General features: G+C 58.8%; 38 protein-coding genes, 1 tRNA gene and 3 pseudogenes (1 of these 42 running past the window's edge). 28 read left to right on the top strand and 14 right to left on the bottom strand.

The window, feature by feature from the left end:
• Positions 1-10388: retention module-containing protein (locus AC07OP_RS27690; RefSeq protein ID WP_495109924.1), on the bottom strand; the 10388-nt coding region annotated here is incomplete at its 3' end.
• A gap of 347 nt (positions 10389-10735) precedes the next feature.
• Between AC07OP_RS27690 and AC07OP_RS27695 the strand changes: the two genes are divergently transcribed.
• The 7 genes from AC07OP_RS27695 (at position 10736) to AC07OP_RS27725 (ending at position 19502) form a co-directional block, all read left to right on the top strand.
• Complete coding sequence (locus tag AC07OP_RS27695) at positions 10736-12088, top strand: TolC family outer membrane protein (RefSeq protein WP_065941140.1); 1353 nt, start codon at positions 10736-10738, stop codon at positions 12086-12088.
• Between the two features lie 45 nt (positions 12089-12133).
• Positions 12134-14287: a type I secretion system permease/ATPase gene (locus tag AC07OP_RS27700; protein ID WP_065941139.1), complete on the top strand. Its 2154-nt coding sequence runs from the start codon at positions 12134-12136 to the stop codon at positions 14285-14287.
• On the top strand, positions 14277-15653 hold the full coding sequence (locus tag AC07OP_RS27705) for an HlyD family type I secretion periplasmic adaptor subunit (protein WP_495102929.1): 1377 nt from the start codon (positions 14277-14279) through the stop codon (positions 15651-15653). The genes AC07OP_RS27700 and AC07OP_RS27705 overlap by 11 nt, the downstream gene beginning before the upstream one ends.
• Positions 15654-15774: 121 nt before the next feature.
• Positions 15775-15850, top strand: a tRNA-Thr gene (locus AC07OP_RS27710).
• Between the two features lie 164 nt (positions 15851-16014).
• The gene (locus tag AC07OP_RS27715; protein WP_495102928.1) at positions 16015-17343 is read left to right on the top strand and encodes a tyrosine-type recombinase/integrase; all 1329 of its coding nucleotides are present in this window, start codon (positions 16015-16017) and stop codon (positions 17341-17343) included.
• A gap of 906 nt (positions 17344-18249) precedes the next feature.
• Positions 18250-19230 (top strand): integrase domain-containing protein, encoded by a 981-nt coding sequence (locus AC07OP_RS27720; RefSeq protein WP_495102927.1) that lies wholly within the window; start codon positions 18250-18252, stop codon positions 19228-19230.
• On the top strand, positions 19227-19502 hold the full coding sequence (locus AC07OP_RS27725) for a hypothetical protein (RefSeq protein ID WP_495102926.1): 276 nt from the start codon (positions 19227-19229) through the stop codon (positions 19500-19502). The genes AC07OP_RS27720 and AC07OP_RS27725 overlap by 4 nt, the downstream gene beginning before the upstream one ends.
• A gap of 63 nt (positions 19503-19565) precedes the next feature.
• Here the strand turns inward: AC07OP_RS27725 and AC07OP_RS27730 are convergent, their stop codons facing one another.
• Both AC07OP_RS27730 and AC07OP_RS27735 read right to left on the bottom strand, forming a co-directional pair.
• Entirely contained in the window at positions 19566-20465 is a 900-nt protein-coding gene (locus AC07OP_RS27730) for an ImmA/IrrE family metallo-endopeptidase (protein ID WP_495102925.1), read from the bottom strand.
• A gap of 2 nt (positions 20466-20467) precedes the next feature.
• Entirely contained in the window at positions 20468-20791 is a 324-nt protein-coding gene (locus AC07OP_RS27735; protein ID WP_079301519.1) for a helix-turn-helix domain-containing protein, read from the bottom strand.
• 144 nt (positions 20792-20935) lie between these two features.
• Here AC07OP_RS27735 and AC07OP_RS27740 point away from each other — a divergent pair, with 144 nt between their 5' ends.
• From AC07OP_RS27740 to AC07OP_RS27750, 3 genes are read left to right on the top strand one after another with little or no spacing between them, the layout of a single operon-like run.
• Complete coding sequence (locus AC07OP_RS27740) at positions 20936-22045, top strand: multiubiquitin domain-containing protein (RefSeq protein ID WP_495102924.1); 1110 nt, start codon at positions 20936-20938, stop codon at positions 22043-22045.
• Positions 22042-23418 carry a ThiF family adenylyltransferase gene (locus tag AC07OP_RS27745; RefSeq protein WP_079301517.1) on the top strand — a complete coding sequence of 459 codons (1377 nt, stop codon included), beginning with the start codon at positions 22042-22044 and terminating at the stop codon, positions 23416-23418. Before AC07OP_RS27740 ends, AC07OP_RS27745 begins: the two co-directional genes overlap by 4 nt.
• A complete protein-coding gene (locus AC07OP_RS27750) occupies positions 23419-23760 on the top strand; it encodes a ubiquitination-like system serine protease family protein (RefSeq protein ID WP_079301516.1) in 342 nt (113 codons plus the stop codon). It abuts the gene before it with no gap.
• 130 nt (positions 23761-23890) lie between these two features.
• Here AC07OP_RS27750 and AC07OP_RS27755 read toward each other — a convergent pair whose 3' ends face one another.
• Complete coding sequence (locus tag AC07OP_RS27755) at positions 23891-25591, bottom strand: hypothetical protein (protein WP_495102923.1); 1701 nt, start codon at positions 25589-25591, stop codon at positions 23891-23893.
• Positions 25588-26706 (bottom strand): protein kinase domain-containing protein, encoded by a 1119-nt coding sequence (locus AC07OP_RS27760; protein WP_079301514.1) that lies wholly within the window; start codon positions 26704-26706, stop codon positions 25588-25590. The genes AC07OP_RS27755 and AC07OP_RS27760 overlap by 4 nt, the downstream gene beginning before the upstream one ends.
• A gap of 674 nt (positions 26707-27380) precedes the next feature.
• On the opposite strand from AC07OP_RS27760, the pseudogene AC07OP_RS27765 reads away from it, so the two are divergent.
• A pseudogene (locus AC07OP_RS27765) lies at positions 27381-27596 on the top strand (CopG family ribbon-helix-helix protein); the annotation flags it as partial.
• Positions 27597-27868: 272 nt separating this feature from the next.
• On the opposite strand, the gene AC07OP_RS27770 reads toward AC07OP_RS27765, so the two are convergent.
• Both AC07OP_RS27770 and AC07OP_RS27775 read right to left on the bottom strand, forming a co-directional pair.
• Positions 27869-28129 carry a DUF6429 family protein gene (locus AC07OP_RS27770; protein WP_495102922.1) on the bottom strand — a complete coding sequence of 87 codons (261 nt, stop codon included), beginning with the start codon at positions 28127-28129 and terminating at the stop codon, positions 27869-27871.
• A gap of 69 nt (positions 28130-28198) precedes the next feature.
• Positions 28199-28507: pseudogene (locus tag AC07OP_RS27775) on the bottom strand (IS66 family transposase); the annotation flags it as partial.
• A gap of 103 nt (positions 28508-28610) precedes the next feature.
• Between AC07OP_RS27775 and AC07OP_RS27780 the strand changes: the two are divergent.
• The 5 genes from AC07OP_RS27780 to AC07OP_RS27800 all read left to right on the top strand — a co-directional run bounded on the left by AC07OP_RS27780 (position 28611) and on the right by AC07OP_RS27800 (position 36524).
• Positions 28611-29117, top strand: coding sequence for a sigma-70 family RNA polymerase sigma factor (locus AC07OP_RS27780; protein ID WP_115487885.1), 507 nt, complete (start codon positions 28611-28613; stop codon positions 29115-29117).
• Positions 29114-30076 carry a FecR domain-containing protein gene (locus AC07OP_RS27785; protein WP_495102921.1) on the top strand — a complete coding sequence of 321 codons (963 nt, stop codon included), beginning with the start codon at positions 29114-29116 and terminating at the stop codon, positions 30074-30076. Before AC07OP_RS27780 ends, AC07OP_RS27785 begins: the two co-directional genes overlap by 4 nt.
• Before the next feature lie 98 nt (positions 30077-30174).
• Positions 30175-32598 (top strand): TonB-dependent siderophore receptor, encoded by a 2424-nt coding sequence (locus AC07OP_RS27790; protein WP_495102920.1) that lies wholly within the window; start codon positions 30175-30177, stop codon positions 32596-32598.
• Positions 32599-32935: 337 nt separating this feature from the next.
• The gene (locus AC07OP_RS27795) at positions 32936-34093 is read left to right on the top strand and encodes an AAA family ATPase (RefSeq protein ID WP_495102919.1); all 1158 of its coding nucleotides are present in this window, start codon (positions 32936-32938) and stop codon (positions 34091-34093) included.
• Between the two features lie 301 nt (positions 34094-34394).
• A complete protein-coding gene (locus AC07OP_RS27800; protein WP_495102918.1) occupies positions 34395-36524 on the top strand; it encodes a M48 family metallopeptidase in 2130 nt (709 codons plus the stop codon).
• A 73-nt stretch (positions 36525-36597) separates the two neighbouring features.
• Here the strand turns inward: AC07OP_RS27800 and AC07OP_RS27805 are convergent, their stop codons facing one another.
• A complete protein-coding gene (locus AC07OP_RS27805; protein ID WP_027605121.1) occupies positions 36598-37914 on the bottom strand; it encodes an OprD family porin in 1317 nt (438 codons plus the stop codon).
• Positions 37915-38324: 410 nt separating this feature from the next.
• On the opposite strand from AC07OP_RS27805, the pseudogene AC07OP_RS27810 reads away from it, so the two are divergent.
• Positions 38325-40380 (top strand): annotated as a pseudogene (locus AC07OP_RS27810) (TonB-dependent receptor).
• Positions 40381-40451: 71 nt separating this feature from the next.
• Here the strand turns inward: AC07OP_RS27810 and AC07OP_RS27815 are convergent.
• The 3 genes from AC07OP_RS27815 to AC07OP_RS27825 all read right to left on the bottom strand — a co-directional run bounded on the left by AC07OP_RS27815 (position 40452) and on the right by AC07OP_RS27825 (position 45030).
• Entirely contained in the window at positions 40452-40667 is a 216-nt protein-coding gene (locus tag AC07OP_RS27815) for a hypothetical protein (protein WP_115487877.1), read from the bottom strand.
• Positions 40668-40901: 234 nt separating this feature from the next.
• On the bottom strand, positions 40902-42008 hold the full coding sequence (gene aguA, locus AC07OP_RS27820) for an agmatine deiminase (protein WP_495102917.1): 1107 nt from the start codon (positions 42006-42008) through the stop codon (positions 40902-40904).
• A 121-nt stretch (positions 42009-42129) separates the two neighbouring features.
• A complete protein-coding gene (locus tag AC07OP_RS27825; RefSeq protein ID WP_495102916.1) occupies positions 42130-45030 on the bottom strand; it encodes an aminotransferase in 2901 nt (966 codons plus the stop codon).
• Positions 45031-45182: 152 nt separating this feature from the next.
• Between AC07OP_RS27825 and rfbB the strand changes: the two genes are divergently transcribed.
• The 7 genes from rfbB to AC07OP_RS27860 are packed head-to-tail and all read left to right on the top strand — an operon-like array spanning position 45183 to position 52245.
• Positions 45183-46265 (top strand): dTDP-glucose 4,6-dehydratase, encoded by a 1083-nt coding sequence (gene rfbB, locus AC07OP_RS27830; RefSeq protein ID WP_495102915.1) that lies wholly within the window; start codon positions 45183-45185, stop codon positions 46263-46265.
• Positions 46262-47137 carry a glucose-1-phosphate thymidylyltransferase RfbA gene (gene rfbA, locus AC07OP_RS27835; protein WP_115487873.1) on the top strand — a complete coding sequence of 292 codons (876 nt, stop codon included), beginning with the start codon at positions 46262-46264 and terminating at the stop codon, positions 47135-47137. Before rfbB ends, rfbA begins: the two co-directional genes overlap by 4 nt.
• The gene (gene rfbC / locus AC07OP_RS27840) at positions 47134-47679 is read left to right on the top strand and encodes a dTDP-4-dehydrorhamnose 3,5-epimerase (RefSeq protein ID WP_065941121.1); all 546 of its coding nucleotides are present in this window, start codon (positions 47134-47136) and stop codon (positions 47677-47679) included. Before rfbA ends, rfbC begins: the two co-directional genes overlap by 4 nt.
• Positions 47676-48545, top strand: a complete 870-nt coding sequence (gene rfbD, locus AC07OP_RS27845; RefSeq protein ID WP_495102914.1) for a dTDP-4-dehydrorhamnose reductase — start codon at positions 47676-47678, stop codon at positions 48543-48545. Before rfbC ends, rfbD begins: the two co-directional genes overlap by 4 nt.
• 36 nt (positions 48546-48581) lie before the next feature.
• Entirely contained in the window at positions 48582-50390 is a 1809-nt protein-coding gene (locus AC07OP_RS27850) for a sensor histidine kinase (protein WP_495102913.1), read from the top strand.
• Positions 50387-51763, top strand: coding sequence for a sigma-54-dependent transcriptional regulator (locus AC07OP_RS27855; protein ID WP_065941118.1), 1377 nt, complete (start codon positions 50387-50389; stop codon positions 51761-51763). Before AC07OP_RS27850 ends, AC07OP_RS27855 begins: the two co-directional genes overlap by 4 nt.
• Positions 51764-51789: 26 nt before the next feature.
• Complete coding sequence (locus AC07OP_RS27860; RefSeq protein WP_495102912.1) at positions 51790-52245, top strand: YiiD C-terminal domain-containing protein; 456 nt, start codon at positions 51790-51792, stop codon at positions 52243-52245.
• Positions 52246-52309: 64 nt separating this feature from the next.
• Here the strand turns inward: AC07OP_RS27860 and cysQ are convergent, their stop codons facing one another.
• Positions 52310-53146 carry a 3'(2'),5'-bisphosphate nucleotidase CysQ gene (gene cysQ, locus AC07OP_RS27865; RefSeq protein WP_141156485.1) on the bottom strand — a complete coding sequence of 279 codons (837 nt, stop codon included), beginning with the start codon at positions 53144-53146 and terminating at the stop codon, positions 52310-52312.
• On the bottom strand, positions 53143-53709 hold the full coding sequence (nudE, locus tag AC07OP_RS27870; RefSeq protein WP_027605134.1) for an ADP compounds hydrolase NudE: 567 nt from the start codon (positions 53707-53709) through the stop codon (positions 53143-53145). Before nudE ends, cysQ begins: the two co-directional genes overlap by 4 nt.
• 87 nt (positions 53710-53796) lie before the next feature.
• On the opposite strand from nudE, the gene yrfG reads away from it, so the two are divergent.
• On the top strand, positions 53797-54459 hold the full coding sequence (gene yrfG, locus AC07OP_RS27875; RefSeq protein WP_495102911.1) for a GMP/IMP nucleotidase: 663 nt from the start codon (positions 53797-53799) through the stop codon (positions 54457-54459).
• A gap of 46 nt (positions 54460-54505) precedes the next feature.
• Here the strand turns inward: yrfG and lysM are convergent, their stop codons facing one another.
• Complete coding sequence (gene lysM / locus AC07OP_RS27880) at positions 54506-54946, bottom strand: peptidoglycan-binding protein LysM (RefSeq protein ID WP_027605136.1); 441 nt, start codon at positions 54944-54946, stop codon at positions 54506-54508.
• Positions 54947-55078: 132 nt separating this feature from the next.
• Here lysM and AC07OP_RS27885 point away from each other — a divergent pair, with 132 nt between their 5' ends.
• The 3 genes from AC07OP_RS27885 to AC07OP_RS27895 form a co-directional block, all read left to right on the top strand.
• Positions 55079-55966, top strand: coding sequence for a LysR family transcriptional regulator (locus AC07OP_RS27885; RefSeq protein ID WP_065941114.1), 888 nt, complete (start codon positions 55079-55081; stop codon positions 55964-55966).
• A gap of 97 nt (positions 55967-56063) precedes the next feature.
• On the top strand, positions 56064-56903 hold the full coding sequence (fdhD, locus tag AC07OP_RS27890) for a formate dehydrogenase accessory sulfurtransferase FdhD (RefSeq protein WP_169899710.1): 840 nt from the start codon (positions 56064-56066) through the stop codon (positions 56901-56903).
• On the top strand, positions 56900-57671 hold the start of the coding sequence (locus AC07OP_RS27895) for an FdhF/YdeP family oxidoreductase (protein WP_027605139.1). 1577 nt of this gene lie beyond the right edge of the window; only the first 772 of its 2349 coding nucleotides appear in the window; it begins with the start codon at positions 56900-56902; its stop codon lies off the right edge, out of view. Before fdhD ends, AC07OP_RS27895 begins: the two co-directional genes overlap by 4 nt.

The raw sequence follows: 57671 nt of genomic DNA on the forward strand, positions 1-57671 counted from the left end.
GTGAAGCGGCCAGCGACGGTACCCGCAGTAGCGGAGTTTTCATCGATGGTTTCTGGGGAAACGCTGATGACCGGCACATCGTTGTGCAGAGTGACAGTTGGTTGACCGGTGCCGTTGGAGTTCAGACCTTCAGGGTCAGTGACGGTCAGATCAATCTTCGGCAGTTGATTACCGGCGTTAACAAAGTCCGCGCCCTTCTGGGTCAGTACAACGTTGTTGCCGGACAGGCTGTAGTAGCCGTCAGCATTGCTGTTACCCGTGAAGGAAACAGTCAGGCCTTCGCGAGGCGTTTCTTCATCAGTCGCGGTGAAGCGGCCAGCGACGGTACCCGCAGTAGCGGAGTTTTCATCGATGGTTTCTGGGGAAACGCTGATGACCGGCACATCGTTGTGCAGAGTGACAGTTGGTTGACCGGTGCCGTTGGAGTTCAGACCTTCAGGGTCAGTGACGGTCAGATCAATCTTCGGCAGTTGATTACCGGCGTTAACAAAGTCCGCGCCCTTCTGGGTCAGTACAACGTTGTTGCCGGACAGGCTGTAGTAGCCGTCTGCGTTGCTGTTGCCCGTGAAGGAAACAGTCAGGCCTTCGCGTGGGGTTTCTTCATCGGTCGCGGTGAAGCGGCCAGCGACAGTGCCCGCAGTAGCAGAGTTCTCATCAATAGTGACTGGCGCGACACTGATCAGCGGCACGTCGTTTACCAACGTCACATCCGGCGTGGCAGTAGCGTGCGAGCTGCCTTTATCGGCATCGGTCACGGTCAGATCAATCGCAGGCAGCTTATTACCCGCGTTGACGAAGTTTGCACCCGCCAGGGTCAACACCACAGCATTGCCAAGAAGGGTGTAGTAGCCATCTTTGTTGCTGTCGCCGGTGAAGCCGACTTTCAGCTCAGCAACCGGTGTCTCGACATCGCTGACGGTAAAGTGACCGGCAACGGTGCCTTCCGCCACGGCACCTTCCTGCAGCGGGTTCGCCACGACATCTATGACGGGCAGATCGTTGACCGCAATCACATTGATCGGCAGCGTGATCGACTTGGAAACCGCAGCAGCATCGCCATCCTGCGCAGTGGCGGTCACCGTGAGGTTCACCAGGCCATTGGCGTTTTGTGCCGGGGTGAAGACCAGAGTGGCCTTGTCCCACAGGCTGATGTCGACACTGTGAACGTCAGCGCTGGCAGTAAACGTATGACCCGTTTTGCCATCGGTGATGGTCGCGCCTTCCGGAATACCGCTGATTTCCAGCTTGAGCGTCTCGGAACCATCCTTGTCGGTGGCGTAAGCGTCGATGGCCGACAACTTGATGGCGTGGTCTTCCAGGCCGGTGTTCAGCACCTGGGTGACGCTGATGTTGTCCAACACGCCGCCGAGGGAGTTGTTGGTCTCGCCGGCCGGGGCCTTGAATTCAAGCTTGGCATCACCGTCAGCGGTGACCGGCACCACGAAGGTGTAGGTTTTCATGCCAACGACGGTGGTGTCCAGGGTGCCGACTTTGACGCCGCCCCAGAACACATCGATGACCGAATTGGTCTCAGCCCCGGCGCGCGGGGAGTAGTCCACCGAAATGCTGTACGCCGTGCCGCTTTCGGCCTTGATGATGGTGTACAGGCTGGCGTCGTCGCCGGCATTTTTCTCGAGTTCGATGACCTGGCTGTTGCCTGGGGTTTCTACGCCATAAATGCTGCTTTGGCCGATTTCGACTTTGCCGTCGCTATTACCGGTCAACCATTGGGTGGCTGGAGTGGCGCCATTGCCGGCCGCATTGTTGGCATCGCCGACAGCGACGGTGCTCCACGAACCGTTGAGGTGCGCGCTGTCGAAGTTGATCGAGGTGACGGCGCCGCCACCGAGCAGGTTCAGGTACGGCGCGTCGGTGACCGGAGCGATCGTCACTGGGGCAGTGGTTTCAGCGCTGGCTTTACCGCCGTTGTCGACCGACGTGAAGGTGACCGACGTTGTGCCGCTCCAGTCAGCAGTCGGGGAGAAGTAGACCGCCGCCTTGCCATCGGCACCCGCGGGTACCGAATCGCCGACTTTGAGTTCGGTTGTCAGGCTGGCGTCACTGTACAGCTTGCCGTTATCCGGCAACGTCTTGATGACGAAGTTGGCGACGGAGCCGTCCACATCGGCGCCGCTCAGGACGATCGTGGCCGCATGGTCTTCGTCAGCACCGGCCGCGTTAGCCGATGCAGTCGGGGCGTCGTTGAACAGCTCGACGGTGACCTTGCCAGTGGCGCTGGCGGTTTCCGGCGGCTCACGGTCGAGGTTACCGCCACCGTTATCGGTGACGTCGATAGTGACAGTGCGATCAGTGCCAACCGGATTGTTACCCGGGGCCTGGAAGGTGATCGCTTCAACCAGCTTGATGAAGTCGGCAGCGCTGCTACCGGCTGGCGAGTTGCTGGTCAGGGTGTAGATGATTTTTCCATCGGCGGCGCTGCCGCTTTCGGTGATGGTGATACCGGCAATGGCGAGCGCCTTGAGCACGTCGGCGTTGCTGAGCAGGTCACCGGACACCAGGTGATCAACCGTGACCACCACTTTGCTGAAGGTTTTGTTGTCGACGTCTGTGATGCTCAGGTTGTCGACCAGTGCCACCGCCGCTTTTTGCTCGACAAACGTGGTGCTGTCAAAACTGACCACCGGTTTATCGTTGACCGGAACCACGTAGACCACGGAGGTCACCGGAGCCGAGTCCGAATGGCCGTCGTTCACGGTGATGGTCAGGTTGCGATTGGCCGGGCTCGGGTCTTCGCTTTCGCTGGCGAAGTGCACAGAACGCAGGACTTCCTGGTATTCGGCCTTCGTGGCTTCGCCGGACAGGGTCAGTACGCCAGTGCCCTTGTCATAGTTGACGGTGATTTTGGTGTTGCTGACATCTGCGATCAGTACGTCGTCGGTCAAGTGGTTGACCAGCGTAACTTTGGCACTTTTCAGGGTGTCGCTGTCGACGTCGGTGATGGTCAGGTTCGCGGCAACGTAGCCGCCTGGCTTGCCTTCGATGTAGGTGTCGCCAAATGCGTTGGTCGAACCGTTACCCAATACTGGGGCGTCATCGACCGCCGTGACCACGATGCTGATTTTGCCGGTCGTGACTTCTTCAACGTTGGTGCTCAACTCTTTGGCCGTAGCCGTCACGGTCAGGTCGAAACTGGCCGTGGAATCCTTGAACGGTGTAACGGTCAGGGTGCTCAGGTTCCAGGTGCTCACGTCGTACAGCGTGTTCGCGCCGGTCGAGACGATGCTATGGCCCGTGGTGCCATCGGTGAGTACGGCGCCTTCCGGCAAGCCGCTGATTTCAACCTTATGGGCTTCCGAGCCGTCGTTGTCGACAAACGTGGCAGTAATCGGCGCGATCTTGATCGCGGTGTCTTCCAGGCCGTGGTTGTAGACGTTGCCGGTGTAATAGCCTTCGCCATTCACCACATGGCTGTCACCGAGCACCATGCCGGCGGCTTCCAATGCTGCTGCACTGGTGTAGGTCTGCACACCGCTGCTGCCCAGCGACACCGACGGGCCGTTGTTGATCGACACGTTGACGTCGTAGTTGCCCGGACCGTTCTGGTTGTAGTGGTAGATGTCGAGGGTGTAATAACCCGACTCGGTCGGCGTATAGGACGACCCGCCAATCCCGTTGCCCTGGCTCCAGGTCTCGGAAGCGACCAGCTTCCCGCCCACGGTGATTGCCAGGCTATCGTCGGCAGTACCGGTGAAGGTGTAGCTCTGACCGGCTTCCAGGTAAACCAGGCCCGACACTTTGGTCGCGGTGCCTTCGGCCACATTCCCGTTGCTCACATTGCTGGTCACGCCTGTGGAGGCTGCGCTATCAGCGGTTTGGGCGTTGATCACCTTAATCAGGGTGCTGGACTCGGTGACGCCTTGGCCATTGGTGCCCAAGGCACCTGGCAGGTTGCTGCCGGTCCAGGTTTGAATGGTCAAACCGGTTGGCACTTGGCCGATGTTCAGGATTGGCACATCCGTCACCGGGTGGATATCCACGGTGATGGTTTTGGTCTCGCTGTAGGAGTTGCCGTCAGTCGCCTGGAACTTCAGCTCGGTGTAATCACCTTGCTTGTTACCCACGCCGGTGCCGCCGAAGCTGTTGTCGCCCGACTCATTGGCCGCCGGGCTGTAACGCACGTCGTGGTTATCGAAATCAGCCTGGGTGAAGGCCTTGCCCGGCGAGGTGTCGGTTTTCAGATCGGCCGTGGTGAGCTTGACCCACTCACCGTTGACTTTGTATTCGATGGAACCGGCAGGCAGGCTGGTGAACACCACTGCCGGACTCGTGGAATCCTCATCGTGTACGCCAAAAGTCCCCCAGGTCAGCTCGATTGGGGTGTCTTCGTTGCTCTCGATATGGTTATCGGCGGCGGTTGGGGTGTCGTCGACCAGGGTGACGGTTGGTTGACCGGTGCCGTTGGAGCTGGCGCCTTCTGGGTCGGTGACGGTCAGGTCGATTTTCGGCAGTTGATTGCCGGCGTTGACGAAATCGGCGCCTTTCTGGGTCAGTACAACGTTATTGCCGGACAGGCTGTAGTAGCCGTCTGCGTTGCTGTTGCCGGTGAAGGAGACAGTCAGGCCTTCGCGTGGGGTTTCTTCGTCGGTCGCGGTGAAGCGGCCAGCGACGGTGCCCGCTGTAGCGGAGTTTTCATCAATGGTTTCTGGTGCAACGCTGATCACTGGCACGTCGTTGTGCAGAGTAACGGTCGGCTGGCCAGTGCCGTTGGAGTTCAGGCCTTCAGGATCAGTGACGGTCAGATCGATCTTCGGCAGTTGATTGCCGGCGTTAACAAAATCTGCACCTTTCTGAGTCAACACAACGTTGTTATCAACGATGGCGTAGTAGCCGTCGGCATTGCTGTTGCCGGTGAAGGAGACAGTCAGGCCTTCGCGAGGGGTTTCTTCATCGGTCGCGGTGAAGCGGCCAGCGACGGTGCCCGCTGTAGCGGAGTTTTCATCAATGGTTTCTGGTGCGACGCTGATCACTGGCACGTCGTTGTGCAGGGTAACGGTCGGCTGACCGGTGCCGTTGGAATTCAGGCCTTCAGGATCAGTGACGGTCAGGTCAATCTTCGGCAGTTGATTGCCGGCATTAACAAAATCCGCGCCCTTCTGGGTCAGCACAACGTTGTTATCGACGATGGCGTAGTAGCCGTCGGCATTGCTGTTGCCGGTGAAGGAAACAGTCAGGCCTTCGCGAGGGGTTTCTTCATCGGTCGCGGTGAAGCGGCCAGCAACGGTGCCCGCTGTGGCGGAGTTTTCATCAATGGTTTCTGGTGCGACGCTGATGACCGGCACGTCGTTGTGCAGGGTAACGGTCGGTTGACCGGTGCCATTAGAGCTGGCGCCTTCTGGATCAGTAACGGTCAGGTCAATCTTCGGCAGTTGATTGCCGGCGTTAACAAAATCGGCACCCTTCTGAGTCAACACAACGTTGTTATCAACGATGGCGTAGTAGCCGTCTGCGTTGCTGTTGCCGGTGAAAGAGACAGTCAAACCTTCGCGTGGGGTTTCTTCATCGGTCGCAGTGAAGCGGCCAGCAACGGTGCCCGCAGTGGCGGAGTTCTCATCGATGGTTTCTGGGGAAACGCTGATGACCGGCACATCGTTGTGCAGAGTGACGGTCGGCTGACCGGTGCCGTTGGAATTCAGGCCTTCAGGATCAGTGACAGTCAGGTCAATCTTCGGCAGTTGATTGCCGGCGTTAACGAAGTCCGCACCTTTTTGCGTCAGTACAACGTTGTTATCAACGATGGCGTAGTAGCCGTCGGCATTGCTGTTGCCGGTGAAAGAGACAGTTAGGCCTTCGCGTGGGGTTTCTTCGTCGGTCGCAGTGAAGCGACCTGCGACGGTACCCGCCGTAGCGGAGTTCTCATCGATGGTTTCTGGCGCGACGCTGATCACTGGCACGTCATTGTGAAGAGTAACGGTCGGTTGCCCGGTGCCGTTGGAGTTCAGGCCTTCTGGATCAGTGACGGTCAGATCGATTTTCGGCAGTTGATTGCCGGCGTTAACGAAGTCCGCGCCCTTCTGGGTCAGCACGACGTTGTTATCAACGATGGCGTAGTAGCCGTCGGCATTGCTGTTGCCGGTGAAGGAAACAGTCAGGCCTTCGCGTGGGGTTTCTTCATCGGTCGCAGTGAAGCGGCCAGCGACGGTGCCCGCGGTGGCGGAGTTTTCATCGATGGTTTCCGGGGCGACACTGATGACCGGCACGTCGTTATGCAGAGTGACAGTAGGCTGACCAGTGCCATTGGAGCTAAGCCCCTCTGGATCGGTAACCGTCAGATCAATCTTCGGCAGTTGATTGCCGGCGTTAACAAAGTCAGCGCCCTTCTGAGTCAGCACGACGTTGTTATCAACGATGGCGTAGTAGCCGTCCGCGTTGCTGCTGCCGGTGAAAGAGACAGTCAAACCTTCGCGTGGGGTTTCTTCATCGGTCGCAGTGAAGCGGCCAGCAACGGTGCCCGCAGTGGCGGAGTTCTCATCGATGGTTTCTGGGGAAACGCTGATGACCGGCACATCGTTGTGCAGAGTGACGGTCGGCTGACCGGTGCCGTTGGAATTCAGGCCTTCAGGATCAGTGACAGTCAGGTCAATCTTCGGCAGTTGATTGCCGGCGTTAACGAAGTCCGCACCTTTTTGCGTCAGTACAACGTTGTTGCCGGACAGGCTGTAGTAGCCGTCGGCATTGCTGCTGCCGGTGAAAGAGACAGTCAAACCTTCGCGTGGGGTTTCTTCATCGGTCGCAGTGAAGCGGCCAGCGACGGTGCCCGCTGTAGCGGAGTTTTCATCGATGGTTTCTGGGGAAACGCTGATGACCGGCACGTCGTTGTGCAAGGTAACGGTCGGCTGGCCGGTGCCGTTGGAGTTCAGGCCTTCTGGATCAGTGACGGTCAGATCGATTTTCGGCAGTTGATTGCCGGCGTTAACGAAGTCGGCACCTTTCTGGGTTAGCACGACGTTGTTATCGACGATGGCGTAGTAGCCATCCGCGTTGCTGTTGCCGGTGAAGGAGACGGTCAAACCTTCGCGTGGCGTTTCTTCATCGGTCGCAGTGAAGCGACCTGCGACGGTACCCGCCGTAGCGGAGTTCTCATCAATGGTTTCCGGGGTAACAGCGATCACTGGCACGTCGTTGTGCAGAGTAACGGTCGGCTGGCCAGTGCCGTTGGAGTTCAGGCCTTCTGGATCAGTGACGGTCAGATCGATCTTCGGCAGTTGGTTGCCGGCGTTAACAAAGTCCGCGCCCTTCTGAGTCAGCACGACGTTGTTATCAACGATGGCGTAGTAGCCGTCCGCGTTGCTGCTGCCGGTGAAAGAGACAGTCAAACCTTCGCGTGGGGTTTCTTCATCGGTCGCAGTGAAGCGGCCAGCAACGGTGCCCGCAGTGGCGGAGTTCTCATCGATGGTTTCTGGGGAAACGCTGATGACCGGCACGTCGTTGTGCAGAGTGACGGTCGGTTGGCCGGTGCCGTTGGAGTTGGCGCCTTCTGGGTCGGTAACGGTCAGGTCAATCTTCGGCAGTTGATTGCCGGCGTTAACGAAGTCGGCACCTTTCTGGGTTAGCACGACGTTGTTATCGACGATGGCGTAGTAGCCATCCGCGTTGCTGTTGCCGGTGAAGGAGACGGTCAAACCTTCGCGTGGCGTTTCTTCATCGGTCGCAGTGAAGCGGCCAGCGACAGTGCCCGCTGTAGCGGAGTTTTCATCGATGGTTTCTGGTGCGACGCTGATCACTGGCACGTCGTTGTGCAAGGTAACGGTCGGTTGACCGGTGCCATTAGAGCTGGCGCCTTCTGGATCAGTAACGGTCAGGTCAATCTTCGGCAGTTGATTGCCGGCGTTAACGAAGTCCGCGCCCTTCTGGGTCAGCACGACGTTGTTATCAACGATAGCGTAGTAGCCGTCTGCGTTGCTGTTGCCGGTGAAGGAGACAGTCAGGCCTTCGCGTGGGGTTTCTTCGTCGGTCGCAGTGAAACGGCCAGCAACGGTGCCCGCTGTGGCGGAGTTTTCATCAATGGTTTCTGGGGAAACGCTGATGACCGGCACGTCGTTGTGCAGAGTGACGGTCGGTTGGCCGGTGCCGTTGGAGTTCAGGCCTTCTGGGTCAGTGACGGTCAGGTCAATCTTCGGCAGTTGATTGCCGGCGTTAACAAAGTCCGCGCCCTTCTGGGTCAGCACGACGTTGTTATCGACGATGGCGTAGTAGCCGTCGGCATTGCTGTTGCCGGTGAAGGAAACAGTCAGGCCTTCGCGAGGGGTTTCTTCATCGGTCGCGGTGAAGCGGCCAGCAACGGTGCCCGCTGTGGCGGAGTTTTCATCAATGGTTTCTGGTGCGACGCTGATGACCGGCACGTCGTTGTGCAGGGTAACGGTCGGTTGACCGGTGCCATTAGAGCTGGCGCCTTCTGGATCAGTAACGGTCAGGTCAATCTTCGGCAGTTGATTGCCGGCGTTAACAAAATCGGCACCCTTCTGAGTCAACACAACGTTGTTATCAACGATGGCGTAGTAGCCGTCTGCGTTGCTGTTGCCGGTGAAGGAAACAGTCAGGCCTTCGCGAGGCGTTTCTTCATCAGTCGCGGTGAAGCGGCCAGCGACGGTACCCGCCGTAGCGGAGTTCTCGTCGATGGTGACTGGCGCAACGCTGATGACCGGCTCGTCGTTGTGCAGAGTAACGGTCGGCTGGCCAGTGCCGTTGGAGTTCAGGCCTTCAGGGTCGGTGACGGTCAGATCGATCTTCGGCAGTTGATTGCCGGCGTTAACAAAATCCGCACCTTTCTGAGTCAACACAACGTTGTTATCAACGATGGCGTAGTAGCCATCCGCGTTGCTGTTACCCGTGAAGGAAACAGTCAACCCTTCGCGTGGTGTTTCTGCATCGGTCGCGGTGAAAGTACCAGCGACGGTACCCGCTGTAGCGGCGTTCTCATCGAGGGTTTGCGGCGCAATACTGATGACGGGCGCGTCGTTGACCGGTGTAATCGTCACCGTCAACGTGCTGCTCGAGCCGGTATTGGTGGTGTAGCCAATCTGCGGCACTTCGCCGCTGTAATCCTTAGCCGGCGTAAACGCATACGCGCCATCGGCACCAATCGTGATGCTGCCCACGCCTGCAATGATCGCGGTCTGGCCTGCGTTGTAGGTGGTACCCGCCACGTTGAAGGTCGCGACAGTCAATACGTTATCAATGTCGCTGTCATTGCTCAGTACGTTGCCGGTAGCGACGCTATCTTCGACAATCGTGTTGGTATCGGCAACCAAGACACTGGGATCATCCACAGCAACAACAGTGGAAGTGGCCGGCGCAGGATTGATCGCCAGGTTCTCGTAATTACCACCGGCGGCACTGGTAATGGTGGCGCTGACGGTAAGGTCTTTGCCATCCGCCAGGTTGGCAGGTGTGTCCACACTGACCGTACCGGTGGTTTTACCGGCTTCGATGGTAATGGTCTGGTCGTTGGACAGCTTGATGACAACGTCGGTCTGCGCCGCGTTGGTCACCGTCGCGGTGTAGACGATCTTGCCGCCCTCATCCACCGATGCAGTCGCAGTCAGGGTGACGGTGGTGGTGTCGATGGTGTCGTTGATCTGCGTCACCGCCGGCGTCGGGTCGGTGGTGATGATCAGGTTGCCGCCGCCGGAGGTACCGGCGATGGTCGCGGAAATCGACGAAGCGTCCAGGTAAGGCGTGTCATTACCGGCAAACGTGACGTTCAGCACACCCGAGGTCTGGCCGGCGGCGATCACGACAGCGAGGCCGTTGGACAAGGTCACGGTGAGGTCGCTGGTCGGCGCCTGGGTGATAAACACCGTATAGGCCACAACACCACCGGCTTCGGTGATGGTTGGCGTGGCAGTCAGGGTGATGGTGACGTTGCGTGGGTCGACGCCATTATTGTCGGCGCCAGTGAGAACAGTGTTCACCGCATCAGCGGCATTCAAGCCGGTCGTCGGGTAGCCGATGGTGGGGTCAACCACGCCAGCCGTGGCGTCCAGCACAACAAAGCTGTGACCACCACCTACGGAACCGCCGTCTGAACCAGCAGCGGTTTGGCCGGCGGCAGTGGCTTCGAGATCTTGGGTCGGGTCGGCGCCGGCAGCGATGGCTTGCTGGAGTTCAGCAACAGACGGTGCGGCTTGAGCAGTGGCGGCGCTGAGGTCGGTCACCGAGTCAGGAGCGTTCGCGCTCCACTGACTGTCACGGCCCAGATCGAGAATACGGCCGTCGGCCAGTTCCAGAGACACGGCGCCTGCCGGGCCGGTGTCGACCTGCTCCCCAGCGAACAAGCGATCCCCTTCTACAAGCAGACGACGAATCCCTTCAGGGGAAACCGCAAACACCTGACCGACAATGCTTTTGACGACCGCAACGCTGCTCATAAAAAAGACTCTCCGTGTATTACCGTTCAATGGTATCCATCATGGAGACCGGCTTCTTTCTCTTTGCCGATCGATAGCTGGAGTACTTACATTTTGCGTGGTTATTTTGGCGTCAATAATTTGTTGTTTGGTTCATCAAATTACTTTTCCGTCAAGGTATTGACCTATTGGGCGTCATCCTAAACAATCCGCCCAGTAATGTCACATTGATATTTAAGCGGCCTCGCGACTTTCTGTTTACGCCCTTCGGCACCCAAGAAAAACGGGCGTTTCGAGTTGCCACTCCAATGCAATATTCCAATTTTGTTGCGGTTTTTCAGGCAACCAATCCCCGGGGAAACACCAAAATGCGTTTGCAACTTTTTAAAGCTATGCCTTTTGCTTTAGCCGCCAGTTTCGTTCAGGCGCAGACCCTGCCCGAGGCAATGCAAAGCGCTGTGGAAAACCACCCGGAGATCCAGGCAGCTATCAATGCGCGCATCGCCGCTGACTACCAGGTCAGAGAGGCCCAGGGCGGTTATCTGCCTAAAGTCGACGTGTTGGGCGGTTATGGCCGTGAAAGCTCCGACAACACCTCGACCCGCGCCGCCAGCAACAGCCATGATTGGAAAACCCTGAACCGCGGCGAATCGACCATCCGCCTGCAACAAAATTTGTTCCAGGGCTTTGGCACCATTAATGAAGTCGGCCGCCAACAAGCCACCGCCAACTCCCGTGGGTATGCGCTGCTCAATACGTCCGAGCGCACCGCACTGACGGTCGCCCAGGTTTATCTGGATGTCCTGACCCGTCGCGAGATGGTGCAATTGGCAGAAGACAACCTGAAAAGCCACGAACGCATTTTTGACCAGATCAAACTGCGTACCAGCCGCGGCGTGGGCAGGATGGCGGACATGGACCAGGCCGAAGCCCGCCTGGCTCAGGCGCAAAACAACCTGATCACCGAGCAGACCAACCTGGCGGACGCAAACACCAATTTCCTGAGCGTGGTCGGCAAAGAGCCGGACCAGTTGGAAAAGCCGATGGGTATTGTGACCGCCCTGCCGGCCAGCCTGGATCAGGCACGCCGTGAGATGATCGCGGACAGCCCGGTATTGCGTTCTGCCGAGTCAGACATCGCGGCTGCCGAAAAGCAGTACGAAGCCGCCAAGTCGACCTTCTACCCGCGCTTCGATGCGGTGCTGCAACGCTCGGCCAACAACAACATTGGCGGTGAAGAAGGCCATGACAATGGCTACTCCGCCATGCTGAACATGCAGTTCAACCTCTACAACGGCGGCAGCGACAAGGCCAGCCTGCAGTCCAAGGCCTCCCAGGCCACTCAGGCGCTGGACATTCGCAACAACGCCCTGCGTCAGTTGAACGAAGAACTCGGCCTGGCGTGGAACGCCTACAACAATGCCAGCCAGCAGGTGCCGATCGCGCAACAGTACGTCGACCGCAGCACCAAAGTGCGCACCTCTTACCAGCAGCAGTTCAGCCTGGGTGAGCGTACACTGCTCGACTTGCTCGACAGCGAGAACGAACTGTTCACCGCTCAGCAGCGTTTGGCACAGATCAAGAGCCTCTATATCTACACCCAGTATCGAATCAAGGCCGACATGGGCCAACTGCTGAGAAGTCAGGGTGTGGTTGCCCCGCTGGCATCAGTTGTGCAGAACGATATTAAACCGTCGGTAAACCTGCCAGGGATGAACTGATTCTTGACGGCGTTGGACCACACAACCGTTTAAGAGAGAGTCAGCTTGGATTCTGAAATAGGTTTGGCGCAACTCAACCATGACCCGCGCACTCAGCATGACGACCCGTTGCTGGATGGGTTGTTGGCTCTCTGCTCACTGCATTACAAGCCTGCCAGCCGGGCCATGCTGACCACCGGCCTGCCCTTGGCCGGGCAGCGCCTGAGCCCAGACCTGCTGCCGCGTGCAGCCGCACGAGCAGGTTTGCAGGGACGTTTGCTGCAGCGCAAGCTGGAGCAGATCCCGTCCATCGCATTACCGGCCTTGCTGCTGTTAAAGGAAGGGCGCAGTGCGGTGCTGCTGGGATGGGAAGGCGATACCGCCCGCCTGTTGCTCAGCGAAAGTGACGGCGGCGAAGTCCAGGTCACCCGTGAGGTGTTGAGCCAGGATTACAGCGGCCGGGTGTTCTTCGCCCAACCGCAGCATAAATTTGATATCACCAGCGGCACGCTGATCCCGCGCGCACGCTCGTGGTTCAAGGACACGCTCAAACGTTCGCGCTGGCTCTACGCCGACGCCATCGCCGCGAGCCTGGTGATCAACCTGATCGCCCTGGCCGCACCGCTGTTTGTGATGAACGTGTACGACCGCGTGGTGCCGAACCAGGCCACCGCCACCCTGTGGGTGCTGGCTATCGGTATTTGCGGCGCCTACCTGTTCGACTTGTTGCTCAAGAGCATGCGCAGCCTGTGCCTGGACCTTGCGGGCAAGAAAACCGACCTGATCATTTCCGCGACGCTGTTCGAGCGCATCGTGGGCATGTCGATGAAAATGCGCCCGGCGCGCGTCGGCAGCTACGCCTCCAACATCCACGAGTTTCAGGGGATGCGCGACTTCCTCACCTCCCTGACCCTCACCAGCCTGATCGATTTGCCTTTTACCCTGATCATCCTCGCGGTGATCGCGCTGCTGGGCGGCCACCTGGTGTGGATTCCCATCGTCGCCTTCCCGCTGGCCCTGGGTATCGGCCATTTCCTGCAAAAACCCCTGACCGCGACACTCGAGCGCACCATGGCCCTGGGTGCCGAACGGCAGTCGAGCCTGATCGAAACCCTCGCCGGGCTGGATGCGGTAAAGGTCAACAACGCCGAAAGCGAACGTCAATACCAGTGGGAACAGACAATTGGCACCCTCAGCCGCCTGGAACTGCGGGTCAAGGTCTTGTCCGGCCTGGCGATGAACATCACGTTGCTGATCCAGCAAGTGGCGGGCGTGGCGATGATCATCTTCGGTGTGTACCAGATCATCGACGGCACCCTCAGCATGGGCGGCCTGGTGGCGTGCTACATGCTCAGCGGCCGCGCGCTTGGCCCGTTGGCCCAGCTGTCGGGCCTGCTCACCCGCTACCAGCAAGCCAAGGTGACGATGGTCTCGGTGGACCAGATGATGGAGCTCCCCCAGGAACGCAACTTCGACGAGCGCCCGCTCAGCCGCAAATCGCTGCAAGGTGCGATGACGTTCCGCGAGGTCGACTTCACCTACCCGAACCAGCAAACCCTGGCCCTGCGCGGCATCAACCTGAATGTTCGTCCCGGCGAGAAAATCGGCATCATCGGCCGCAGCGGCTCGGGCAAAAGCTCGCTGGCCAAGCTGCTGGTCGGCCTGTACCAGCCGGACTCCGGCTCGTTGCTGGTGGATGGCGTGGACATCCGCCAGATCGACGTCAGCGAATTGCGCCACAACATCGGCTACGTTGCCCAGGACATCCAACTGCTGGCCGGCACCTTGCGTGACAACCTGGTCTCAGGGGCGCGCTACGTGGACGATGAGATGGTGCTGCAAGCCGCAGAACTCGCCGGCGTGCATGAATTCGCCAGGCTGCACCCGCAAGGTTACGAACTGCAAGTGGGCGAGCGCGGGCAAAACCTCTCCGGCGGCCAGCGCCAGAACGTCGCCCTGGCGCGTGCGCTGCTGCTGAACCCGCCGATTCTGCTGCTGGACGAACCCACCAGCGCCATGGACAACACCGGTGAAGAGCGCTTGAAACAGCGCCTGCAGTCGGTTATCGAAAACAAGACGGTGATTCTCGTCACCCACCGCGCTTCGCTGTTGAGCCTGGTCGACCGCCTGTTGGTGATCGACCGTGGCCAGATCCTCGCAGACGGTCCAAAGGCGGCCGTTATGGAAGCGCTGAAAAAGGGGCAGATCAGTGTTGCTTAAGTCCGGCGCAGGCCGTTTGAAGGACGTCATCTTCCGCTATTTCAAGGGCCGCGACTCCCTCGATGACCAGCCACTGCCCGAGGTCGAAAAGGCCCTGATCGACGACGCACCCCGCATCGTGCGCCTGACCATCTGGGGCGTGATCGGCTTCTTCGTGTTCCTGCTGCTCTGGGCCCACTTCGCGATCATCGACGAAGTGACCAAGGGCGAAGGCAAGGCAATCCCCTCGTCGCGCATCCAGAAGATCCAGAACCTGGAAGGCGGCATCGTCGCGCAGATCTACGTGCATGAAGGGCAGATCGTCGAAGCCGGCGCGCCGCTGGTGCGCCTGGACGATACGCGATTTGCCTCCAACGTCGGCGAAACCGAAGCCGACCGCGTGGCCATGGAACTGCGCGTGGAACGCCTCAGCGCCGAGGTCGACAATCGACCGCTGAACATCACCGATGCCGCACGTAAAGCCGTGCCCAACCAGGCCTCGAACGAAGAGTCGCTGTACCTCAGCCGCCGCCAGCAGCTGGCAGACGAAATTGGCGGGCTGCAACAACAGCTGCTGCAACGCCAGCAGGAGCTACGTGAGTTCAGCTCCAAGCAGGACCAATACCGCAATAGCCTGAACCTGCTGCGCCAGGAAATCGGCATGTCCGAACCACTGGTACAGCAAGGCGCGATCTCGCCGGTAGAAGTGCTGCGCCTCAAACGCTCCGAGGTCGAAACCCGCGGCATGCTCGACGGCACAACCCTGGCCATCCCCCGCGCCCAGGCCGCCATCAACGAAGTGCAGCGCAAAATCGACGAGACCCGCGGCAAGTTTCGCAGCGAAGCCCTGGCTCAACTGAACGAAGCCCGCACCAACCTGAGCAAGGCCCAGGCCACCTCCAAAGGCTTGGAAGACCGCGTCAGCCGCACCATGGTCACCTCGCCCGTGCGCGGCATCGTCAAGCAGATGCTGGTCAACACCGTCGGCGGCGTGATCCAGCCCGGCAGCGACATGGCCGAAGTGGTGCCACTGGACGACACCCTGCTGGTGGAAGCGAAGATCCGCCCACAAGACATCGCCTTCCTGCACCCCGGCCAGGAAGCCATGATCAAATTCACCGCCTACGACTACACCATCTACGGTGGCCTCAAAGGCAAACTCGAGACAATCGGTGCCGACACCGTGATGGACGAAGAAAAGAAAAACACCTTCTACGTCATCAAGTTGCGCACCGACCGCAGCCACCTGGGCACCGATGAGAAACCGTTGCTGATCATCCCGGGCATGGTTGCCTCCGTGGACATCATCACGGGCAAGAAGAGCATCCTGAGCTACCTGCTCAAGCCGATCATCAAATCCCGCGCAGAGGCGATGCACGAGCGTTGATTTTTTGCTGGCGGCACGGAGAAATGCGGGGAGATGTGCGAAAACTTGGGTTTTCGCAAAAATAGTCAGATTTCAGGGGTTTACAGAACCTTGGCAGTCGCTATAATCGTCGCCCTAACACGCCGGTATAGCTCAGTTGGTAGAGCAACTGACTTGTAATCAGTAGGTCCCGGGTTCGACTCCTGGTGCCGGCACCACATTAGGCTCCATTGCATTCCACCGAATGCTCTGGAAGCCCCGAAAACCCGCCCTTTGGCGGGTTTTTTCGTTCCAGGACCCTCTGTCGGGATCCAACAAAATCCCCCTTCCCCGAGGGTATGTTAGGGGTACTGCGATTTCCCGATCAGGAGCGCGTACCCCTATGCCACGTCTAGCTATCCCTCTCAGCGACCTGCAATGCCGCACGGCCAAAACCCGCGAACGCGCCTACAAACTGTTCGACGGCGGAGGCATGTACCTTTTCGTCAAACCCAATGGCGTGAAGACCTGGCGCTTGAAGTACACCAAGCCCAGCGGCAAGGAAGGCACGCTCATCATCGGAAATTACCCCATCGTTACCCTTTCCGTCGCACGACGTAAGCGAGACGAAGCCAAGGCGTTGCTGCTAGACAACCTCGATCCAATGGAAGAAAAGAAGAAGGCCAAGATCGTAGCCCAGCGGGCGGCACTGCTTTTCGAAACCGTTGCCCTGGAGTGGCACGCCGATATGTCCCGCCGCTGGACCGAAGGACACGCAAAAACCGTGATGAGCCGACTGCGTACCCACGTCTTCCCGCTGATCGGCCAACGACCCATCGCTGAACTCGATACCCATGACCTGCTAGAGATCACCCAGCGCATCAAGGAACGCGGCACCATGGATGTGGCGTTAAGGGTACAGAACTACTTATCCACCATCATGCGCGGGGCCAAAAGGGCTCGGCAGATCACCATGAATCCTGCACTGGATCTGGCAGGCTCGATTCACGCGCCGCGCGCAGTCCATCGCCCGGCCCTCTCCCTCAACCGCCTACCCGAACTGCTGCACCGTATCGACAACTACAACGGCCGCGAGCTGACGCGCCTTGCCGTGCTGCTGACTCTGCATGTGTTCGTCCGCTCCAGCGAGTTGCGCTTCGCTCGATGGAGTGAGTTCGACTTCCAACGCGCCATGTGGGAAATCCCCGATACGCGCACACCGATTGAAGGGGTACGCAACTCCACACGAGGGACCAAGATGAACGGCGACATTCAAATGGTCCCACTCTCGCCGCAGGTCATCGAAATACTGGAGCGCCTGCGCAGCCTCAGTCGCTTTTCAGAGTTGGTGCTACCGGGCGACCACAAGTACTGGAAGCCCATGTCCGAGAACACGGTGAACACCATGCTCCGCAACGTCGGCTATGACACCAGCAAGGACGTGTGCGGCCACGGCTTCAGGACCATGGCCTGTAGCGCCCTGCTGGAGTCCGGGTTATGGACCGACGCAGCCATCGAACGGCAAATGAGTCATAAGGAGCGCAACCGCGTGCGCGCCGCCTATATCCACAAGGCCGAATTTCTGGAACAGCGCAGGCTGATCATGGCGTGGTGGAGCAACTACATCGACGCCAACCGCCATGGGCATGTGACGCCCCACGAATTCGCTCACCCAGTCGGCGACAACATCACCACCCTACAAAATAGCCGTGGCGCATCCAAACGTGGATAAGCCAATGAGATCACCGCAGTCCGCCCTTCCACGCGGGTCCATCCAGACAGGGCTGCAAAGCCGCCCTGTCTGGATGGACCTCACTTAAAAAATCTAAAGCCCACGCGAATTGTCTGTGGAAAACCACCGATTTCCACCGGTGGATAATTTCATCCACAGCCGCAGAGTTCCCGAAAATTCGAGCCTTGACCCGAATTATCCACAGGCGTAGAAAAGATCGGGCAAAGCGCTGTCGTTGACAGCAACCCAGGTAGCCAGAACCTTTAAGGCTACGCCACACCGTGGCGGTTCTCCCAAAGTGCGATTAGCGTCCGGCGGCTCGCACGGTCACTCACCGAGTGATGGATGCCTACTTCAGATCGTTGCCATTGCGGCAAATACATCCCCCTATCCAGCTGCCCTGCAGCAACCTTTCCGCTTGGCCATTTCACTGCGCCAACCTGCGCCCGTCTCTTTCTCCCGGAAAGAGACGGGCGCTCCTACCGTTGCTGCAGCCCAACTCGTACAAGGCTTTTAGGCATTCCCCCTCGTGACAATCGGCGTGACAAACACCGAAGTCACCAGCAACAGCGATGCAGATGATGGTGCCGCAGCCAAAGGAGTTGACTGCACCTGACTGACAGTCAGGCATGCCCCGGTCATCGCATCACTGCTTTTACCTGACTCAGGATCTCGCGGCGTTGGTTTCGTCAGCCGATGCAGCCCCCACCCGCCCGCTTCCTCGGAAGTGTTCAGGAGGCCAGATCATGAGATGCCCAAGCTCCCGGTCGTAAAGAGCCGCCCGTCCCGCGTTAGTGGACAACCCTCACAGGTCGCAGGGGCCTTGATCCCTGATAACACTCAACATTCTTGGCGGGATGACGTGGGGAAAGGCTTCAAAGGTTTGACTTGAAGAGGAGTTCGATTATGGGATTGGTGGGTAGGCGAGATGGGCGCAATTTTGGCTATGGCCGGCAACTGAGCTATGCAGGACCGCTGGCATTGAAAGACTTGTTTGGCGGTGGGCATTACGCGACGGTCAAGGCGCACAGTGATCGCTGGCTGGCGTTTGTACGCTGGTGTCGGTCAGAGGAAGGGCCGGGGTTCAATGATGCGCGGCAGATAGATCGGCAGACGTTGTTGGATTACGTCAGCCATCTCCGAAACCAAGTCGAACAAGGTGCGCTAGCCATCGCGACCGCGCAAAACCGGTTGTCCAGCGTCAACCGAACCCTCGCTGCGCTTCGCGGTGATCAGTATGTGAAAGTGCCGAATCAGAGTGAGGCGTTGGGAATGCGGCGCACCAATGTTCGTTGCTCGGTTCCGCAAGGCCAAGACCGCGAACAGGTAAAGCGGATCGTGGACGTGCTTTGCGAACATCAGCTGCCGCGCGCCGGGGCCATCGTGCCGTTGGCGCGAACCACCGGCATGCGCATGCGCGAGGCCATTTTGGCCAACCTGCCCCGATTGCAACGTGAAGCAGAGCAACTTGGCAAAATCAACATCCAGGACGGCACCAAAGGTGGCCGTTCAGGCGCGTCAGCACCTCGCTGGATTACGGTAGATGATCATATTCTTGACGCACTGAGGCTTGCCGAACAGGTCTCGTTCGACGGTAGCTGCAACCTGCTCGCACCGAACGAAAGCTACCTCGATTTCTTGCAGGGAATCGTCCGCCCCGCACGGGATATCCTCCATCAGCACGACCTCAAAGGCTTCCACGAATTGCGGGCAGCCTATGCGTGCGAACGCTATGAGCAAATCACCCACCATCCCGCCCCCATCAACGGTGGCCATTGCTATCAACTCGACCGACGCCTGGATCAGGATGCACGAGCACAAATCAGCTATGAGCTGGGGCACGGTCGAATCGACGTGGTGTCGGCTTATATTGGTGGTCGCGCATGAACAAGCCATTCGATATGGAGCTGTTCCTGTCAGGCGTCCTGACCGGGTCGCATACCGCACGCAAACGCCACCTTCGTCAGGCGAAGGCTATCCAAATAGCGATCGCGGAGCGCTGGCAACGTGACAATCCATGGACTTGGCAGAGAAAACACCTTGCGTGGTTTTTGAATCACCACCTAAACCAGCACACTGAATCAACGCGCTATTACTATTTGCTGACCATGCAATTACTCACTCATCGCTTAGGAAAACCCTGGCGGTTCAACCGCTAAGCGAAGGTCAGAAAACTGCCCAGTGCGTGTAAAAACACAGGCACCGTTTTGAAGTCTGGGCGGCTAGCGTAACTCCGTTTCGCCATTGATCGTGGTAAGCGTTACGTTTGCCTTCTCGCTTGATATTAAGCGTGGAGCGTCTATTTCCGGCAGCAGCAAAATTCCGAGCGTAAAGCAGAATCCCTTGCCCTCTACTACAAACGCGTGCTCTTCCAAGATCATGTCATCTGGCTCCTGAGGAAACCAAGCTTTTGCTGGAAATGCTCCAGCGTGACCACCTGGCGTCCATAAGGAGTTCTGGAGAAGCGATCCCGCTGGGACCTCTATAGTTTCCTTTTTTGTAGCAAAATAAGCGCCTGAGCGAAACGCAGCCTTATTCGAAGATGCCCAGTCGAGGAAGCCATCCTTGGCGGCAACCACGATCACCCGGCCTCCCGCCAAATCCCGCCATTTCAGCGCCGCCGCGGTCAGGCTCACCCCGTACCGATTTGCGCAGTGCATCAGCAAGTCAACCGAAAACCGTTGAGAGTCGATTTGCTGCCGAAAATCATCAGCGGGCATCAACAACGCTGAGGAAAACGAGTCGGCTTCCGCTTCGATTTCACGCTCCAAAGCGTCGGTGCTCGACGCTGAGTTTTGAGAGCATTTGAACTCATCACGCCCGCTTCGGTGCATCAGGTAATGGCCAAACTCGTGAGCCAAAGTAAATCTAATCCTCCCCGGTGATTCGAGCTGATCGTTGTAGGCAATCATCCATTTAGAGCCAACCGAATTTCGTACAAGAAGCCCTTCAAAGCCAGGCAATGCGCAGGCTTTCACATCCGATATAGGGTCCGAAAATATCGAACCATAGATCTCTAACGCAACCGTCTTGACGTCAATGGGGAACAGGCAGTCCTTGGAGACGGCATGCCGGACATTTTCCCAGACATTGTTTGCATGGAAAGTTGGCTTGCCGTCCATTGTTAGGAGCCCTTCCGGAACACGTCTAGGAAGGCTTCGAGCTTGGCTTTGTCTTCGTCTTTCAGCTGTTTGTATTTCCGAAAAAACGCCTCATCCCGCACTGACTGATCGGGGGAGCCCGATTCCTCGTCCATAAGGTATTGCGCAGTCACGCCGAGCACTGCGGCAATCTTCGAGACCTTGTCTGCTGACGGGTTAGGTTTGTCCCGGTTCTCGAGTTCCCAGAGATAGCTTTTGCTGGATTCAGTCTCAGTTGCAAGGCGATCCAGCGACATACCTAACTCTCGACGCCTTTCATTGATTTTTTGGCCTAGGAAGGATGCCACGACATTTCACCTCTCATTATGGTTCGTCAAATATACCACTACACCGAACATTATCGTACCTGTTGACAGGCATAAAGATAGCAGGTAATAATTCCCCTGCGTTCGGCATACCGAACGATTAAATACCATTGTGGAGAACGAAACATGAACAACGATCACACTTTTGAACGTCCAAAACCTTCTGAATGCCAAGGTCCTACAATCGAGGTGGCTGACCAATATCTGCAATACCGCCAGGTTCGACTCGATGACCTTACGCCGACCGGCGCTCAGATCGCCGCAGCTGCCGGGTTTAAGCCTGATCAGCTTCCAGTAGTGCTGCGGGTACTGCCATCGGGGGCTCTGGAGGATATCCGCCCAGAGGAAACTGCGGAAATCACCGACGAGACCAACCGCTTTATCGTGGTTGAGTCTGATCGTAAATACCTGCTGGCTGTGGATGGTGCTCGTATCGAGTGGCCGTGCCGACACATTTCTGGCCACGCAATTCGCACCCTCGCGGATGTGGCACCAAATAAACTTTTGCTGCTGGAAAAAGAGGACGAAGCAGATTTAGAGGTCGAAGATACCCACTTCATCGACTTGGACAGCCCGGGAGTAGAACGCTTCATTACTCGAAAGGCCATCTGGAAGCTGAACATCCAGGGCGAGGTGTACGAATTCAGCACCCCGACCGTACCTGTTCGCGAGGCAATGTTGAAGGCCGGCTTGGACCCCAACCTGATCTGGCAAATCTTCCTCATGGTCAAAGATATGCCCAAACAATCGATGACTGTCAGCGACAGCATCGACCTGCGGGCGCCTGGCATCGAGAAGCTCCGCTTGACTCAAAAAGATGTATCCAATGGAGAGGCGGCGCCGCCACTTCGCCGCGACTTCAAATTGCTTCCGCGTGACGAGCAGTATTTGGATGCTGTTGGTCATAGCTGGGAAACCCAAGTAACCAAAGAAAATGGGCGCTGGCTGGTGATCCAGGGATACTCCTTGCCTCCAGGCTTCTCCGAGCAGACTGTCCAACTGGCACTGAACATTCCTGCGGGTTACCCATCCACCATGCTAGACATGTTCTATGTCTACCCAGCCGTTCGTCTCGCCAACGGTGCTGGCATCCCTTCGACCGAAATAGTGGGCACACTCGACGGCGTCACGTTCCAGGGTTGGTCGCGTCACCGTCCCTGGAGTCCTGTCAGTGACAACGTAGTCACTCAGTTGGCAATGGCAGAAGGTTGTTTGCTTAAGGAGGTGGGACTGTGACAGCACAATCTCGACTCGTGCTAACGGACGTAATCCATACGTCACTCCGGGAACATCTGTTCCCGGGCGATGGGAAGGAAGCTGCAGCCATTTTGATCTGTACGCGCTCCCCTGGCACTGATCTAAAGCTTCTTTCGAAGAAACTCATCTTGGTGCCACATAACGAATGTTCGGTCCGCACACCTGACACCATCACTTGGCCTGGCGAATATCTGGAGATGGCCATCGATGACGCATCCCCGCAATCGCTTTCAATCATCTTGGTTCACTCGCACCCGGGCGGTCTGTTCGACTTTTCCTGGGTGGATGACGCGAGCGATGCCAGCACCATGGTCTCTCTCAGACAGGGCGTAGAGACGCTCCACGGCTCTGCAATCATGGTTCCCGGAGGCGCGATGCGTGCCCGGGTATATCATTCGGACTGTACCGTCGAGGAGATCGCAATGGTCACAGTGCCTGGTGATGACATTCAGTACTGGCCGGTGCAATCTGCAATAGGGAAACCGACGATGGCGTTCACATCCGACATGTCGGCAACGCTCAGCCAGTTAACTGCGGCAGTGATTGGCGTATCCGGTACTGGGTCGATAGTTGCAGAGCAATTGACCCGGCTTGGGTTCAAAAAAATCATCTTGGTCGACCACGACCATGTCGAGGAAAAAAACCTTAACCGGATAATTAACTCCACAATCGTGGACGCGAAATCTCGACGCGCGAAGGTCGATATGTTCGCCGATGTGGTCAGGCGTATTCGTGGGGCTGACATTGCACAACCAATTGACGCCTCCATTTTTTCAAGGGAAGCGGTATTGGCGGTAGCTAATGCTGATGTTCTATTCAGCTGTGTTGATACACACCAGGGCCGAATGGTCTGCGATCTTATGGCATCGAGCTTCCTGATTCCGCTGTTTGACGTCGGCGTGAAAATCCCTACCCGACTTTCACCTGCCGGCTTGCGCAAGATTCATGATGTGCAAGGGCGTGTGGACTACGTCAAACCCGGCGGGTCCACACTGAGTGACCGCAGAATCTTCACTCCAGAATCACTCTATGCAGAAGCCCTACTGAACACAGATACGGATGCCCACCGGGATCAAGTCGCACGCGGTTACATTGCAGGCATTCAAGAAGAAGCGCCATCGGTGATCACTTTGAACATGCGAGCCGCAAGTGCCTGCGTGAATGAATTCATCGCCCGCGCCTTCCCGTTTCGTGAAGAGAGCAATGTGAACTATGCACAGACGATGTTCACACTGTCCGGCTGCCTAGAGGAGTTCGAAGCGGAGTGCTCGTTTGAAAAACACCCCAATCCCCAGCTCGCGCAAGGCGGTGAGGAACCACTTTTGGGACTACCGGACCTGGGAGAACCCTAAATGAGCCTTCTCAAAACGCTCGTCCGCAGGTTTGTGCTCAAGATCGAGCCATTTCTCCCCCCGAGACGACTGATCGTCGTCCAGGGGGATGTCCTCCCGGCACAAATTCCGATCCGGTCGATTGTTCTTGTTCGGGACGGACAAGAGGACTGGTGCATAGGCCTGCAATGCCCCTGCGGTTGCGGGAACACCATTGAACTACTCATCATCGACGAAGCGCAGCCACGGTGGGACTACAGTGTTAACGCCTCAGGCCTCCCGTCTGTTCAACCGTCTGTGTGGCGGAACAGTGGCTGTCGTTCACACTTTTGGCTCAGGAAAGGGCGTATCCAGTGGGTGTAGTGAGTTTTTATCTAGGAATGGTTTGGAAACATTAGCTATTTCACTTTGTTACAAGATGAACGCTGGATCATTCAAACCATACATTCCACTCGAATATTGATTAAAACCAAGTCAATTCATACTGCGGCCTTTAGCGTTTTGGTGGTTTTCGACTGTCATCGGCATTATCGGTGAATTGATTAAGACTTTCGATTCGCGAAAAACTTTTAGGGAGCCAAAACTTCGACAGTGCTGCGTCGACACTTAGCGTGCGATTTTCTACATCGGTACTCGGAGACTGGGCTGCCTGCATCGCCCTAGTGCTTTCAGATCTAAACTTATCGCGCCAAGTTCCGGGGAGACTACTGAGCCTAACGATTTTATCCAAATAGTACTCTCCACCTGGCGTCGCGCTGGATGACTTGCCTAAAAGCGCTAGCTTCGTTCTTGACATAACCTCATGCGCCCAATCCGAATCACATATCAATGCTTCACGAAGGTAATTAACCAACAGCAGAATGATGAACTCGGGAGCACTTTTCTCGTAAATACGCGCAGCCTCTTCATATCGCTTCCGCCCCCTCTCGTTATCCCCAAGACGGTATTCAAGCATCCCCAGATTCGCTAAGGCGTGCGCTGAGATGCTCCAATCATCGCTGGCCACCATATTATTTAGGTCTCGGTAGGCTTGCTCAACTTCGACCAAGATGACAGCTGATGGTTCAGTGAGGTTGGTCTTAGCTATCCACGCGAATATTTGATTAAGTTTCAGCGTCGCATTTTGAGGGTTGGCAATCAGCCCCTTATTGGCGACAAGGGCTACAAGCTCATAATGGTCGAGTAGCGAGGCTAGATAGGAGGCCGCGATAGCTGGACCGGTGGAATAAGGCTCCTGTTCGTACCATGCCATCGCGTACCCCAGAGCAAGGGGTATCTCCTGATTACTGTAAGCTTCCCAATACTGCGCCTCATATGCCACAAGCTGAGTATTTAGAGGAATCTGAATAAGTTTCTTAAGGCCGGAACTTCTTTCCGCCCACTTTGCCTGCGCGAGAGAGTTCTGATTTGGCTCAACCAATGATTGCTTAAAAAGCTTTTTTGCCTTTTTTTCAGCTCCATTGATTAGCTCAAGAGTACCAAAAGAGCTAGCCAATTCAGAGGTATGCGTTGGCTTTATATTTGACTCCAGCAATCGTTTACCAACCGATAGAAGCTTAGATTGCTTTTCAGCTTTGCGAGAGACAGCCATTTCTGTAGCCACCAGCCAAGGGTCCGACTTTACGTGTTCATTTTTTAACAGTACATGATGCGCTCTGTCAGGCTCTCCAAAATGAACAAACACACGCGACGCGACTCGCGTTATCCATCGGTGATTTACACCTGCATGCAGAGCACCAAGCATAGCTTTAATCGATTTATCTTTCTCCCCGAGAATTGCATACTCACGAGACAAGTCTGCCCAGGCCAGTGGGTTGTTCGGGGAGCTTGCTAAAAGTTTCTTTAGCTTCGATACGGGATGGCCTAACAGTGGATTAGGCGTTACCTCTGGCGACTCTAAGGCTTGTTTAATAAGCCCAGCGAGGCTCGGGGGTACAAAACCTTCCTCATTTAAATAGGATGCAGCTAAATAGGCCGACGCCCGATCATTTTCAATAATCGCAACATTGAGGAGCTCTACTGCAATACCGATAGTTCTATGACTCTCAAACTCCAAGAGTATCCCGGCGGTTGTTTCCATCGGTAAAAAAATCTTATTGGTTTTTTTTATCGACTTAAGCTCGGGTAGATTAGCCGCTTGCTTGGATGTCACCCATGCAGGCAATACATCCCTCTCGCTGTCAAATAATTTCACAATTTGGTCTCGCCAGAAGTTTTCTTGGCCATCTTACGCGCCTCAATGATCGCTTTGAAACCAAGTCTATCTAATTGAGATACAAACCTGTTAATACCTAGGTCCAGGGTTTGAGCACTCATCGTCTTACGGGATCCACGCTCGCTGTATGCTGGAGTGCCGCACTGACGAATAATGTCAATTATTTCTCCTCCCAACCAATTAGGAAGTTGCTGCTCCCACTCCAGGAGTACTTCTTCAAATACTTGAACTAGGTAAGGTAGCGCATCCACATAAGAAGTATGGTCGCCCTCCCAAGCCGCAGGAATGAGCGCTACCGGCAGCCGGTCTCTGAAAACCGAGTTCAAACTTGTATTAAAGAACAAAAAACTTATAAGTGAAGCAAACTGATAGAGGTCACAGCGCTGACGCCTGTCTTTCCAGTTATCAAGTGAATGGCCGTATAGCTGCTCAGGAGGTGCATACGCATAGTCTCCGGCAATATCATACAAATCATTTGAACTTCTAACATCCTGCTTGCTAGCTCTTCCCAAATCGCCTATTTTGGCGGTTGCGCCACCAAATATCATGACATTAGATGGCTTTAGATCTTGATGAGCAATCTGAGCACCATGCAACTGAATTAGCCCGGAGGCAACATCCCTCAGGTAGTAGAGTTTCACCGACAGGTCGACGTACTCTGATTTACCTATGTAATTTCTTATGTCCCCCCCGTCCGCCAATTCCATAATCATGTATGGTACTGCACTGAATTGTTCACCAGCCAGTGGCGGGAGGTTTACTTGGCCGTGGGCTAGGATTTTCACTATGCGCTTCATATTTTTATCAGCACATATTGAATGAAGCTTAGTCTCAAACTCATATGCTTGAAGATGGGCCAACAGCATGGTGGTAAAAACCTGGCCAGCAGCAACTGCTTCATTAATTGGTGTGAGTATATCGAATGCCTTGAGAAAAGCGTTACGATCTCCATTGGAGACTTCATAGGAAAATGAGAAAAACCCCCCTGACCCACCGTTTCGGCGCCCGGTAGGGATCATTTTACCTACCTGCCAACCATCACTCAAAGCCATACCCGCTAGCCGTGCCGCCGGATTTACGTACGCCGTGCTCATCGTTGACTTCCCTATCGTGCGTGTCGCATCAAGTTATATCGCATACTAGCTGTTTTCGCTTCCAGAGAAGGAAGGCTTTCCACTCAAGGCTCCCCGCCCTCGTTACCAGTAAGACGATGCTTGGCACCTCTCTTAAATGTCGTAGATGGGTCGGTTACTGCCAGCATCGGGGGTAGAGGTGTCAACGCGCTAGGGCTGGTTGCTGAGTTATTTCTCTTTCTGATGTTCTAGCGTCCGCTGTTGGCAGTTTTCTGCCTATCGTGAACGACTGGTTATGGCCGATTCTGTTGAAAGTCGACTGCAGCGCTGAATTACTTGCAGACCGACACCGTGCTGACATCTAAAAAATCCCGAATTCGATTCCACCGAACGCCATAACTAGCTGATTTATTTATAGTTACTAGTTGGGGTACGCCGAATTTTCCAGCGAACTCCAGACGCCCGAAAAACCTGGTCTCGCCGAAACATACCGTTCGTCTGGTGCCGCACCATACAAAACAAAGCCCTCACAGAAATGTGAGGGCTTTGTTGTTTCTGGGTTAATACAACCCAGTCGCTCGCCTGTAAATCCTTCCCCAAACCGACAAATCGCTATTGGTGGCCGACTACCAGCCGAAGCATAACGTCCGCATACCATGTACACAGCGCATACAGAACACGTGTGGAACAGCGTTATGGCAGCCTCTCCCGTTCTGTCTTTCCGAGTAAAGCCCGAACTTGTCAGCGAGTTGGATCAACTGGCGCCGGCGACCGACCGAGATCGTCAATACCTCCCTGCAGCGGGCTTTGAGCCGCTACGTGACCTCTGAGTGCTGGCATTTAAAGCCGTGCAGGAAGACATTGCAGATACTGATGCCGGCAACGCCACTGATTGGGAATTGGGGGAGGCAGCCGTCTTCCACATTCTCAACAGCCTGGAATGCTGGAGCGTTTCCCTCATGCAGGGAAAGCGTCTCCAGTGCCCGATTGCCGGGAGCTGGTTATCACCGCGTATCCGTATCGAGCGACCTCTAGTTTGCAAGGTGACCGCGAAGCGCACCACAGCACCAAGCCCCGAAACTCGGGGCTTGGTGCTATTTGGCGTTTGAATGAATATCGGCAACTGCAAGAAAATAAGTATGCGATCCATAAACCCGACCTATCGTATGGCCGTAGTATGAAGTCAGGTATCCAAGTCAGATTCATGCTCCACCTGGGTTCTTACCCCAAATAACCGGTCGGCTATCTGCCGGCCTCGCTCCAGCCCTTCAGCCGTCAACCAAATCGATTTGTTCTTGTTCACCGGATTACTGATGAACCCATTTTCATGCAATCGGTTCATGGTCTCGAAGTCGAACCCTTTCCAAGCATTGCCGTTATCAAAACTGAAGGTTGCCAACAGGGCAAGCACGGCTTCTTCAATCAGTTTATCGTCGTATTCCATGATCGTTACTCCGCTCGTATTCTTTGAACTCACCGTAAACCCCACCAGCCATCAAGATGAATAGCGCGCTTAACTATGCGTCATCGGCGAGCAGTTCCAGGACAGTAAAGCTTCGTAATCCTCAACCGAAGAAGCCGTCGGCAGGCGTTCAAGTGCGTGACGCAGCCACGCATAGGGCTCTTGGCCGTTGGCTTTAGCCGTCTCGACCAAACTGTAAAGTTGAGCGCTGGCCGTCCCGCCTTTGGGCGTGTCGCTGAACAGCCAATTCTTGCGCCCGATCACGAAGGGCCGGATCGCACGCTCGGCGGCGTTGTTGTCGATCGGCAAGTAACCGGCTTCGGTGTAGCGCACCCACTTGCTCCAGTTGTTGCTCAGATATGGACGAAGAATTCCACCCCATCAAACAGGTGTAAACACTGTACAACCATGCGCCCGATCAATACGATGAGAAGCATTATCATTCACGCAGTGCGAGCCTCACATGCAGGATGCCAGCCCAACATCGTCCGTCGAACAGTTGTACGAGAATCATCACGGCTGGCTGCAGGGCTGGCTGAACCGGCGGTTGGGGCACAGTGCCGATGCCGAGGATCTGGCCCACGACACGTTTATCCGTGTGCTGCGCGCCCCTCAGCAGGTGCGCGAGTTGCGCCAGCCCATGGCGTTTCTCGCGGCGATTGCCAATGGACTGCTGATCAATCGCTGGCGCCGCCAGGAGATCGAGCGGGCTTATCTTGAAGCGTTGGCTGCTCGGCCCGAAGGGGGGGAATCGTCACCCGAGGACCGGTATCTGGTGATCGAAACCTTGTTGCAGCTCGACTCGCTGTTGATTGGGCTCTCTGAGCGCATACGGCAGATTTTCTTCATGTCCCAGCTCGACGGCCTGACGTACCCGCAGATCGCTGCGCAGTTGGGTTTGACTGTGGCTCAAGTGCAACGGGCCATGGGCAAGGCATTCAGTGTGTGCTATGCGAGCCGTTTCGAATGAAGGCCGAGATTAATCCGCAGGTGCGCGATATCGCCATTGATTGGCTTGTCAGGACGCAGTCCGGGCTTATGAGTGCGCCTGATCTGGAAGCATTGCAGTGTTGGCGCGAGGCGAGCGATGAGCATGAGCAGGCCTGGCAACGTGTCGCCAGCTTGCCGCTGTTGCAGCAGCCCGGAGCGAATCTTTTGCGCGACGCCACCGCGCGCAGGGCACTGGCGTCGGCTGGGCCGGACATGCAGAAACGTCGGCAGTTACTCAAGCGCCTGTTGGTCCTTGGTGCTGTTGGCACAGTTGCCTGGCAAGGCGCGGGTTCCACGCCAGTGCGCGCCGCGCTGGCGAACCACCGCACAGGAACAGGCGAGCGTCGCCAGTGGACCCTGGTGGATGGCAGCTCGCTATGGCTGAACACGGCCAGTGCGGTGGACCTGGATTTTAATGAGCAGGTGCGGCGCATCCAGATGATAGAGGGCGAGCTGGCCTTGAATGTGCGAGCAGAATCGCGCCCGCTGCAGTTGATCACGCCAGACGCGATCCTGCAGAGCCGCGACGCGCAGTTGCAAGTGCGCCATGACCGGCAGGGCACGCAGGTCACCGTCGTGGGCGGCCAGGTGCAGGTGCACTCACGCGGCCAGCCAACGTCCTCTTCACTTGAGGCCGGATGGCAGGCACGCGTGGATCGCCTGGGTATCGGCGTACCGAGCCGCCCCGACCTGCTGGTCGCCCAGGCCTGGCTGCGCGGGATTCTGCCGGCGGATCGCCTGCGCCTGGATGCCTTGGTGGCGGAACTCTCACGTTATCGTCCCGGTGTTTTACGTTGTCACGAGCAGGTCTCAGGGTTACGCCTCACGGGCAGTTTTTCGCTGGATGACACCGACGCAGCCTTGACCCTGGTAGCGCGCACGCTGCCGGTGCGAATCGAGCGCATGACGCGGTATTGGGTCTCGATCGTGCCCGCCTGAAATATTTTTTCCGCTGCACGATAGTTTTTTCGTACTCGCTTGGCCTATAGGGATCACCCACCCGCCAGAGGTGGGTCTTGACCCCTTAGGAGCCCCGTATGACTTCACCTTCCCGCGCCCTGCGTGCCCGTACGCTTGGGCTGTTGTTGCTCAGCGTGCAACCGCTTTGCAGCCTTCCAGTCTTTGCCGCGGGTAGTTCGCAGCATTACAGCATCGACGCTGGCCCCCTGGATTCTGCGCTGTCACGTTTCGGCGCACAGGCAGGGATTACCATGGCGGGCAGCTCAACGCTGACGGCCGGCAAGAAAACCCAGGGGCTGCAAGGCGATTTCAGTACTGAGGCCGGCCTGACGCAGCTCTTGCTCGGCTCGGGGCTGACCTATGAGCGCCAGGACGACGGTAGCCTGCTGCTGGTACCGAGCAACGGCGACGTGTTGGAGTTAGCGCCGACTGCGATCAGTGGCACCGCATACGACACCTCGTTGGGCCGCAACGATGGCCTGGTCGCCAGCCGGACCATGAGTGCCAACAAGACCGATACGTCGATCATGGAAACGCCGCAATCGATCAGCGTGGTCACCCGTAAGCAGATCGATGCCCAGCAGCCGCAAAGCATCGGGCAGGTGCTGCGCTACACGGCGGGGGTCAATGGTGAAGCCAACGGTGTCGATACCCGGCGCGACACGATTAGTATTCGTGGCTTTGACGCGACGACTGGCGGTGGTATCTATCGCGATGGCCTGCGCCAGTACAGCTTTGCCAACCAGAGCCGTGCCGTGGGTGAAGTCTATGGGCTGGAGCGCGTGGAAGTGCTGCGCGGGCCATCGTCGGTGCTCTACGGGCAAAGCTCGCCGGGCGGCATGGTCAACGTGATCAGCAAGCGTCCCACCGATGAGCCGCTGCATGAACTGGTGGCGCAGGCAGGCAGTTTTGATCGCAAGCAATTGGCTGCGGACTTCGGCGGGCCGCTTAGCGAGGACGGCGTCTTGACTTATCGCCTCACCGGGCTGTGGCGAGACAGCGGTACGCAAATCGACTACGCCCGTGATGACCGTCAATTCATCGCCCCTGCAATCAGTTGGCGCCCCTCGGACGACACCTCGCTGACGGTGCTGGCGTCCTTTCAAAAAGACCGCAATGTGCTGGGCTACTACGCGTTGCCACGGGTCGGCACCCTCGACAGCTCGCGTTACGGACGGATCGCTACGGATCGTTTTGTCGGCGACCCTGACTTCGACAAGTACGATGTAGAACAGTGGTCACTGGGGTATCAGTTTGAACATCACCTCAATGATATCTGGACATTCCGCCAGAACGCCCGTTACAGCCGTTCCTACCAGGAACAGCGCACTATTTACCAATACGGCCTGGATGACGACCAGCGCACCGTGGGCCGCTTCGGTTATCTGGGCCACGAAAAGGTGAAGAATGCCCTGCTCGATAACCACTTCCAGGCCCAGTGGAACGCCGGCCGTTTCGAACATACAACGCTGGTCGGTATCGATTTGCAACACGCCAGTACCAACCAGTTGGGGGGTGGCAACGTGGTTGATCCGCTGGATATCTATACGCCGGTCTATCACCAGGATTACAGCGACCTGGACGCCTTTTACGACATCAACCAGCGTCGTCAGCTAGACCAGGCGGGTGTGTATCTCTCGGAACAGCTCAAGTTCGACGAACATTGGGTCTTCAACCTGGGCGGTCGCCAAGACTGGGCACGCTCGAAAACGGTCCATTACGCCACCGATACGGCGGCAGACCTCAAGCAGCGCGATCACGCCTTCACGTGGCGGACCGGTGTGATGTACCTGGCGGACAACGGCCTGGCGCCCTACGCGAGCTATTCGGAGTCGTTTTTCCCTAACATCACGGCGGTGGCGCGTGACGGCAGTGCCTTCGAACCCGAAACCGGCCGCCAGTACGAAGTCGGGATCAAATTCCAGCCCAAGGGCAGTGACAGCTACGTGACCGTCTCGCTGTTCGACCTGACGCGGCAAAACGTACTGACTGCCGATCCTGCCAACAATCGTTTCTCGGTGGCGACCGGAGAAATCCAGTCGCGCGGTATCGAACTGGAAAGCAAGGCGCAGGTGTCCGATGCGCTGGAGTTGATGGCCAACTACAGCTATTCACACCTTGAAATTACCCGCAGCACTACGGCCGATGAGAAAGGCAATCAACCTGGCAATACCCCTGAACAACTGGCCTCGCTCTGGTCGCAATACACCATTCAGGGCGGCGCGCTATCGGGCTTGGCGATAGGGGGAGGAGTACGCTATGTCGGCAAGAGCTATATCGACTCGCAAAACAGCGAAGGCATCCCCCACTACACGCTGTTTGACGCCAGCCTGAGCTACGACCTGGGCAAGCTGTCTTCATCCTATGCAGGGGCGAAGCTGGCGCTCAATGCGTCCAACCTGACCGACGAAACCTATGTCTCCCAGTGTGGTTACACCGGCGACAGCTGCAAATACGGGTATCGCCGAAATGTGACCGGGTCGGTGAGTTACAACTGGTAAGCACCCCCTTGGCGACCGGATCGGCACGTAGCGCAATTGCCAGACAAAACCGCTTTCGTACTCGATATTTCAACAGCGTCGGCCGATAGAGGGCGTTGACAGCGGACTGCTTTCGGCAGCCTGCTGCCTGCTGCCACGGCAGCTTTTGGCGGATTCCTGCCTATTCTCTACGGAAGGGATGATCGACAACGTTTATTCATCCTCGATCATCCCCTCCACGCCTCACCTCGCCTCCTGTTGAATCACCTCTTTTCGCGCCAAAGCTCCGGATTTCATCCTTTATGCCAAATTATGTATTGGCAATAATTATGGCGTATCCATAAAAAGGGATAATTGCATGAGCAGCATATTTCAGCGCCCTGAACTGGCTGAATCGAAGGCAAACCAGCTTCTCAATCCAGGCGTATTAGATGAAGGTCTACGCTCGGGTCTTTTTCTGTCTGGCCTGCGCCGTACAGGTAAAACGACCTTCCTGCGCAACGACCTCATCCCCGCCCTGGAAGCAGCAGGCGCATTGGTGATTTATGTCGACCTCTGGAGCAACACGCTGGCCAACCCGGCAACGCTCGTGCACAACGCCATCCACAAGACCCTGAAAGAACTGCAAACACCGGGCTCTTCAATCCTGGAAACGCTCAAGCGAGTCAGCAATGTCGATCTGGGCGCAGCAGGATTCAAGTTCGGTTTCAAACTCGACAGCATCGGCAACGCCGACGGCCCCACATTGGCGCAAGCACTCGCAGAGGTCGTCGACCAAGCGAAGACCGATCTCGTGCTGATCATCGACGAGGTGCAACATGCCATTTCCTCCGACGACGGCAACCAACTGCTCCTGGCCCTCAAGGCTGCTCGTGATGCAATCAACCCGCGCCCGAATACGCCGGGCTACTTCCTCTTTATCGGCACAGGCTCCCACAGAGCCCAGGTAAGCGAGCTGACCGCCAAACGCAACCAAGCGTTTTCCGGCGCGACATCGGCCGCGTATCCACTGCTGAAGGGTGACTACGTTGAATTCCTGCTCAACCGACTGGCAATGACGGTGAAGAAGGAAAAGCTCCCCTCACTTGAAGCCGCTGTCGAAGCCTTCAATACCCTGGGCAATCGACCCGAGGAAATGCTCAAGGCATTGCGTCAGCTACTGCAACAGGGCGGTGATCCTGATCTTTTCCTCCCCGTGATTGCCAGCACCTTACGCTCAGCGGCGGCAAGTATTGAGCTTGAAAAAGTCGAACAGTTGGGCAGCCTGGCTCAGGCGATTTTCAACAAGATCGCAGCTACGGAAGGCAACGCTCGGGGGATTTTCTCTACCGATGCAGCAGCGGAATATTCAAAGACGGTAGGTCGCGAAGTGCGGGTTGAAGAGATTCAACCCGTGGTGATTGCGCTGGTGGCGGAGAACATCATCATGCGGCGAGGGCATGGGATTTATGCGATTACGGATCAGTTTGTTCAGGAGATTTGGTTGGAGGAGCGTGCGTTGATTGAGGGGCGGTAGGGACAAGCAATAAATTTTCCACCTTAGTCACATGCTTGGACTTTGTAGGTCCGCTATTGATGATGTGGTGAAGGTGTTGGAGTCGCCTGGGAATACCGGGCTGTAAGTAGGGCTGTGAAGCGGCCCCAAAACCAGGCGCTTAGTAAAATCTCAGTGCCTTTATTGGGGCTGCTGCGCAGCCCGGCGCGGGGCAAGCCCGCTCACCACAGAGTTGTGTGCCCGCATTTGAGGGTGGTGTAGATACCCAGGGGCGTTTTTTTCGGTATAAACCTGAACATCCCTGCGTCGTGAACGGACTCCCATGAACGCCCTCAAACTGATCTGCCTCCTCATCGTTTTTCCGCTGTTGCTGGCCGCCCTCGGTGGCTGGGAGCGTCAGCGTGCTGACGAAACCACCACGGCGCTGGTCGATTACCACATCACGGTGACTACCGCTAAACAGCAACTCCAGGCGCTGGCGGCTAAGGAGCCGACGGCGACGGTCGATCTGGTCGATGAAAGAATCAGCGTGCAGATGGCCCTCTCGCGCCTGGAAAAAATCGAAGCCGAGCTGCCCATTGCCCACCGCGTGAACAGTGCGATGCGGGTCCTGGCGCCGTGGGTGATGGGCTTGGGTCTGTTGGCGGCGTTGATTGGTGCGGCTGCGTTGGCAGGTACGTACTGGGCCGGGCGGCGGGCACGGCACTCACGGGAGAGGTTGTTGCAAGTGTTCTCCCTGGGCAGCCGCCTGTTGCCCTACGTGCTGGTGGGCCATGTGGTGGCGGTGGCGGCGGCCGTCGCGTTGGCGTTGAGTTTCGAAGGCTTGGGGATGTGGCATATCGGCCGGCTGGGCAGTGGCGAAGTCAAGCTGATGGCGGTGCTGGGGGTGATCGCGGCGTTCTGTGTGTATTCGATCTGGCAGTTGCTCAGACAGCTGCGCCCTATGCTGGGGATGTTCAAGCCCGAGCCGCTGGAGATGTTCGGCCAGGTGGTGACGCCCGTGCTGGCTCCAGGGTTGTGGCGCCATGTGGACGAGCTGGCGGGTCGGCTCGGTGCGCTGCCACCGGACCACATCGTGATGAGCCTGGCCCAGGGCTTTTACGTGACCTCCAGCGCGGCCACTGTGCAACCGGCGAATACTTTGCTGCAGGGGCGCACCTTGCATGTGCCGTTGCTGTATCTGGGCCTGCTGAGCCGTGAAGAAATCAGCGCGGTGATCGGCCATGAGCTGGCGCACTTTGTGGGGCAGGACACGGAATACAGCCTGCGCTTTTTACCGATCTACGATGGGGTCAATCGCAGCCTCGAAGCGCTATTGAACACGATGCTGACCAGCGATTTTATCCAGGGACGGCTGATGCGGCCGTCGTTCATGTTCGGTGTGTTTTTCATGCAGCGCTTTGATGACGCGGTGAACCACTGGAGCCGTGAGCGTGAATTGCTGGCGGACGCTGCCGGCGCGCAGTTGGCGGGCCCTGCGGCGGCGGCTTCGGCGTTGTTGCGGGTGTCGGTGGTGCAGCCGCACGTTGAGGATGCCTTGTTGGCGTTGTGTGAAGCAGGCGCGGCTACCGATCTGCCCGACGCCGTATTCGCGAGCTTGCGTGAGTGTGAATTGCAACCATCAGCCGAAGCCCTGGAGATTCATCAATCCCATCCCACCGACTCCCACCCCTCCAATGGCGAACGCCTGCAGGCGCTGCACGTGCCACTGGACGATACCCTGCGCAGCGCCACCCGCGAGGTGGATAGCGACGTAGCGAATGCGCAGATGGATGCCTATTTCAGTGCCCCCCAGGCAGTGCGCGAGCAGCTGTCTCGCGACGTGATGGACGTGGCGGTGTCGGAGAACAGCGCGCACACCCAGCTGCTGGAAACCTTGGCCGCTTCGGCCGAGGGTGAGCGTAGCCTGCATGAAGGCGGCCAGTGGCGCGGGGTACTGATGGCGGTGTCGGGCCTGCCCTTTGTGCTGGCGGCCCTGTTTATCCTGAGTCGAGTCTGGCTCGCCCCGGAGCGTTTGAAAGGCACGCCGCTGTCGACAGTCGGTGCGGGCGCGTGTCTTGGCCTTATCGGGCTGGGCCTGCTGTGGCTGGGCATCCGTCGATTCAAGCGTGCGCCGCAGACCGCGTTGCGCCTGACGCCGGAGCATTTTGTGTTCAATAACCTGGCGCAACCGCTGCCCATCGAACATATCGAGGAGATCACGTTGCAGTTTGTCCAGGGCATCTGGGTAACCGTTCAACTGACGCCCGAGGCGCCGTTACCCGTAATGCGCAAGACCGCGTTCGGCGTACCCGGCGTGCGGGTCAACAAGAAGAAACGCCAGGTGCTGCTGCTGATGGCACAGCTGTGTATCGACAATAAAAAGATCGATCCCTATGAGGGGTTGTCCTTGATGCTCGACTACAAGAATGCAGCGTTGGCGCGCAAGATTTTGCAGAGCCGCGAGGACTGATGCGCGCCCATAAAAAAACCCCGAACCAGTCGGGGTTTTTTATCGCCTGGAATCAGGCGCGACATGCGATCACTTAGAAAACGTTGATCGGGTAGTCGGCGAACAGACGGATTTCGTTACCGCCTACGTTGTACTTGTCGGCATTGCTGGAAACGCGCAACCAGGACGCACGAGCACGCAGGCTCAGGTCTTTGGCCGGGCCGCTTTGGACGACGTATTTGAACTGGTTGAAGATCTCGCGCTCGGTGCCATTGCCACGGTTGGAACCGTCGTCAATGTTGGTGCCGCGCACGTAGGCCACGTTGTAGGTCAGGCCAGGCACGCCGAAGGTGCTGAAGTCCAGGCCGTAGCCGGCTTGCCAGGAGCGCTCGTCCTTGCCGTTGAAGTCGGACCAGTAGGAGTTGGCCAGCAGGATGGTGTTGCCACCGTCGCCGATGCCGCCAGCGTTGCGGTAGCCGCCGTACAGGTAGCCGGTGTCGCCCGTGCTGCGCTGGTGAGCGACGGTGAAGCTGTGCGGGCCGACAGCCCATGTGGCGCCCAGGCTCCAGATCTTGTTGTCGCGAGCGTCTTCGCTGCCTTGGTTTTCCAGGGCGAAGCTCTTGTCCAGCTTGGTCTTGTAGCCATTGAAGTCAAAGGTCAGCGACTGTTTCTCTGGCAGGGCCAGCACGTAGTTGACGTTGACGTATTGCTTCTTCAGCACGTCTTGCATGTCGGAGGCGTACAGCGCGGCCGACAGGTTTTCGGTGAATTTGTAGCTGCCACCGACGTAGTCGATGCTTTTCAGACGGCCGCTGTCAGTACCTTCGGCGCTCTTGCGAGCTTCCTTGGTGAAGTGACCGGCGTCGAGTTGCAGGCCGGCGATCTCTTTGGAGACGATCGACGTACCCGTGAACGTTTCGGACAGCAGACGGGAGTTGTCGTAGGCCAGGACCGGAACGTTAGGGAACTGATCACCGTACTTGAGCACCGTGTTGGAGACGCGGAACTTGACCGCTGCGCCGCCTTTGGCCAGGTCGTGTGGTGCCGAGCCAGGGTTTGCCGAGCCATCTGGGTTGGTGGTGCCATTACCCTGTTTGAAGAAGTCGATACCCCCCGCACCGGCGCGACCTTGGCCACCGTCCAGACGGATAGCATATTGGCCAATCACATCCACACCCACACCAACGGTGCCTTGGGTGAAGCCGGACTCGAACTTGCCGATGAAGCCTTGGCCCCATTCGGCTTTGTCTTGCTTGCCGTTTTTGTAGTCGCGGCTGATGTAGGCGTTACGGGCTGCGATGTTCAGGTGGCTGTCTTCAACGAAACCCTTGGATTGCTCCTGGTCGTTTGCCATTGCTGTCGATGCGCTCAAAATCCCCAGAGCGATCAGACTCATCCGTTGCTTCAACATTTTTTTGTATTCCTTATTACGGGTTGAGTACGCGCGATGACACCAGGCTCCATGTCGCTTTTCTGGTGTCGACTTTTTCCGAAAAAAGAAGGCCCGCGGACGACTGAACATGCCGCGGGCCTTTTCTTATTGGATGAGTCATGGCGGTTAGCCACAGGCGTTGGGCGCAATCCTAGTCGCGCGTTGAACTATGTGTCAATTTCGTGAATCGTCTGTATTTAGGCGAAATAATTCTAAGCAAAGGCCTACGGCCTTTCTGAAAACGACCAGATTCAGTCTTCAACGACCCCGGAAACACATCTCGTAACACATTTCAAAGCAGATACGTTTGGTAATGGATAACGCGCGCAAATGCAAAGCATTACCATTAGCGCGCTTTTTCCTGCCAAACCCTTTGGATGCATTCCACCATGCCTGCCCTTCGCCTGACGCCCATGACCCTTGGGCTTTCTGTTCTGCTGTCTGCCGGTTTTGCCTGTGCCGCCACCACCTTGCCCGAAACCTCGATCAGCGCCGAAGCTGACGAAGACGACCCGCGCGTCAAGGAAACCAGCACCGCGACCCGCACCGCCACACCGGTACGGTATGTGCCCCAGGCCATCGACTCGGTGAAGACCGAAAGCCTGCGCTCCTACGGCACCAACGACCTGGGCCAGGCCTTGAGCGGCATCCCCAACGTCAGCAGCGGCGCCGACACGCGCTTCGACAGTTTGCGTATCCGTGGCTTCGATGCGAGCAATGACTTCTACCTCGATGGCATTCGTGACGACAGCCAGTACGTGCGCGACCTGCACAACATCGAGCGCATCGAAGTGCTCAACTTTACGGGCGAGGCGGCCAGGGCGGGATCGTCAACCGCGTGAGCAAACTGCCAACGGCCGGGCATAAGTCGAGCATCGAGGCCCAGGGCGGCAGCAACGATTTGCGCAGTGTGTATGCCGACCTGAGCACGGACCCCACCGACAACATCAGCCTGCGCCTGAACATGGGCAACCAGGACAACAACAGCTTCCGCGACGGCGTCAGCGGCAATCGCCAACTGTTCGCACCGTCCATGAGCTGGCAGCTCACACCGGATCTGAACTGGCTGGTGCAATACGAATACAGCCGCTACAACCGCACGCCGGATCGCGGCATCCCTGGCGTCAACGGCCGCCCCGCCGACGTCAGTCGCAGCACCACCTACGGCGACAGCCGCGATTACATCGACGACAAGACCCAGTCCCTGCGCTCCAAGCTGGCCTACGAACTCAACGATAACTGGCAACTGCGCCAGACCCTCGGCGTGTTCAAGCTCGACAGCGATTTCGACAACACGTACCAGACCGCCTATGTTGCCTCGACCAATCGGGTGACGCGCCAACGCTGGAAGCAAGACCTGACCACCCTCAACGTCTTCAACAACGTCGAGCTGGAAGGAGGCTTCAGCACCTTCGGCCTCGAACACCGCCTGCTCACCGGCGTGGAGCTGGGCAGCCAGCGCCGCGATCCAAAGCTGTACAGCGCCCCGCCTCGGCCGTGCCAACCCTGGACCTCAACCAGCCCAACCGTCACCTGAGCCACACCGGGCGCATGAGCGTATCGAGTAACAACCACACCGAAGTCGAAAGCCGCGCCCTGTATGTGCAAGACCAACTGCGCCTGAACGATCAATGGCAAGTACTGGCCGGCCTGCGTTACGACCGTTTCGAAGTGGACACCAAAAACAAACTGCTCAATACCCGACAAGACGTCAAAAGCCACAGCACCAGCCCGCGCTTTGGCCTGGTGTGGACGCCCCTGGAACACCACTCGTTCTATGCCTCCTGGAGCAAGACCTTCTCACCGGCCGGTGGCGGCCTGATCGGCATCACCCCGAACGCCGCCGGCAGCGTCAACGACCTGAGCCCCGAGCTGACCAGGCAAAAAGAGATCGGCGTGAAAAGCGACTGGCTCGACGACCGCCTGAGCACCACCCTGGCGGTGTACGAACTGGAACTCTACAACCGCCGCACCAGCGACCCGCTGGACCGCACCATTACCCTGCTCAGCGGCCTGCAGCGCTCCCGCGGCGTGGAGCTGACGGCCACCGGCAAGATCGTCGGCAACTGGTCTGTACGCGGTGGTGTCGGCCTGCAGGATGCCAAGGTCGAGAAGGACAACAACGGCTTTGAAGGCAAGCGCGTCAGCGACGTGGCCAAGCGCAATGCAAGCCTGTTTGTCACCTGGAAACCGGAGATGGGCTGGTACGCGGAAACCGGTTTGACCCTGGTCGGCGACCGCTACGCCGACAGCCTCAACACCGTGGTGCTGCCGGGTTATGGCAGTTGGGATGCATTGGTCGGGTTCCGGCAGAAAGAATGGGATGTGCGCGCGGCGCTGAACAACATCGCCGACAAGACCTACTACGAATCGGCGACCAGTGTGGCGCAGATTCAGCCGGGCGAGCCGCGTAACCTGGTGGTGACGGGCACTTATAGCTTCTAAACGTAAACCCCCTTCTTATCGCAGCTGCCGAGCGCAAGCGAGGCAGCTGCGATGAAGCCAAGGCTATTTCGTTAGTTACTCATCAACTCGCACAACGCGTGCATTTCAGCCTCGCTGAACAACCCCACCGGGTAGCGTTCACTCATCACACTGCGCAAATCCGGCTGCTGCCTGACTTGTCGCGAGCCGTTTTCCTTCAACCAGAGCCCCAGCGCATGGATCGCGTCACCGTCAACCCGCGAAGGGTGGAAGGTGCGCGTGTACATCGGGTTGATATTGGCGTTCATTTCAGCGCTCTCTCCTGCTGCGTGAGCGGCTAACTTACTCAAGGTTTATGACAGAACTGTGCGGTCATCACCCTGGGCCACTGGAGCAACACCGATACAAGAGCTATGCCAATGTCGCGTATCTACAGGTGGGCGGACACAAAAAAGCCCACGACCGTGCTGGGCCGTGGGCTTGCTGTAGAGGCCGAAACCGAGGGACGCCCGGTTGCCGGAAAGGCGTTGTTACAACTGCACTCAGTTTTTATGCGGGGCCGGCTGTTGTTGGGTCAGGCAATGGATATTACCGCCACCCAGTAACAGTTCACGGCCCGGCACCATCACCACTTCGTGCTGCGGGAACAGGTCCTGCAGGATAGCCTTGGCTTCAGCGTCCAACGGGTCGTCGAAACTTGGCGCGATGATGCCGCCGTTGACGATCAGGAAGTTGACGTAGGAACCCGCCAACCGCACGGTCGGATTGCGTTCCTGTGTGCCGTCCACCGGGTCGACCCCTGCGCACTCTTCCTCAGTGGCATACAACGGCCCCGGGATCGGCATTTTATGCACTGTGAACGAGCGCCCCTGGGCGTCGGTGCTGCTTTGCAGGACGGCCATGGCGGCGTGGCAACGCGCGTAGTTCGGGTCTTGCGGGTCGTCGGTCCAGGCCAGCAACACTTCGCCCGGACGCACGTAGCAGCAGAAGTTATCCACATGGCCGTCGGTTTCGTCGTTGAACAGGCCGTCCGGCAGCCAGATGATCTTATCCACAGCCAGGTTGGCGCTGAGCACCGCTTCGATTTCGGCACGGTCGAGGTGCGGATTACGGTTGCGATTGAGCAGGCATTCCTCGGTGGTGATCAGGGTACCTTCGCCGTCGACGTGGATCGAGCCGCCTTCCAGCACGAAGCCCTCTGTGCGATAACGCGGCGCGCGCTCGATTTCGAGGATCTTGCCGCCCACCTGCGAGTCGCGGTTCCACGGCGAGTACAGGCCACCGTCAAAACCGCCCCAGGCGTTGAAATCCCAGTTCACGCCGCGTACTTCGCCACGGTCGTTGATCACGAACGTCGGGCCGGTATCGCGCACCCAGGCGTCATCGCTGGACATTTCCACCACACGGATATTCGGCACGTCCAGGCGGGCGCGGGCGTTTTCGTACTGGCCGGCGGAAACCGCCACGGTCACCGGCTCAAAACGTGCGATGGCCTTGGCCACCGCCACGTGAGCTGCCTGTGCGGGCTTGCCGCCCAAGCGCCAGTTGTCCGGGCGCTCCGGCCACACCATCCAGGTTTGGGTCTGTGGCGCCCATTCGGCGGGCATGTGGAAGCCATCGGCGCGGGGGGTGCTGTGCAGGGTGGTCATGGCGATCAGGACTCCGAATGGGGTAAAGGCCGACTTTATAACGGATAAAAATCGGCTTTAGAAGGGAATAAACAGCATGAATGAAAAATATGACAGCCAATGACCGATAACAATCGATTATTTACAGTTGCTCATCCAGCACCTTCGACAGCATGTCGACAAAGAAGTCCACGCTACGTTTGGAGGTCACCATCGGCGGCTTGATCTTGAGGATGTTCAAATAATCGCCAGTCGGCTGCATGAAAATCCCCAGCTCCCGCAAGCGATCACACAACAGGGTGGTCTCTTCGGTGGCGGGCTCCAGGGTTTGCCGGTCACGCACCAACTCCAGGCCCAGATAGAAACCGGAACCGTGAACCGCGCCCACCAGGGGATGACGGTCAATCAGTGCTTCCAGCCGCGCCTTGAAATGCCCGCCGACCACCTGGGCGTTTTCCCACAGTTTTTCTTCTTCCATCACATCCAGCACCGCCATGCCAATCCGGCAACTCACCGGGCTGCCCCCCGACGATGAGAAGAAATACCCCTCGGCCTCCAATGCCTCGGCGATCTCGCGACGGGTGATCACCGCGCCGAGTGGCTGACCATTGCCCATGCCCTTGGCCATGGTGATGATGTCGGGCACCACGCCCTGCTCTTCGAAGCCCCAGAAAAAGTGCCCCATGCGGCCGTAGCCCACCTGCACTTCATCGGCGATGCACACGCCACCCTGGGCCCGCACCAACCCATACACCTGCTGCAAGTAACCCGGCGGCAGGGAGATGCCGCCGGCGTTGCCGTACACCGGTTCACAGATAAACCCGGCCAGTTGGCGCTTGCTCGCAGCGATTTTCGCCAGGTTATGTTCCACGCTTCGTACGTAGTCCGGCGCACTGTCCTGCCCGCGGAATTCACCGCGATAGGTGTTCGGCGCGGTAACCGGGTGGACCCACTCCGGGCGGCTGCTCAAGGCCTGGGGATTGTCCGCAATCGAGGTGGACACCGCATCCGCCGCCACTGACCAGCCGTGGTAGGCCTCCAGCACACTGAGCATGTCGCGCCCACCGCTGTAGGCCCAGGCCAGGCGGATGGCCAGGTCGTTGGCCTCGGTGCCGCTGTTGACCAGGAACACCCGATCCATGCCCGCCGGCGCCAGCGCCAGCAAGCGCTCGGAAAACTCGGCAATGGCGGCATAGTGAAACCGCGAGTTGGTATTGAGCAGCGACCATTGCCGCGCCGCCACCGCCGCCATGCGCGGGTGACCGTGCCCCAGCACGGCAACGTTATTGAGCATGTCCAGGTAGGAACGGCCCTGCATATCGATCAGGTGGTTGCGCCAGCCGCGCTCGATGCGTGGCGGGTCGACGTAATAGTGCTTCTGCGAGCGGGCGAAACTGGCATCACGCCGGGCCAGCAGGGCGAGGGGGTCGAGTTCCGGTTCGGCATCGCAGGCCAGTCCCAGTAACCCCGCAGGCGAGGGGCACAAGGCTTGCCAGGCCAAGGCCCGGGACGGTGTACAAAACAGCGGCGGTTCGAGGTCGGCACGGCACAGTTGCACGGTCAGCGGCCCATGGACCTCACCGAGAACCTGCCCCTCCACCAGCAATGAACCGTGCTTCAACCGGGTGTCCACGCCCCACAACCGCACGCTCAGCTCCACCCCTTGCACGCTCACAAGGCCATCGGCGTCCTGATGCAGCGTTCCGGCAAAAGGCGCTTCCAACACCGTGCCATGGGGCAGATGCAGCTCTACGTGGAGGGGGAAAGTCTGCGGTTCGGTGGCACTGTCCGGGCAGGTACGCGACAGCCGATATTGGCCATAACGACTTGCCGCCAGCCCATGCACCGCCGCCGCCTGATCCAGCAGTTGCCGATCAATGCCGGGCAGTTCCCAGTTGCCGGCTTCGAAATGCGGGCTGAGCACACCCAGGTCGATCAGCGCGAACTCACGCCCCACCAGGCCCGGTAACAACGGCGCGAAGTCCTGGCTGGCAATCGACGGCAGCGTCTCACCGACACTGCCGAGAATCGCAGCCTCCATCAGTTCAAACGGCACCGACGTCGCCACATGGAAGATTTCCCACTCGTGTTCGGCGTTTTTCAACAGATAAGTGTTGTCCGGATCCAGGCGTTGCTGCTGTTCGCTGCTTAGTACCAACACTGCCGCACGGGCGACGATCAGCGGCCACAACGCCTGCAACTCCTCGCGCTGCAGTGGAGTCACGGCATGGCAGGCCCGGACCGCCGGCAGGATGGCAAACGGGTCGCCCTCGGCATGGTGCAAAAGGGCCGCGCAGGTCACCGACAGGTCGGCAATCCGCCAGGTGTGCACCAGGTCGCCGAAATCGATGACGCCTTGCAGTTGCCAGTGCCGTTGCGCATCGCGCTGCCACACCACGTTGTCATCGGTGATGTCCATGTGCACCGCTTGCCAGGGCAGGCGGTCGGCCAGGGGGCGAATGCGCTGTTCAACCTGCTCGGCCACCTGTTCCAGCGCGGCGCGGTGGGGCAGGTTTTCCAGGGTGGCCAACAGATGAGTGATCAGTTCCCGGGCATGGCGTGGGTCCCATTGCAGGGTACGGTCCAATCCAGGGTGGGAGAAATCCGCCAGCGCGCGGCTCATGCGCCCGCACAGGTCGCCGAAGCCTGCGATCACGTCGCGCCCCAAATGCGGCAGATGGGTCAACGGCTGGCCGTCGATATAGTCCAGCAGCCGCAGGTGCAGGGGCTGGCCATCGACCGTCACGCTCAGCAGCTCTTCACCGCTCAGGGCCTTGATGACCTTGGGCACCCGCACGCCCTGCAGGGTGTCGAGGGCCGCGTGCTGGGCCTGCAGCTCAATCGCCGCATAGTCGCCCCGGCAGATTTTCAGAACAAACCGACCGCGGGTGCTGTCGACTCTGTAATTGAGGTCTTGCTGGCTGCCCAGTGACTGCAACGTGCCATCAAGCCCGTAATGCTGCTCGAGCAATTGCGCCGCCTGGTCGGGGCCTACTTGCGGGCAGGGTAGATTGGCGCGATGGATCAACGTAGCAAGCAGCATGGGCGTGGCCTCGATTTTTTTCAGGGTGTATATCGCCATTGTTCAGGTGAGTTAGGCAACCCCCTACGCATACCGCGCTTGCGCCTATCTTCCACACAACTCAAGCTATGCTCCATTCGCTTAATGTCCGTCTAAGGAAAAGGCCCTCCGACATGCGCATTCTCATCACCGGCGGCGCTGGATTTATCGGCTCCGCCCTGATCCGCCATCTGATTCAAAACACCGAACACGAAGTGCTCAACCTGGACAAACTTACATATGCTGGCAATCTGGAGTCACTGACCAGCATTGCGTCCAATAGCCGCTATGAGTTCGTACAGGCCGATATTATTGACCAGGCCACCGTCAGCGCCGTACTGACGCGCTTCGAGCCACAGGCAATCATGCACTTGGCTGCAGAATCCCATGTCGATCGTTCGATTGACGGGCCGTCGGATTTTATCCAGACCAATATCGTCGGCACCTACAGCCTGCTGGAGGCCACTCGCGCGTATTGGCACACGCTGGCGGAGCCCTCCAAAAGCGCTTTCCGTTTCCATCACATCTCCACCGATGAGGTGTACGGCGACCTGCACGGCGTTGACGATCTTTTCACCGAAACCACACCTTACGCGCCCAGTTCACCTTACTCCGCGAGCAAGGCGGCGTCCGACCACCTGGTGCGAGCCTGGCAGCGCACCTACGGGCTGCCGGTATTGCTGACCAACTGCTCGAACAACTACGGCCCTTTCCACTTCCCCGAGAAGTTGATCCCGTTGGTCATCCTCAATGCACTCGCGGGCAAGCCGTTACCGGTTTATGGTGACGGTTTGCAGGTGCGCGACTGGCTGTTCGTTGAGGATCATGCCCGTGCACTTCTGAAAGTGGTAACTGAAGGTGTGGTCGGAGAGACCTACAATATCGGCGGCCACAATGAGCAAAAAAACATCGACGTGGTACGAGGCATCTGCGGCCTGCTGGAGGAGTTGGCACCGAAACATCCGGCCGGTGTGGAAAAATTCACCGACCTGATCACATTCGTCAAAGATCGACCCGGCCACGATCAGCGCTACGCAATCGACGCCGGTAAGATCGAACGCGAGCTGGGCTGGGCCCCGGAAGAAACGTTCGAGACCGGCCTGCGCAAGACCGTACAGTGGTACCTCGACAACCTGGAGTGGTGCCGCAGGGTACAGGACGGTAGTTATCAGGGTGAACGATTGGGCAACACCGACATGAAGGATCTGATTGCATGATGAAGGGAATCGTATTGGCAGGCGGCTCAGGTACTCGCTTGCACCCCATTACCCTAGGCGTGTCCAAGCAACTGCTTCCGGTGTATGACAAGCCAATGATCTACTACCCGATCTCGGTGCTGATGCTGGCGGAGATCAAAGACATCCTCGTGATTTCCACGCCTGTTGACTTGCCGCAGTATCGAAACTTGCTGGGCGATGGCAGCCAGTTCGGCGTGCGCTTTACTTATGCGGAGCAGCCATCCCCGGATGGCTTGGCCCAGGCATTTATCATTGGCGAAGAATTTATCGGTGATGACCCGGTATGCCTGATTCTGGGTGACAACATTTTCCATGGCCAATATTTCGGTGAGCAGTTATCGGAGGCGGCCAAGCAGCCGACAGGTGCTACCGTTTTCGGTTACTGGGTCAAGGACCCTGAGCGCTTCGGCGTGATCGACTTCGACAGCGAAGGTCGTGCCCTGTCCATCGAAGAAAAACCGGCTCACCCTAAATCCAGCTATGCCGTGACCGGCCTTTACTTCTACGACAACGACGTGGTCAAGATCGCCAAGGCAGTCAAGCCATCCCCTCGTGGCGAGCTGGAAATCACCGACATCAATAACGCCTATCTAAAGCGTGGAGACCTTCACGTCGAGCGCTTCGGCCGTGGCTTTGCCTGGCTCGACACCGGCACCCACGACAGCCTGCTGGAAGCCTCACAGTACGTGCAGACCATCGAACACCGTCAGGGCCTCAAAGTGGCGTGCCTCGAAGAAATCGCCTACGGCAACGGCTGGATCGACCGCGACCATCTGCTCGAACGCGCCAAATACTTCGGCAAGACCGGCTACGGTCAATACCTGTACACGTTGGCGGGAGACAACCGATGAACGTCGTTGACACCTCACTCCCCGGCGTACTGATCATCGAACCCAAGGTGTTCGGTGACGAGCGCGGTTTTTTCTACGAAAGCTTCAATGCTCGCGCCTTTGCAGCGGCCACCGGGCTCAAGCGCGAGTTTGTCCAGGACAACCACTCGCGCTCGCAGAAAGGCGTGCTGCGGGGCCTGCATTACCAGTTGGAGCACACCCAGGGCAAACTGGTACGGGTTACCGCCGGTGAAGTGCTGGACGTGGCCGTGGACATCCGCCGCAGTTCGCCGAATTTCGGGCGATGGGTGGGCGTGCGTCTGTCGGCACAGAACCATCGCCAGTTGTGGGTGCCGGAAGGGTTCGCCCATGGCTTTGTGGTGTTGAGCGACTCCGCCGAGTTCTTGTACAAGACCACCGACTACTACCAGCCCAGTGCGGAACGCAGCATCCTGTGGAACGACCCGACGTTGGCCATCGACTGGCAACTGAGCGAACCGCCGCAACTGTCCGCCAAGGACCAGGCTGGAAAACTGCTGATGGACGCCGATCTATTCCCATGAAAATCCTGATCACCGGCCAATATGGCCAAGTCTCCCAGGCGCTGCAAACGCAGCTCCAGGGCCTGGACGAACTGATTGTGCTCGGCCGCGAGCAACTCGATCTGGGCGACGCCGAGCGCATCCGCCAGCAGGTGCGCGCCCACCGGCCCGACCTGATCATCAACGCCGCCGCCCACACGGCAGTGGATCAAGCCGAAAACGAACCGAACCTCGCCTTCGCCATCAACGCCATCGCCCCCGGTATTCTCGCCGAGGAAGCCAAGGCCCTGGGCATCCCGTTGATCCACTATTCCACCGACTACGTGTTCGACGGCAGCAAGCCTGGGCCCTACACCGAAGCAGACACGCCCAACCCCTTGGGCGTCTACGGCCAGAGCAAACTGGCGGGTGAACAGGCGATTGCCGCAGTGGGAGGCCAGTACCTGATCCTGCGCACCAGCTGGGTCTACTCCAACCACGGCAAGAACTTCCTGCTGACCATGCAGCGCCTGCTGCAAGAAAAAACCCACCTGCGCATCGTCGCCGACCAGATCGGCGCGCCGACGTGGGCCGGGACCATTGCCGCCAGTACGCGCGCCCTGATCGAACGCTGGCAGGCGGGCAAGGCCGGGGAATGGGGCATCTACCACCTGACCGCCGAGGGTGAAACCTCGTGGTTCGGCTTTGCCCAGGCGATCGGCGAACACCTGCGCGCCAGTGGCCGCGCGTGTGCCGAACTGGAGGCGATCCCGTCCAGCGCCTACCCGACGCCTGCCCGGCGCCCGCTGAACTCACGCCTCGATTGCAGCCACCTGCGCCAGCAATGGCACGTCAGTCAGCCCTTGTGGCAAGACGCATTGCGCGAGTGTCTTGCCGGGCAGCACTAGGCATAATGCGCCTGTACCCACAGGCGCACGACTCCCATGACTCCACCCCTTCCGCGAAGACCCCGCTGGCGCAGCCTTGCCCTGTTGGCCCTGTGCCTGGCGCCGCTGCTGTGGCCGCTGGAGCACTTGGCCGAGCGTTACTATCGCAGCGAGCTGGCCGGGCAAAACCGCCAGACCCTCGACCTGTACGTCGCCAACCTGCTGGGCACCTTGCATCGCTATGAAGTGCTGCCGCAGATCCTCGGCGACTTGCCGGCCTTGCGCACGGCGCTGGGCGCGCCGCAGGTCAGCACCAACCTGGTCAACGCCAACCTGCTGCTCAAGGACGTCGCCGCCCAGGCCGGGGTGGAAGTGATGTATTTGATGGACACCACCGGCAAGACCCTCGCCGCGTCCAATTGGGACAAGCAGGACAGTTTTGTCGGGCGCAACTTCTCGTTCCGGCCCTATTTCAGCGAAGCCATGGCCGGGCGCCTGGGGCGGTTTTTCGGGCTGGGCACCACCTCGGCCAAGCGCGGCTATTTCTTCGCCGCCGCCGTTCGCGATGGCGACAAAATAATCGGCGTCCTGGTGGTCAAGGTCGACCTGGACCACACCGAAAGCCTATGGGGCAATACGCCCGAGCAACTGCTGGTCACCGATCACAACGGCGTGGTGATCCTCACGTCGCGCCCGCAATGGCGCTTCCGTGCCACCCGGCCGCTGACCGCCGAAGAACGCCAGGCCATCATCGCCATCCAGCCCTACCCCACGCGTGACCCGCAACCCTTGAGCCTGAGCAGCAGCGCATGGCTGCGCCAATCCACCGCCATTGCCGAGACCGGCTGGAATGTGGAAATCCTGGCACCGCAATCCTTGATCAGCCGCCCGGTGCGCACGGTGGTCGCCGTGGGCGGCGCCACGTTGCTGGTGTTGATGCTGCTGCTGGGCCTGTTGATGCAACGCCGCCGCCACTACCTGGACCGCATCGCCTTCGAAGCCAAGGCCCGCCGCGAGTTGGAGATGCGCGTGGTCGAACGTACCAGCGATCTGGAAGGCCTCAACCGGCGCCTCAAACAGGAAGTGCTGGAGCGCGAACACGCCCAGCAGGAACTGGTGCGCGCCCAGGATGACCTGGTGCAGGCCGGCAAGCTGTCAGCGCTGGGCACCATGTCGGCGAGTATCAGCCACGAACTCAACCAACCCCTGGCGGCGATTCGCAGCTATGCGGAAAACGCCGAGATCCTGCTCGACCACGAGCGCACCAGCGATGCCCGGGGCAATCTCAAGCTGATCAGCGAACTGACCGGACGCATGGCCTCGATCATCGCCCACCTGCGCGCCTTCGCCCGGCGCGACCGGCACGCGCCGGAGAGCGTGGCCCTGCAACCCGCCCTCGACGACGCCCTGGCACTCCTGGCCAAGCGGCGGCGCTCGATGGAAGTGGAACTGATCCGCGATTTGCCGGAAGCGACCCTGTGGGTACAGGCCGGCGAAACCCGTCTGCGCCAGGTACTGGGCAACCTGCTGGCCAACGCCCTCGACGCCCTTACCGAAAAAGGGCCGCCGCGCAAACTGTGGCTGAGTGCCGAAACCACCGCCCAGGGCGTCAACCTGTACATTCGCGACAACGGCCCGGGCTTTTGCATGGAAGCCTTGGGCCGCGCCAGCGAACCGTTCTACACCACCAAGACCCGCACCCAGGGCTTGGGGCTGGGCCTGGCGATCTGTGACACCCTGATGCGTGCCTTTGGCGGCGAACTGCTGTTTGCCAACCACAAGGAAGGTGGCGCGCTGTTAACCTTGAAATTGCGTGCCGGCTCGCCGGGCGTCAGTCTGCAACCGTCCGAGGACCGCAGTGTATGAGTATCGATAACCAGATTCAGGTGGTGTTGATCGACGATGATCCGCACTTGCGTCAGGCCCTGTGCCAGACCCTGGACCTGGCCGGGCTGAACGTCCTGACCCTGGGCGAAGCCACCGGCCTCACCTCGCGCCTGTCGCGGGATTGGCCGGGCGTGGTGGTCAGCGACATCCGCATGCCCGGCATGGACGGCCTGGAGCTGCTGGCCGAGCTGCACGGCCAGGATCCGGACCTGCCGGTGCTGCTGATCACCGGCCACGGGGACGTGCCGCTGGCGGTGCAGGCCATGCGCGCGGGAGCCTATGACTTCCTCGAAAAACCCTTCGCCAGCGACGCCCTGCTCGACAGCGTGCGCCGCGCACTGGCCCTGCGCCGGCTGGTGCTCGACAACCGCAGCCTGCGCCTGGCCCTGAGCGACCGCCAACAACTGAGCACCCGCCTGGTGGGGCACTCGCCACAGATGCTGCGCCTGCGCGAGCAGATCGGCGCCCTGGCCGCAACCCGCGCAGATGTGCTGATCCTCGGCGAAACCGGCGCCGGCAAGGAAGTGGTGGCCCGCGCGCTGCACGACCTGTCGAGCCGGCGCAGCGGGCCGTTTGTGGCGATCAATGCCGGGGCGTTGGCCGAGTCGGTGGTGGAGAGCGAGCTGTTCGGCCATGAGCCCGGCGCCTTTACCGGCGCGCAGAAGCGGCGCATCGGCAAATTCGAATTCGCCAACGGCGGCACCTTGTTCCTCGATGAAATCGAAAGCATGAGCCTGGACGTACAGGTCAAGCTGCTGCGTCTGTTACAGGAGCGTGTGGTGGAGCGCCTCGGCGGCAATCAGCTGATCCCGCTGGATATCCGCATCATCGCCGCCACCAAGGAAGACCTGCGCCAGGCCGCCGACCAGGGCCGCTTCCGTGCCGACTTGTACTACCGCCTCAACGTCGCGCCGTTGCGTATTCCGCCACTGCGCGAGCGCGGTGAAGATGCGCTGATGCTGTTCCAGCACTTCGCCGACGAAGCCAGCAGCCGCCATGGCCTGCCGTTGCATGAGCTGCAACCGGGCCAGCGTGCCCTGCTGTTGCGTCATAGCTGGCCGGGCAATGTGCGCGAATTGCAGAACGCCGCCGAGCGCTTCGCCTTGGGCCTGGAGTTGGCGCTGGACAGCACCCCGGACAACCCCGCCAGCAGCGTGCTGACTTCCACGCCGGGCGGCTTGAGCGAACAGGTCGAGCAGTTCGAAAAAAGCCTGATCGCCGCCGAACTGACCCGCCCCCACAGCTCCATGCGCAGCCTCGCAGAAGCCCTCGGCGTACCGCGCAAGACCCTGCACGACAAACTGCGCAAGCACGGCCTGAACTTCGCCAACCCAAGCACTGACGACGAATGACCCTCCCTACCCACCAAGAGGCCGCCATGAGCCGCGACAGCCGTTACCTGGAATCCATCCTCCACCACGACATCCCCCTGACCCGCGAAATGGGCCTCAAGGTACTCGACTGGCAAGACGGGCAACTGCGGCTGCACCTGCCCTTGCTCGCCAATATCAACCACAAGAGCACCATGTTCGGCGGCAGCCTCTATTGCGGTGCGGTGCTGGCGGGTTGGGGCTGGATGCACCTGCAACTGCGCGAGGAGGGAATTGACGACGGGCATATCGTGATTCAGGAAGGGCAGATCAGTTATCCGCTGCCGGTGACGCAAGACGCGACCGCCATTTGCGCGGCGCCGGAGGAGAAGGTGTGGAAGCGTTTTTTAGCCACCTACAGGCGCTATGGCCGGGCGCGGCTGGCGTTGGACACCTGGATCGTGAATGAGGGCAGTGAAGAGCGGGCCGTTACGTTTACCGGCCAATACGTCTTGCACCGCTAGAAGCCAATACACAAAAAATGTGGGAGGGGGCTTGCTCCCTCCCACATTCAGATCGGCTGAGGTATTAAGAGCGAGCCAAGGTCAGCAACCGCTCACGCCACGCCGCCTTTGCCGGCAAAGCCAGGAAAAACGGATTCAGCAACGACGCCCGCGCCGGATAGCTGAACGGCTCGCCACTCAACTCCAGCACCTCGCCGCCCGCTCCTTCCAATACACCCTGCGCCGCCGCCGTATCCCACTGCGAAGTCGGCGCCAGCCGCGGGTAGCAATCGGCACTGCCCTCGGCCAACAGGCAGAACTTCAACGAGCTGCCGATATTCGCCAGCTTCAACTCACCCAACCCTTCGCTCAAACCGTCCAGCAGGCGCTCTTGCTCGGGGCTGGTATGCCGGCGGCTGGCGACCACGGTAAACGCCTCACCCACTGCCGGCGCCTCGCGCACCTGGATCTGCCTGGGCGCTTCGTTCACATCGGAGCGCCACGCCCCCAGGCCGGCACCACCGAAGTAGCAACGGCCACTGGTGGGCATGGACACCACGCCGAACACCACGCGGCCCTGTTCGACCAGGGCAATATTGACGGTGAATTCTTCGCTGCCGGCGATAAATTCCTTGGTGCCATCCAGCGGGTCCACCAGCCACCAGCGCTGCCAGCCGGCACGTACGTTCTGGTCGATGTCAGCGTCTTCTTCGGACAGCACCGGGATGCTCGGGTCCAATGCGGTAAGGCCCGCAAGAATCAGATGGTGGGCGGCCAGGTCGGCCGCCGTCACCGGCGAATCATCGGCCTTGGAGGTCACCGCCACATCGGCGCGCCAGTACGGCAGGATCACTTCACCCGCCTGGCGGGCCAGTTCGATCACAGGGGCGATAAACGGGTGGCCTAAAAACAGTTCGCTCATGGGGTAAACGCTCCACGCTGAATCAACAAATCTCGTACCAGGTACAACGCCGCCAGGGCGCGGCCTTCGCTGAATTGCTCGTTTTGCGCAAGCTGCGACAGCTCGCGCAGGTTGACCCTGTCCACACGCATCGGCTCGGGCTCATCACCTTCCAGGCGTTCTTCATAGAGTTCGGTGGCGAGCACCACCTGGATTTTCTGGCTCATGTAGCCAGGGGATAACGACAGCTCGGTAATGTGTTCCAACTGCCGTGCGCCGTAGCCGGCTTCTTCCTTGAGTTCCCGGTCTGCCGCCGCCAGCACGTCTTCGCCGGGTTCGATCAGGCCCTTGGGCAACGACAGCTCATACTCATCGGTACCGCCGCAGTACTCTTCAACCAGCAACGCATGATCTTCGTCGATCATCGCCACGATCATCACTGCGCCGTAGCCGGCACCGCGGCCCACCAGGCGCTCGTAGGTCCGTTCAACGCCATTGGAAAAGCGCAATTGCACTTCCTCCACGCGGAACAAACGGCTACTGGCGACTATTTCGCGGGCGAGGACGGTGGGTTTCTGGCGCATAAGCGGCTCCTTGGCGTGATCGGGTTACTATACCGTGGCTTTTCCGATTGTCTGTGTCGGATATCTTTACTTACATGAGACCGCACCATGCCCTCTTTGCCCTGGCACGCCATCGACACCGTCCTGCTGGACATGGACGGCACCCTGCTCGACCTGCATTACGACAACCACTTCTGGATGGAGCACCTGCCCCAGCGTTACGCCGAGCTGCACGGGGTGAGCCGAGCCATGGCCGAGATGGAGTTGCAGCCTCTGTTCGAGCGTAACGCCGGACAGTTGCAATGGTATTGCCTGGATTTCTGGAGTGCGGAACTGAACATCCCGGTGCGCGAGCTCAAGCTGGAAACCGCCCACCTGATCGCCCTGCGCCCGGATGCCGACATCTTCCTGGCGGCGATCAAACAGGCCGGCAAGCGCGTGATCCTGATCACCAACGCCCATCGTGATTCGCTGTCGTTGAAATTGGAGCGCATTGAACTGGCGCCGTACTTCGAGCGATTGATCAGCTCCCACGACTACGGCTTCGCCAAGGAAAACCCGCAGTTCTGGGATGCCTTGCAGGCTGACATCCAGTTCGATCCGGCTCGCAGCCTGTTTATCGACGACACCCTGCCGATCCTGCGCAGTGCCCAGGCGTTTGGCGTGGGGCATTTGCTGGCGGTGAAAGAGCCGGACAGCAAAAAGGGGCCAAAGGACACGGCTGAATTTGCAGCAGTCGGTGACTACCGCGATCTCATTGTCGGGCTCTGAACCCTGTGGGAGGGAGCAAGCCCCCTCCCACCTTTTCGCCCGTGTATTACTCAGGAATACGCAGCGTCTGCCCTGGGTAAATCTTGTCTGGATGGGACAACAGCGGCTTGTTGGCCTCGAAGATCTTGTTGTACAGGTTGGCGTTGCCGTACACCGTCAGGGAAATCGCGCTGAGGGTGTCACCCTTTTTCACCACGACGAAACGGGCGGCGGCCACTGCCGGGCCGGTTACGGTGATCTGGTCATCCACACTGGCCACGCCTTGAATGTTACCCAGCGCCAGCAGAATCTTCTCTTTCTCTTCCTGGGTGGCGACTTCACCGGTCACGGTCACTTTGTCGCCATCCACCGTGGTCTGTACATTCGGATTCCCCAGACCCACCTTCGCTACGTGTTCCTTCAACTGCTCACTCGCGTTGGCGTTACCCGGCGTCAACAGGTCGACAATCTTTTCGCCGGCTTCTTTGATAAAGCTGAAAATGCTCATAGTGCGCTCTCCTTGGTAGTTGATTTCCAGATGCCCAAGACTAGACCAGTCCGGCAGACTTGGGTTCCAGCCCGGCCAAAGACGCAAACGCGCTAGAATCCCCCCGCCATTGGAATAAGCCCTGGAGCGAAGATGGACATCAAGCAGCTGAAATTCCTCATCGCCCTCGACGAGACCCGTCACTTCGGCCAGGCCGCGGCGCGTTGCCACATCACCCAGCCAACCCTGTCGATGCGCCTGCGCAGCCTTGAAGAAGAGCTGGACTTGCCGCTGGTCAATCGCGGCCAGCGTTTCGAAGGGTTCACCGCTCCCGGCGAGCGCGTACTGGCCTGGGCACGCACGGTGCTGGCGGCCTATGACGGTTTGCAGGCCGAAGCCGCCGCCTGCCGTGGCAACCTGGTGGGTACGTTGCGCCTGGGTGTGGTGCCGTTGTCGAGCTTTGATCCGCTGGCGTTGATGCAACAACTGCACAAGGAGCATCCGAGCCTGCGCTTTGAGCTGTCGGCCCTCAGTTCCGAGCAGATCCTCGAACAGTTGGCGAGCAATCGCCTGGACCTGGGCGTGTCCTACCTCGACCGCCTGGACAACGAGCGCTTCGACTCCCTGGCCCTCGGCGAAACCCGCATGGGCCTGCTCTACGACCAGCGCTATTTCAGTTTTGGCGACAAGCCGCTGAGCTGGGAGGCATTGATCGAACTGCCCCTGGGCATGCTCACCAGTGGCATGCACTTCCGTCAGTCCATCGACCACAACTTCCACAGCCGTGGCCTGCACCCGCAGCCGCTGTTACAAACCGACGCCGTCCATCAGTTGTTACAAGCGGTGCATGGCGGACTCTGCTGCGCCGTCATGCCGTTGGACGGCGGCCTGGACGCCCTCACCGAACATTTGCGCCTGCAACCCATCGAAGACGCCCACACCCTGGCGCGCCTGGGCCTGATCATGCGGCGCAGCGCGCCGCGTTCGGCATTGGCAGAGGCGTGTTTCGCGCTGTTTCAGAAATCGCAAAAAGAGTCTTGATCGACGTCATCTATCGGTAGATCAGTACTGGCAATTAGACGCGACGCTTTGTCGCGCCTAGTCTCAACACTGATCAATCCGCCGGTGGTACTGCCCCATGAACGCCAAGCGCCCAGTCTGCGCGGCGCCTGCTCCGGAAGCGTCCGCGCCCGTCGCCAGCCAGAGCTACCAGTTTTGCAACCTTGAGCACACTGAAGTCGCCAGCACCGCCTTGGCGGAAGAAGTGGCGTTGGCGATTGCCTATAACGACATCAGCCAGGCCGTCATGCTGGTCACGCCCACGGACCTGGAAGACTTTATTGTCGGATTCAGCATCGGCAGCGGCATTATCGCCGACGTCAGCGATATTTATGATCTGAAACTCAGCGGTTCGGGTTCGGCCCAATACGCTCAGGTGCAGATCTCCAGCCGTGCGTTCTGGAACCTCAAGCAGCAGCGCCGCCAGCTGGCAGGTACCAGCGGCTGCGGCCTGTGCGGAGTGGAAGCGGTGGAACAGGCCCTGCCGGAGCTTCAAGTACTGCCCGGCGCACCCTTGCCACCTGCCGAATGGCTCGACGGCCTGCGCCAGCGCATCAGTGCGTTCCAGCCTTTGGGCCAGTACAGCGGCGCTGTGCATGCGGCCGTGTTCATGGATAACCAGGGCGAATTGCTGATGGGCCGTGAAGACATCGGCCGGCACAACGCCCTCGACAAGTTGATCGGTGCGCTGATCCGCCAACGAATCCCCACCGACGGCGGGCTGGCGATTGTCACCAGCCGTTGCAGCCTCGAATTGATCCAGAAAGTCCTGCGCGCGGGCATCCAGACCCTGGTCAGCCTGTCGTCGCCCACCGGCCTGGCCCTGCAATGGGCTCGCCGGCATCACCTCAATCTCATCCACCTGCCGCAGAAAAGTGCGCCGCGGGTCTACAGCCCTGCGATGGAGAACCAGCCGTGAGCAATCATCATCAAGCCGACCAAACCCCAACCCCGCGCTACAAGCCTTACAAGGGCCCGGCTGGCGGCTGGGGTGCGCTGATCAGCGTGGCACAGGCGTGGCTGACCAGCGACAACGCGCTGAAAAACCTGCGCATGATGCTCAAGACCAACCAGAACGGCGGCTTCGACTGCCCGGGCTGCGCCTGGGGCGACTCGCCGGAAAGCGGCATGGTCAAGTTCTGCGAGAACGGCGCCAAGGCGGTCAACTGGGAAGCCACCAAGCGCCGCGTTGACGCAGCGTTTTTCGCCAAGCACAGCGTCACCGCGCTGCTGGAGCAAAGCGACTATTGGCTCGAGTACCAGGGCCGCCTGACCGAGCCGATGCGCTACGACGCCGAAACCGACCGCTACACCCCCATCAGTTGGGAAGCGGCCTTCGACCTGGTCGGCAAGCACCTCAACGCCCTGCCCAGCCCGGACATGGCCGAGTTCTACACCTCGGGCCGTGCCAGTAACGAAGCGGCGTACCTGTACCAGCTGTTTGTGCGCGCCTACGGCACCAACAACTTCCCGGACTGCTCGAACATGTGCCACGAGGCCAGCGGCGTGGCCCTGGCTCAGAGCGTGGGGGTCGGCAAAGGCACCGTGACCTTTGATGACTTCGAACATGCCGATGCGATTTTCGTCTGGGGCCAGAACCCCGGCACCAACCACCCACGCATGCTCGAACCGCTGCGTGAAGCGGTCAAACGCGGTGCCCAGGTGGTGTGCATCAACCCCCTCAAGG

Source organism: Pseudomonas sp. GW821-FHT09D08 (assembly GCF_059416305.1).

Coding starts and splice junctions, on each gene's coding strand:
- AC07OP_RS27885 (WP_065941114.1), top strand. CDS start 55,079: ATGGACATCAAGCAGCTGAAATTCCTCATCGCCCTCGACGAGACCCGT.
- rfbB (WP_495102915.1), top strand. CDS start 45,183: ATGCGCATTCTCATCACCGGCGGCGCTGGATTTATCGGCTCCGCCCTG.
- AC07OP_RS27770 (WP_495102922.1), bottom strand. CDS start 28,129: ATGGAATACGACGATAAACTGATTGAAGAAGCCGTGCTTGCCCTGTTG.
- AC07OP_RS27855 (WP_065941118.1), top strand. CDS start 50,387: ATGAGTATCGATAACCAGATTCAGGTGGTGTTGATCGACGATGATCCG.
- AC07OP_RS27785 (WP_495102921.1), top strand. CDS start 29,114: ATGAAGGCCGAGATTAATCCGCAGGTGCGCGATATCGCCATTGATTGG.
- AC07OP_RS27800 (WP_495102918.1), top strand. CDS start 34,395: ATGAACGCCCTCAAACTGATCTGCCTCCTCATCGTTTTTCCGCTGTTG.
- AC07OP_RS27825 (WP_495102916.1), bottom strand. CDS start 45,030: ATGCTGCTTGCTACGTTGATCCATCGCGCCAATCTACCCTGCCCGCAA.
- yrfG (WP_495102911.1), top strand. CDS start 53,797: ATGCCCTCTTTGCCCTGGCACGCCATCGACACCGTCCTGCTGGACATG.
- AC07OP_RS27740 (WP_495102924.1), top strand. CDS start 20,936: ATGAACAACGATCACACTTTTGAACGTCCAAAACCTTCTGAATGCCAA.
- fdhD (WP_169899710.1), top strand. CDS start 56,064: ATGAACGCCAAGCGCCCAGTCTGCGCGGCGCCTGCTCCGGAAGCGTCC.
- rfbA (WP_115487873.1), top strand. CDS start 46,262: ATGATGAAGGGAATCGTATTGGCAGGCGGCTCAGGTACTCGCTTGCAC.
- AC07OP_RS27805 (WP_027605121.1), bottom strand. CDS start 37,914: ATGTTGAAGCAACGGATGAGTCTGATCGCTCTGGGGATTTTGAGCGCA.
- AC07OP_RS27760 (WP_079301514.1), bottom strand. CDS start 26,706: ATGAGCACGGCGTACGTAAATCCGGCGGCACGGCTAGCGGGTATGGCT.
- rfbC (WP_065941121.1), top strand. CDS start 47,134: ATGAACGTCGTTGACACCTCACTCCCCGGCGTACTGATCATCGAACCC.
- AC07OP_RS27730 (WP_495102925.1), bottom strand. CDS start 20,465: ATGGACGGCAAGCCAACTTTCCATGCAAACAATGTCTGGGAAAATGTC.
- rfbD (WP_495102914.1), top strand. CDS start 47,676: ATGAAAATCCTGATCACCGGCCAATATGGCCAAGTCTCCCAGGCGCTG.
- AC07OP_RS27750 (WP_079301516.1), top strand. CDS start 23,419: ATGAGCCTTCTCAAAACGCTCGTCCGCAGGTTTGTGCTCAAGATCGAG.
- AC07OP_RS27695 (WP_065941140.1), top strand. CDS start 10,736: ATGCGTTTGCAACTTTTTAAAGCTATGCCTTTTGCTTTAGCCGCCAGT.
- AC07OP_RS27790 (WP_495102920.1), top strand. CDS start 30,175: ATGACTTCACCTTCCCGCGCCCTGCGTGCCCGTACGCTTGGGCTGTTG.
- AC07OP_RS27860 (WP_495102912.1), top strand. CDS start 51,790: ATGAGCCGCGACAGCCGTTACCTGGAATCCATCCTCCACCACGACATC.
- AC07OP_RS27795 (WP_495102919.1), top strand. CDS start 32,936: ATGAGCAGCATATTTCAGCGCCCTGAACTGGCTGAATCGAAGGCAAAC.
- cysQ (WP_141156485.1), bottom strand. CDS start 53,146: ATGAGCGAACTGTTTTTAGGCCACCCGTTTATCGCCCCTGTGATCGAA.
- AC07OP_RS27780 (WP_115487885.1), top strand. CDS start 28,611: ATGCAGGATGCCAGCCCAACATCGTCCGTCGAACAGTTGTACGAGAAT.
- aguA (WP_495102917.1), bottom strand. CDS start 42,008: ATGACCACCCTGCACAGCACCCCCCGCGCCGATGGCTTCCACATGCCC.
- lysM (WP_027605136.1), bottom strand. CDS start 54,946: ATGAGCATTTTCAGCTTTATCAAAGAAGCCGGCGAAAAGATTGTCGAC.
- AC07OP_RS27850 (WP_495102913.1), top strand. CDS start 48,582: ATGACTCCACCCCTTCCGCGAAGACCCCGCTGGCGCAGCCTTGCCCTG.
- AC07OP_RS27725 (WP_495102926.1), top strand. CDS start 19,227: ATGAACAAGCCATTCGATATGGAGCTGTTCCTGTCAGGCGTCCTGACC.
- AC07OP_RS27720 (WP_495102927.1), top strand. CDS start 18,250: ATGGGATTGGTGGGTAGGCGAGATGGGCGCAATTTTGGCTATGGCCGG.
- AC07OP_RS27715 (WP_495102928.1), top strand. CDS start 16,015: ATGCCACGTCTAGCTATCCCTCTCAGCGACCTGCAATGCCGCACGGCC.
- nudE (WP_027605134.1), bottom strand. CDS start 53,709: ATGCGCCAGAAACCCACCGTCCTCGCCCGCGAAATAGTCGCCAGTAGC.
- AC07OP_RS27815 (WP_115487877.1), bottom strand. CDS start 40,667: ATGAACGCCAATATCAACCCGATGTACACGCGCACCTTCCACCCTTCG.